The 56,130-nt window shown below is 72.3% G+C and carries 50 protein-coding genes and 1 riboswitch (2 of these 51 running past the window's edge); of the genes, 16 read left to right on the top strand and 34 right to left on the bottom strand.

What is annotated here, in order from left to right:
• Positions 1–945, bottom strand: partial view of a LysM peptidoglycan-binding domain-containing M23 family metallopeptidase gene (locus ACIRO3_RS13675; RefSeq protein WP_404135885.1) — the 5' portion only. Its footprint begins 84 nt before the window's first position; the window shows 945 of its 1,029 coding nt (coding positions 1–945); it begins with the start codon at positions 943–945; its stop codon lies off the left edge, out of view.
• A 4-nt stretch (positions 946–949) separates the two neighbouring features.
• Positions 950–1,136: riboswitch (cyclic di-AMP (ydaO/yuaA leader) on the bottom strand.
• Positions 1,137–1,447: 311 nt separating this feature from the next.
• Here ACIRO3_RS13675 and ACIRO3_RS13670 point away from each other — a divergent pair.
• The gene (locus tag ACIRO3_RS13670; protein ID WP_404135882.1) at positions 1,448–2,263 is read left to right on the top strand and encodes a tyrosine-protein phosphatase; all 816 of its coding nucleotides are present in this window, start codon (positions 1,448–1,450) and stop codon (positions 2,261–2,263) included.
• 47 nt (positions 2,264–2,310) lie between these two features.
• Here the strand turns inward: ACIRO3_RS13670 and ACIRO3_RS13665 are convergent, their stop codons facing one another.
• The 15 genes from ACIRO3_RS13665 to ACIRO3_RS13595 form a co-directional block, all read right to left on the bottom strand.
• Positions 2,311–3,726: an aspartate aminotransferase family protein gene (locus ACIRO3_RS13665; protein WP_404135879.1), complete on the bottom strand. Its 1,416-nt coding sequence runs from the start codon at positions 3,724–3,726 to the stop codon at positions 2,311–2,313.
• Positions 3,723–4,754, bottom strand: coding sequence for an adenosyl-hopene transferase HpnH (gene hpnH / locus ACIRO3_RS13660; protein ID WP_365997581.1), 1,032 nt, complete (start codon positions 4,752–4,754; stop codon positions 3,723–3,725). Before hpnH ends, ACIRO3_RS13665 begins: the two co-directional genes overlap by 4 nt.
• A 5-nt stretch (positions 4,755–4,759) precedes the next feature.
• Entirely contained in the window at positions 4,760–5,428 is a 669-nt protein-coding gene (locus ACIRO3_RS13655) for a 1-hydroxy-2-methyl-2-butenyl 4-diphosphate reductase (protein ID WP_404135876.1), read from the bottom strand.
• On the bottom strand, positions 5,425–7,554 hold the full coding sequence (shc, locus tag ACIRO3_RS13650) for a squalene--hopene cyclase (RefSeq protein ID WP_404135873.1): 2,130 nt from the start codon (positions 7,552–7,554) through the stop codon (positions 5,425–5,427). Before shc ends, ACIRO3_RS13655 begins: the two co-directional genes overlap by 4 nt.
• Positions 7,555–7,687: 133 nt before the next feature.
• Positions 7,688–8,854 carry a polyprenyl synthetase family protein gene (locus tag ACIRO3_RS13645; RefSeq protein WP_404135869.1) on the bottom strand — a complete coding sequence of 389 codons (1,167 nt, stop codon included), beginning with the start codon at positions 8,852–8,854 and terminating at the stop codon, positions 7,688–7,690.
• Positions 8,851–10,224, bottom strand: a complete 1,374-nt coding sequence (gene hpnE / locus ACIRO3_RS13640) for a hydroxysqualene dehydroxylase HpnE (RefSeq protein WP_404135866.1) — start codon at positions 10,222–10,224, stop codon at positions 8,851–8,853. The genes ACIRO3_RS13645 and hpnE overlap by 4 nt, the downstream gene beginning before the upstream one ends.
• A 130-nt stretch (positions 10,225–10,354) precedes the next feature.
• A complete protein-coding gene (gene hpnD, locus ACIRO3_RS13635) occupies positions 10,355–11,314 on the bottom strand; it encodes a presqualene diphosphate synthase HpnD (RefSeq protein ID WP_404135863.1) in 960 nt (319 codons plus the stop codon).
• Positions 11,311–12,240 carry a squalene synthase HpnC gene (gene hpnC, locus ACIRO3_RS13630; RefSeq protein WP_404136317.1) on the bottom strand — a complete coding sequence of 310 codons (930 nt, stop codon included), beginning with the start codon at positions 12,238–12,240 and terminating at the stop codon, positions 11,311–11,313. Before hpnC ends, hpnD begins: the two co-directional genes overlap by 4 nt.
• 372 nt (positions 12,241–12,612) lie before the next feature.
• Positions 12,613–13,395 carry an ABC transporter ATP-binding protein gene (locus ACIRO3_RS13625; protein WP_053677240.1) on the bottom strand — a complete coding sequence of 261 codons (783 nt, stop codon included), beginning with the start codon at positions 13,393–13,395 and terminating at the stop codon, positions 12,613–12,615.
• Entirely contained in the window at positions 13,388–14,317 is a 930-nt protein-coding gene (locus tag ACIRO3_RS13620; protein ID WP_404135860.1) for an ABC transporter permease, read from the bottom strand. Before ACIRO3_RS13620 ends, ACIRO3_RS13625 begins: the two co-directional genes overlap by 8 nt.
• A gap of 98 nt (positions 14,318–14,415) precedes the next feature.
• Positions 14,416–15,288 carry a glycosyltransferase gene (locus ACIRO3_RS13615; protein WP_365997687.1) on the bottom strand — a complete coding sequence of 291 codons (873 nt, stop codon included), beginning with the start codon at positions 15,286–15,288 and terminating at the stop codon, positions 14,416–14,418.
• A gap of 8 nt (positions 15,289–15,296) precedes the next feature.
• On the bottom strand, positions 15,297–16,076 hold the full coding sequence (locus ACIRO3_RS13610; protein ID WP_361772931.1) for a CDP-alcohol phosphatidyltransferase family protein: 780 nt from the start codon (positions 16,074–16,076) through the stop codon (positions 15,297–15,299).
• Positions 16,054–17,115, bottom strand: a complete 1,062-nt coding sequence (locus ACIRO3_RS13605) for an iron-containing alcohol dehydrogenase family protein (RefSeq protein ID WP_267800278.1) — start codon at positions 17,113–17,115, stop codon at positions 16,054–16,056. The genes ACIRO3_RS13610 and ACIRO3_RS13605 overlap by 23 nt, the downstream gene beginning before the upstream one ends.
• Entirely contained in the window at positions 17,103–17,855 is a 753-nt protein-coding gene (locus ACIRO3_RS13600) for a phosphocholine cytidylyltransferase family protein (RefSeq protein WP_361772927.1), read from the bottom strand. Before ACIRO3_RS13600 ends, ACIRO3_RS13605 begins: the two co-directional genes overlap by 13 nt.
• On the bottom strand, positions 17,852–19,516 hold the full coding sequence (locus ACIRO3_RS13595) for a DUF5941 domain-containing protein (protein ID WP_404136313.1): 1,665 nt from the start codon (positions 19,514–19,516) through the stop codon (positions 17,852–17,854). The genes ACIRO3_RS13600 and ACIRO3_RS13595 overlap by 4 nt, the downstream gene beginning before the upstream one ends.
• Between ACIRO3_RS13595 and ACIRO3_RS13590 the strand changes: the two genes are divergently transcribed.
• The 3 genes from ACIRO3_RS13590 (at position 19,457) to idi (ending at position 22,122) form a co-directional block, all read left to right on the top strand.
• Positions 19,457–19,594 carry a hypothetical protein gene (locus tag ACIRO3_RS13590; protein WP_361772921.1) on the top strand — a complete coding sequence of 46 codons (138 nt, stop codon included), beginning with the start codon at positions 19,457–19,459 and terminating at the stop codon, positions 19,592–19,594. The genes ACIRO3_RS13595 and ACIRO3_RS13590 overlap by 60 nt on opposite strands.
• A gap of 559 nt (positions 19,595–20,153) precedes the next feature.
• Entirely contained in the window at positions 20,154–21,377 is a 1,224-nt protein-coding gene (locus ACIRO3_RS13585; protein ID WP_404136311.1) for a bifunctional class I SAM-dependent methyltransferase/N-acetyltransferase, read from the top strand.
• A 145-nt stretch (positions 21,378–21,522) separates the two neighbouring features.
• Complete coding sequence (gene idi / locus ACIRO3_RS13580) at positions 21,523–22,122, top strand: isopentenyl-diphosphate Delta-isomerase (RefSeq protein ID WP_361772918.1); 600 nt, start codon at positions 21,523–21,525, stop codon at positions 22,120–22,122.
• Positions 22,123–22,178: 56 nt separating this feature from the next.
• Here the strand turns inward: idi and ACIRO3_RS13575 are convergent, their stop codons facing one another.
• A complete protein-coding gene (locus ACIRO3_RS13575; protein WP_361772915.1) occupies positions 22,179–22,727 on the bottom strand; it encodes an ATP-binding protein in 549 nt (182 codons plus the stop codon).
• Positions 22,728–22,995: 268 nt separating this feature from the next.
• Here ACIRO3_RS13575 and ACIRO3_RS13570 point away from each other — a divergent pair, with 268 nt between their 5' ends.
• Positions 22,996–23,745 carry an enoyl-CoA hydratase/isomerase family protein gene (locus tag ACIRO3_RS13570; protein ID WP_404135852.1) on the top strand — a complete coding sequence of 250 codons (750 nt, stop codon included), beginning with the start codon at positions 22,996–22,998 and terminating at the stop codon, positions 23,743–23,745.
• Here ACIRO3_RS13570 and ACIRO3_RS13565 read toward each other — a convergent pair.
• Entirely contained in the window at positions 23,720–24,358 is a 639-nt protein-coding gene (locus ACIRO3_RS13565) for a DJ-1/PfpI family protein (RefSeq protein WP_361772909.1), read from the bottom strand. The two genes, ACIRO3_RS13570 and ACIRO3_RS13565, sit on opposite strands and share 26 nt — an antisense overlap.
• Before the next feature lie 140 nt (positions 24,359–24,498).
• Positions 24,499–25,467, bottom strand: a complete 969-nt coding sequence (locus ACIRO3_RS13560) for a GlxA family transcriptional regulator (RefSeq protein WP_404135849.1) — start codon at positions 25,465–25,467, stop codon at positions 24,499–24,501.
• Between ACIRO3_RS13560 and ACIRO3_RS13555 the strand changes: the two genes are divergently transcribed.
• Both ACIRO3_RS13555 and ACIRO3_RS13550 read left to right on the top strand, forming a co-directional pair.
• Positions 25,466–26,869 (top strand): ArsB/NhaD family transporter, encoded by a 1,404-nt coding sequence (locus ACIRO3_RS13555; RefSeq protein ID WP_404135846.1) that lies wholly within the window; start codon positions 25,466–25,468, stop codon positions 26,867–26,869. The two genes, ACIRO3_RS13560 and ACIRO3_RS13555, sit on opposite strands and share 2 nt — an antisense overlap.
• Positions 26,870–26,901: 32 nt before the next feature.
• Complete coding sequence (locus ACIRO3_RS13550; protein ID WP_404135843.1) at positions 26,902–28,539, top strand: ABC-F family ATP-binding cassette domain-containing protein; 1,638 nt, start codon at positions 26,902–26,904, stop codon at positions 28,537–28,539.
• Between the two features lie 66 nt (positions 28,540–28,605).
• Here ACIRO3_RS13550 and ACIRO3_RS13545 read toward each other — a convergent pair whose 3' ends face one another.
• The 5 genes from ACIRO3_RS13545 to ACIRO3_RS13525 all read right to left on the bottom strand — a co-directional run bounded on the left by ACIRO3_RS13545 (position 28,606) and on the right by ACIRO3_RS13525 (position 34,831).
• Positions 28,606–29,388 carry an SDR family NAD(P)-dependent oxidoreductase gene (locus tag ACIRO3_RS13545; RefSeq protein ID WP_361772900.1) on the bottom strand — a complete coding sequence of 261 codons (783 nt, stop codon included), beginning with the start codon at positions 29,386–29,388 and terminating at the stop codon, positions 28,606–28,608.
• A 58-nt stretch (positions 29,389–29,446) separates the two neighbouring features.
• Positions 29,447–30,631 carry an MAB_1171c family putative transporter gene (locus ACIRO3_RS13540; RefSeq protein WP_404135839.1) on the bottom strand — a complete coding sequence of 395 codons (1,185 nt, stop codon included), beginning with the start codon at positions 30,629–30,631 and terminating at the stop codon, positions 29,447–29,449.
• On the bottom strand, positions 30,621–31,124 hold the full coding sequence (locus ACIRO3_RS13535) for a hypothetical protein (protein WP_361772894.1): 504 nt from the start codon (positions 31,122–31,124) through the stop codon (positions 30,621–30,623). The genes ACIRO3_RS13540 and ACIRO3_RS13535 overlap by 11 nt, the downstream gene beginning before the upstream one ends.
• Positions 31,125–31,369: 245 nt before the next feature.
• Complete coding sequence (locus ACIRO3_RS13530) at positions 31,370–33,850, bottom strand: Tex family protein (protein ID WP_404136309.1); 2,481 nt, start codon at positions 33,848–33,850, stop codon at positions 31,370–31,372.
• 117 nt (positions 33,851–33,967) lie between these two features.
• A complete protein-coding gene (locus tag ACIRO3_RS13525) occupies positions 33,968–34,831 on the bottom strand; it encodes an SCO6745 family protein (RefSeq protein WP_366147903.1) in 864 nt (287 codons plus the stop codon).
• A 383-nt stretch (positions 34,832–35,214) separates the two neighbouring features.
• Between ACIRO3_RS13525 and ACIRO3_RS13520 the strand changes: the two genes are divergently transcribed.
• Positions 35,215–36,720: a M1 family metallopeptidase gene (locus tag ACIRO3_RS13520; RefSeq protein ID WP_404135834.1), complete on the top strand. Its 1,506-nt coding sequence runs from the start codon at positions 35,215–35,217 to the stop codon at positions 36,718–36,720.
• A gap of 94 nt (positions 36,721–36,814) precedes the next feature.
• Here ACIRO3_RS13520 and ACIRO3_RS13515 read toward each other — a convergent pair whose 3' ends face one another.
• The gene (locus tag ACIRO3_RS13515) at positions 36,815–37,711 is read right to left on the bottom strand and encodes an oxygenase MpaB family protein (RefSeq protein ID WP_404135831.1); all 897 of its coding nucleotides are present in this window, start codon (positions 37,709–37,711) and stop codon (positions 36,815–36,817) included.
• Between the two features lie 130 nt (positions 37,712–37,841).
• Between ACIRO3_RS13515 and sph the strand changes: the two genes are divergently transcribed.
• The 3 genes from sph to ACIRO3_RS13500 all read left to right on the top strand — a co-directional run bounded on the left by sph (position 37,842) and on the right by ACIRO3_RS13500 (position 40,632).
• On the top strand, positions 37,842–38,831 hold the full coding sequence (gene sph, locus ACIRO3_RS13510) for a sphingomyelin phosphodiesterase (RefSeq protein ID WP_361772882.1): 990 nt from the start codon (positions 37,842–37,844) through the stop codon (positions 38,829–38,831).
• A gap of 135 nt (positions 38,832–38,966) precedes the next feature.
• The gene (locus tag ACIRO3_RS13505) at positions 38,967–40,211 is read left to right on the top strand and encodes a helix-turn-helix domain-containing protein (RefSeq protein ID WP_404135827.1); all 1,245 of its coding nucleotides are present in this window, start codon (positions 38,967–38,969) and stop codon (positions 40,209–40,211) included.
• 88 nt (positions 40,212–40,299) lie between these two features.
• Positions 40,300–40,632 (top strand): DUF6415 family natural product biosynthesis protein, encoded by a 333-nt coding sequence (locus tag ACIRO3_RS13500; protein WP_404135825.1) that lies wholly within the window; start codon positions 40,300–40,302, stop codon positions 40,630–40,632.
• A 429-nt stretch (positions 40,633–41,061) separates the two neighbouring features.
• Here the strand turns inward: ACIRO3_RS13500 and ACIRO3_RS13495 are convergent, their stop codons facing one another.
• Positions 41,062–42,894, bottom strand: coding sequence for an AMP-dependent synthetase/ligase (locus ACIRO3_RS13495; RefSeq protein WP_404135822.1), 1,833 nt, complete (start codon positions 42,892–42,894; stop codon positions 41,062–41,064).
• Positions 42,895–43,037: 143 nt separating this feature from the next.
• Here ACIRO3_RS13495 and ACIRO3_RS13490 point away from each other — a divergent pair, with 143 nt between their 5' ends.
• Together ACIRO3_RS13490 and ACIRO3_RS13485 are read left to right on the top strand one after the other, a co-directional pair.
• Positions 43,038–43,763, top strand: coding sequence for a MerR family transcriptional regulator (locus ACIRO3_RS13490; RefSeq protein WP_404135819.1), 726 nt, complete (start codon positions 43,038–43,040; stop codon positions 43,761–43,763).
• A 10-nt stretch (positions 43,764–43,773) separates the two neighbouring features.
• On the top strand, positions 43,774–44,487 hold the full coding sequence (locus tag ACIRO3_RS13485; RefSeq protein ID WP_404135816.1) for a 1,4-alpha-glucan branching protein: 714 nt from the start codon (positions 43,774–43,776) through the stop codon (positions 44,485–44,487).
• Between the two features lie 64 nt (positions 44,488–44,551).
• On the opposite strand, the gene ACIRO3_RS13480 is transcribed toward ACIRO3_RS13485, so the two are convergent.
• From ACIRO3_RS13480 to ACIRO3_RS13455, 6 genes are all read right to left on the bottom strand, one after another.
• Positions 44,552–46,723, bottom strand: coding sequence for a 3-hydroxyacyl-CoA dehydrogenase NAD-binding domain-containing protein (locus ACIRO3_RS13480; RefSeq protein ID WP_404135813.1), 2,172 nt, complete (start codon positions 46,721–46,723; stop codon positions 44,552–44,554).
• 55 nt (positions 46,724–46,778) lie between these two features.
• Complete coding sequence (locus ACIRO3_RS13475; protein WP_361772495.1) at positions 46,779–47,993, bottom strand: acetyl-CoA C-acetyltransferase; 1,215 nt, start codon at positions 47,991–47,993, stop codon at positions 46,779–46,781.
• A 59-nt stretch (positions 47,994–48,052) separates the two neighbouring features.
• Positions 48,053–49,195: an acyl-CoA dehydrogenase family protein gene (locus tag ACIRO3_RS13470; protein WP_404135809.1), complete on the bottom strand. Its 1,143-nt coding sequence runs from the start codon at positions 49,193–49,195 to the stop codon at positions 48,053–48,055.
• Positions 49,196–49,206: 11 nt separating this feature from the next.
• Entirely contained in the window at positions 49,207–50,232 is a 1,026-nt protein-coding gene (locus ACIRO3_RS13465) for an LLM class F420-dependent oxidoreductase (RefSeq protein WP_361772499.1), read from the bottom strand.
• Positions 50,232–51,404, bottom strand: coding sequence for a CaiB/BaiF CoA transferase family protein (locus ACIRO3_RS13460; RefSeq protein WP_404135805.1), 1,173 nt, complete (start codon positions 51,402–51,404; stop codon positions 50,232–50,234). The genes ACIRO3_RS13465 and ACIRO3_RS13460 overlap by 1 nt, the downstream gene beginning before the upstream one ends.
• A 92-nt stretch (positions 51,405–51,496) precedes the next feature.
• The gene (locus ACIRO3_RS13455; protein ID WP_404136306.1) at positions 51,497–51,895 is read right to left on the bottom strand and encodes an MmcQ/YjbR family DNA-binding protein; all 399 of its coding nucleotides are present in this window, start codon (positions 51,893–51,895) and stop codon (positions 51,497–51,499) included.
• A 125-nt stretch (positions 51,896–52,020) separates the two neighbouring features.
• Here ACIRO3_RS13455 and ACIRO3_RS13450 point away from each other — a divergent pair, with 125 nt between their 5' ends.
• Positions 52,021–53,220: a saccharopine dehydrogenase family protein gene (locus ACIRO3_RS13450; protein WP_404135802.1), complete on the top strand. Its 1,200-nt coding sequence runs from the start codon at positions 52,021–52,023 to the stop codon at positions 53,218–53,220.
• A gap of 177 nt (positions 53,221–53,397) precedes the next feature.
• On the opposite strand, the gene ACIRO3_RS13445 is transcribed toward ACIRO3_RS13450, so the two are convergent.
• Positions 53,398–54,081: an endonuclease V gene (locus ACIRO3_RS13445; protein ID WP_404135799.1), complete on the bottom strand. Its 684-nt coding sequence runs from the start codon at positions 54,079–54,081 to the stop codon at positions 53,398–53,400.
• Positions 54,082–54,107: 26 nt separating this feature from the next.
• On the opposite strand from ACIRO3_RS13445, the gene ACIRO3_RS13440 reads away from it, so the two are divergent.
• The gene (locus ACIRO3_RS13440; protein WP_404135796.1) at positions 54,108–54,407 is read left to right on the top strand and encodes a YciI family protein; all 300 of its coding nucleotides are present in this window, start codon (positions 54,108–54,110) and stop codon (positions 54,405–54,407) included.
• Between the two features lie 147 nt (positions 54,408–54,554).
• Here the strand turns inward: ACIRO3_RS13440 and ACIRO3_RS13435 are convergent, their stop codons facing one another.
• Positions 54,555–55,658 (bottom strand): WD40/YVTN/BNR-like repeat-containing protein, encoded by a 1,104-nt coding sequence (locus ACIRO3_RS13435; protein WP_404135792.1) that lies wholly within the window; start codon positions 55,656–55,658, stop codon positions 54,555–54,557.
• 412 nt (positions 55,659–56,070) lie between these two features.
• Between ACIRO3_RS13435 and ACIRO3_RS13430 the strand changes: the two genes are divergently transcribed.
• Positions 56,071–56,130, top strand: the 5' portion of a protein-coding gene (locus ACIRO3_RS13430) for an SsgA family sporulation/cell division regulator (protein WP_404135789.1). 357 nt of this gene lie beyond the right edge of the window; 60 of the gene's 417 nt are visible here — the first part of the coding sequence; the start codon lies at positions 56,071–56,073; the stop codon falls past the right edge of the window.

The raw sequence follows: 56,130 nt of genomic DNA, 5'->3' as shown, positions 1-56,130 counted from the left end.
GAGGTGCGGGCCGGAGGAGTTGCCGGTGGAACCGGAGAGCCCGATCCGCTGTCCGGGCGTGACGCTCTGGCCGGTCGAGACGGACAGCGAGGACATGTGGCCGTACTGCGAGTACTTGCCGTCCGCGTGCCGGATCACGACCTCGTTGCCGTACGCGCCGCCCCATCCGGCGGAGACGACGGTGCCGGCGCCGACGGCCTTGACGGTGGTGCCGGAGCTCGCGATGAAGTCGACGCCGGTGTGGTAACCGGAGGACCACATGGCGCCGGAGGCGCGGTACTGGGTGGAGACCCCGCCGCCGACCGGGGCCACGAAGCCGGTGCCCGTGCCGGCGTCCGCGGAGGTGTCGCCGCCCTGGCCGCCGGAGGTAGCGGGCCGCTCGGCGGGGGTCTGGTCACCGGAGCCGGCGTCGGAGTCGGCCTGAGTCGCGCCGGAGGACCGGTCGGTCGACCGCGGAGCGGGGGCCGCGTCCTTCTTCTCGGAGCGCGGCTGCGACGCCGACGGGCGGGCCGGGGCGGGGGCGGACTCGGCGGCGGGGGCCGCCGCGCCGAGGGTCAGCTTCAGACCGGGGTGGATCAGCGAGGGGTCGGAGCCGACGGCCTGCTGGTTGTCGGCGTACAGCCGCTCCCAGCCGCCGGAGAGGTGACGGTCGGCGGCGATCTTCGAGAGGTAGTCGCCCGACACGACGGTGTAGACGGTCGGCGCGGCCTTCGCGGCGACGGGTGCGGCCTGGAAGGACGCCGGGGCCTGCGGGGCCGACTCCGGCGCGGCGGCCGGGGCCGACACGGGCGCGGTGGCCGGGGCCGCGGCGGGAGCGCCGGCCGCGTGGGCGCCGGCGGCCCCGATCAGCGGCAGGGCGAGAGCCGCGCCGCCGGTTCCCGCGACGGCGAACCCGCGGGACAGCGAACGGGACTTGGGACGGCGGTGCTTACCCTTTGCAGGCATGGCGAATTCCTCTCCGACGCCTGCGAGGTGAGCTGTCGGGTTCGGACTGGAGATGTCCGGCCGCGCGGCGGCGTCGGTGACGACGGCCGAAGTGCGGCTTCACCCCTAGCCGTCCCGGAGACGAGGCCCGGAACGGCGGCTTACCTGGTTCCCCCGCTCCTGCCGCGCGCGTGAATAGTCGGGTGGGGTTCCCGGGCGGCGGCAGGATTAGGCGGTCCACCCGGATCGATCGCGAAGGTAATCGAGTCCTGCCGCGCACAACAAGCCACGAATTCCCTGACGGAATCCCAGACATGGGGGGCCGGCGAAATTCCCGTCACCCTCTGTCCATTCCGGACCAGCAACAACCCTCGCCACATGGCAATTCGAGTTTCGCGATCAGGCACGCACGGTCACCGTATGATCTGGCTCACGGAGCCTGGCGCGATCTCGCCTCCGCTTATGGCAAGTTGTTGCCAAGTAGTGTATTTCGGACACCTCACGACGACGCGGAGGAACCCCCGTGACGCAGCAGATACCCCGCACCTCGCCCGCGACGCCCGAACTGTCCGGAGTGCGCAACTTCCGTGACGTGGGCGGGCTGACGACCACCGATGGACGCAGGGTCAGGTCGGGACGACTCTTCCGAAGCGGACATCTCGCACATGCCACCGAAACCGATGCACAGTTCCTCGTATCGCTCGGGCTGCACACCGTTTTCGACTTCCGCAACGACGCCGATCACGCGCTGGAGGGGCAGGACGTGGAGCTGCCCGGCGTCCTGAACGTGAACATCCCGCTCTCGGACCCCGCCGACGGCCGGGAGTTCTGGACGATGGTCCGCGACGGCGACCTCGCCCGGCTGCGTGCCGTACTGGGTGACGGGAAGGCCGCGGCCCGGATGGAGAACTCCTACCGCGGCATCATCCGCAACCGGACCGTCGAACACGGGCGGGTCGTCCGCGCCCTCGCCGAGGAGAGCCTCCCGGCCCTGATGCACTGCGCGGCGGGCAAGGACCGGGCCGGCCTGTCGATCGCCGTCACCCTGCTCGCGCTGGGGGTGGAGCGCGAGGTGATCGTGGCGGACTACCTGGAGTCGAACGCCCCGCACAACCGCTATCGGGTCCGCCGCGGCAGCGACGCCCCGGAGGCCCGCTCGCCCGAGGTCATGGCCCTGCTCGCCCCGCTCTTCGACGCCCGCGCCGAGTACCTGGTCGCCGCGTTCGAGGTCATCGACGAGACCTGGGGCGGGGTGGACGGCTATCTGACGGAGGGTCTCGGGCTGACGCCCGAGACCCTCGACCGGCTGCGGGAACGGCTCCTGGAAGCGCGGGCCTGAGTCCGTCCGCGCCGGACACCGCCGGACACGCCGGGTGGAAGGGGCCGTCAGCGGTTGCCGACGGCCTGCTTCACCAGCGTCCTGCCGAACTCCCACATCAGGCCGCCCCCGCCGTGCGCCTCGTCCATGACCGCGCGGAAGGCGACGACGAACCGGTCGACGTCCCGCTCGTCCACGACCAGCGGCGGAATGAGCTTGATGACCTCCAGGTGGTCTCCGGAGACCTGGGTGAGGATCCGGTGCTTCTGGAGCAACGGCACCACGACCATCTGCGCGAAGAGCCCCTTGCGGGCCGCCTGGAGCATGGTCCAGCGGCTGCGCAGCCCCAGCGAGGACGGTCGGCCGAACTCGATGCCGATCATCAGGCCGCGGCCGCGCACCTCGTGCAGCAGCTCGTACTCGTCCACCAGCGCGGCGAGCCGCCCGCGCAGCAGGTCGCCCATCGACCGGGCACGGGCAACCAGCGCCTCGTCGTCCATGACGGAGAGCACCGCCAGCCCGGCCGCCATCGCCTGTGCGTTGGATCCGAAGCTGGCGGAGTGCACCAGGACCCGGTCCATGGACGAGTAGACCTTTTTGAAGATCCAGTCCTTGCCCAGGGTGGCTCCGACGGGCACGTAGCCCCCGGAGAGGGCCTTGGCCACGCACACCAGATCCGGTTCCACGCCGGTTTCGTGCTGGTAGGCGTAGAAGTCACCGGTACGTCCGAGGCCGGTCTGCACCTCGTCCGCGATCAGCAGTGCCTTGTGCCGGTGCAGGAGTTCCTGCGCGGCGAGCAGGAACCCGGGCGGGGCGGCCTGCACGCCCTTGCCCTGGATCGGCTCGACGACGAGGGCGGCCACGTCGCCCCGGCGCAGTTCGCGCTCCAGGGCGGCGAGGTCTCCCAGCGCGATCTTCGTGTCGGGCAGCAGCGGGGCGAAGCCGTCCCGGAAGCCGTCCTCCCCGTTGACCGAGAGCGAGCCGGTGGTGAGCCCGTGGAAGGCGTGGTCGCAGTAGAGGACCCTGGGGCGCCCGGTGGCGTACCGGGCGAACTTCAGGGCGGTCTCCACCGCCTCGGTGCCGCTGTTGCCGAAGAAGACCCGGTCCAGGTGCGGACTGTACGACAGCAGCTTCTCCGCCAGCAGCCCGGGCAGCGGCTGGCAGTCGAAGCGGGTGAGGTCGGCGAGCTGCGCGTCCAGCACGTCGTGCAGGGCGCGACGGACCACGGGGTGGTGGCGGCCCAGGCCCATCACGCCGAACCCGGCCAGCATGTCCAGGTAGTCGTTGCCCTCGGCGTCGAAGAAGTGGGCTCCCTCGGCCCGCTCGTAGACCTTGTCGAAACCGATGGTGCGCAGCATCCGGGGCAGCTGGTGGTTGAGGTGGCGGCTGTGCAGTTCGTACCGTTCGCCCCCGCGTTCGGCCAGCAGGGCGCCGAGGTCGAAGCCCTCGCCCCGGTCGCCCTCCCCCGCGTGGCCGGCGCTCATGCCGACGTGCCCCGGTTGCCGCCGATGGTCTCCCGGGCCGCCCGCAGGGATTCCTTGAGCGAGCCCATGGTGGCGAGGACCGCGGTGGGTTCGTAGCCGCAGTGCGCCATGCAGTTCGCGCAGCGCGGGTCCTTGCCCCGGCCGTACTTGCTCCAGTCGGTGTCCTCGATCAGTTCCCGGTAGGTGGGGACGTATCCGTCGCTCATCAGATAGCAGGGGCGCTGCCAGCCGAAGAGGGAGTAATTCGGAATGGCCCACGCGGTGCAGGGGAAATCGGCCTTGCCTTCCAGGAAGTCCAGGAAGAGCGGTGAGTGGTTGAGCCTCCAGCGGCGCCGGTTGCCGCCCGCGAAGGCCTTCTTGAAGAGTTCGCGGGTCTGTTCCACTCCGAGGAAGTGTTCCTGGTCCGGCGCCTTTTCGTAGGCGTAGGCGGGCGAGATCATCATCTCGTCCACCTCCAGCTCGTCATTGAGGTAGTTCAGTACCTCGATGATGGTCTGCGGGGTGTCGGTGTTGAAGAAGGTGGAGTTCGTGGTGACCCGGAATCCCTGCTTCTTGGCCTCCTTGATGGCCGCCACGGCCTCGTCGAAGACGCCTTCCTTGGCCACCGACTCGTCGTGCCGTTCGCGCAGGCCGTCGATGTGCACGGCGAACGCGAAGTACGGGGACGGGGTGAACTTCTCCAACTTCTTGCGGAGAAGCATCGCGTTGGTGCAGAGGAAGACGTACTTCCGTTTCGCCACCAATTGACGGACGATCTCGTCGATCTGCGGGTGCATCAAGGGCTCGCCACCCGCGATGGAGACCATGGGCGCCCCGGACTCCAGGACGGCGCCGACCGCTTGGGCGACCGGCATGCGCTGCTTGAGGACGCCCGCCGGGTGCTGGATCTTCCCGCACCCCTCGCAGGCCAGATTGCAGGCGTAGAGCGGCTCCAGCTCGACGATCAGCGGGAACTTCTCGACCTTGCGGAGCTTCTGTTCGAGAAGATAGGTCCCGACCCTGATGGACTGTCGCAACGGCATGGCCATCTGGCTCACCTCCTGGGGAGCGGCAAAGAACGGTGCCAGTCATGAAACGCGGGCAGTAGGGCGCGCAACACACGGAAAGCCGATATTCCTCCGCGTACCGTGCCGATACGAACGAGCTCGTGCTCCGGAGCGTCCACGATCACCCGGACGGCCGCAACCGGGCGGTCGGCGCCCGGTGCGGCGCTCGGGCCGCGGGCGGCGGTCCACAGGGTGGCCGCCGATTCCATGTCGACCGCGACGGCGCCGGTGGCGCGCAGGTGCGCGCGCTCCTGGCCGCGGACCACGTGGTCGGATCCGGTCAACGCGCCGAGGTGCACGGTCCGGCCGGGTACGGCCCGGGCCAGTGCCTCGGCGAGCAGGGCGGTCCCGTCGCAGGCGACGGTGCCTCGGGGGTCCCGGGTCTCCTCGGCGACGACGAGGTCACCCGGGTTCATGCCGGGCACGAGCCCGGCGCAGAAGCCGGTGGCGAGCACGGCGGCCCGCTCCATCCCCGGGCCGCCGAGCGCCCGCCCGACGGCCGCGTCGGCGGCCCGCGGGCCCATGCCGGTCCGCAGGACGGTGTACGGGCCGGGTGAGCCCCGATCGCCTCCGCCGCACAGGGCCATCCGCTCGATGCGCAGGGCGCAGGCCACCAGCAGCGCCGGGGTGGCCCCGGGCGGTCGGGCCGCGGTCATCGGAGCTCCTGCGCGGGGGCTCCGGCACGGGCGGCCGGCCGGCCGTCGGGGCCGAAGGGTTCGCCGTACAGGTAGCGGCCGAGAGCGGTGAGCGGGAACACCTGCCGGTACAGGTGGTAGTTGATGGAGAAGTCCCACGGGAAGCCGGTGCCGGTGAAGTAGGGCTCGTCCCAGGAGCCGTCCTCCTCCTGGGTCCGGACCAGGTACGCGATGCCCCGCTCCACGGCCGCGCCGTCCCGCTCGCCGGCCGACAGCAGCGCCATCAGCGCCCAGGCGGTCTGCGAGGGGGTGGAGACGCCCTTCCCGGCCCAGGACGGGTCGTGGTAGGAGCGCTGGTCCTCGCCCCAGCCGCCGTCCTCGTTCTGCACGGTCTCCAGCCAGCCCACCGCGCGCCTGATCGCGGGGTGCGTGAGGGGCATGCCGGCGGCGGTCAGGGCGGGGACCACCGATCCGGTGCCGTACACGTAGTTGGTGCCCCAGCGGCCGAACCAGCCGCCCTCCGGCTCTTGTTCGGCCAGGAGCCAGGCGATGCCCCGGCGGGTCCGCGGCTCGGCGGACCTTCCCTCGACGGCGAGCATCTCCACGACGTGGGCGGTGACGTCGGCCGACGGGGGGTCGATGACCTCGCCGAAGTCACAGAAGGGCAGCTTGTTCGGGTACGGGCTGGTGTTGTCGGCGTCGAAGGCGCCCCACGCACCGTTGCGGGACTGCATGCCGAGCGTCCAGGCCACCCCGCGGGCGATGGCGCCCTCGACGCGCGCGGGTTCGGGATGGCGGATCCTGCGCAGGGCCAGGACCACCTCGGCCGTGTCGTCGATGTCGGGGTAGTTGTCGTTGTGGAACTCGAACGCCCAACCGCCGGGGGCGAGTCCGGGGCGTCGCACGGCCCAGTCACCGGTGCGGGTGATCTCCTCGCCGAGCATCCAGTCGGCCGCCTTGACGAGGGCCGGGTGGTCGGGCCGAAGGCCCGCGTCGGCGAGCGCGATGGCGGCGAGGCAGGTGTCCCAGACCGGTGACTGGCAGGCCTCGATCATCCTGGCGCCGTCCTCGCGCCAGACGGCGAACCGGTCGAGGGATTCCAGCCCGGCCCGCATCACCGGGTGCCGCAGGTCGTGGCCGAGCAGGTGCAGGGCGATGACGGAGTACACGGCGGGCGGCTGGATGCCGCCCCAACAGCCGTCGCTCTCCTGCCGGTCGAGGATCCACCGGCCTGCGGCGGCCATCGCCGCCTCGCGCAACCGGCGCGGTGCGAACCGCCGGTAGACGTGCAGGGCCTTGTCCATCCGCTGGAAGAGCCCGTCCCAACTCGCCAACGGGGCGGGCTTCACCGCGGGGAAGGGCGCCCGCGCGTCGGTGTGCAGTTCGTCCAGCGCGAACGGCGCCGGGCGCACCGGACGCAGTGCGGAGACCACGGTGAGCGGGACGATGGTCTGGCGGGCCCAGCAACCGAAGTCGTAGATGTTCAGCGGCATCCAGGACGGCAGGAAGACCAGCTCGGGCGGCAGTTCGGGGAGGTGGTCCCAGCTCCACCAGCCGAAGAGGGCGAGCCAGATCCGGGTGAAGACCCGGGCGGCCGCGATCCCGCCGTGGCCCCGGATCCAGGCGGAGGCGCGGGCCATGTGCGGGGCGTCCGGGTCGTCCCCGGCGAGGCGCAGGGCCACGTACGCCTCGATGGTGGCGGAGAGGTCGGACGGGCCGCCGTGGAAGGTGGCCCAGGTGCCGTCGCTCTCCTGCTCGCCGCGAATGAACAGGGCTGCGGCCTGGGTGGTGGCCTCGTCCCGGATGCCGAGGAACTGCCGCAGCAGCAGGTCCTCCGCGTCCATGGTGACGTTGGTCTCCAGGTCGCCCTTCCACCAGCCCGCCGGGTCCTGGCGGCCCAGCAGGTTGTGGACGGCCCGCGCCGCGGCCTCCCGGGCGTCCTCGGCCGTACCGGACCTCGCGGGGCCGGTGGGTTTCGCGGATCCGGTCGGTGCCGCGCCGGGTCGTGTCCCGGGGCCCGGCCGGTCCCGGACCCCGGCCGCGGCAGGGCCAGGCGGCCCCGCGGTGGCGGCCGCGGTGTGCGTCGCGGTGCCGTGGTCCGGTTCGGTGCCGCGGGAACCCGCACCACCGTCGGTCGTCGCTGTCATGGCTTCCCCTTACGTTGCAGTGTCCTCTGCTGTGCTGGGGTCTGCCGTCGGCCGACGCGCGCCCGGGCGTGATGCCCGTCAGGTGGCGGCGCCGGCCGGCGACTCGCGATTCATATCCACGTACGGGTGGCGATCACCTCTTGCGCACGACGACGAAGTCGGCGAGGGCGACGAGCTGTTCGCGCACCCGCTGCGGCATGTCGACGTCGTCCAGCGCGCGGATGGCGATCGTGTGCTGGCGGCGCGCCTCCTCGGCGGTCCACTCGCGGCCGCCGGCGGCGTCGATGAGGGCCGCGCGGGCCGCGAACTCCTCCTCCGAGAAGTTCTCGAAGTCGTTGCTCTTGGCGTCGGCGGCGAGCAGCTCCCCGAGTTCCTCGGCCGCCGGACCGCCGGCCGCGAGGGCGGCGACGACCGGCAGGGACTTCTTGCGCTGGCGCAGGTCGCTCCAGGTCTGCTTGCCGGTGGTCTCCGGGTCGCCCCAGATGCCGAGGAGGTCGTCGACGGCCTGGAAGGCGAGGCCGAGGTGGTAGCCGTACTCCTCCAGCTTGTCGGCGGTGCGGTCGTCCGCGCCGCCGAGCACCGCGCCGATCGAGACCGCGCAGGCGAGCAGGGCGCCGGTCTTGTTGCCCTCCATCTCCAGGCACTCGGCGACGCTGACGCGCTCGCGGTGCTCGTAGGAGATGTCCTGGGCCTGCCCGTCGATGAGTTTGCGGCTGGCGGTGGTCAACCGGCGGGCGGCGCGCCCCGCCTCGACGGTGCCCAGTTCCAGCAGGACCTCGTTGGCGAGGGCGAAGAGGGCGTCGCCGACCAGGATCGCGAGGGCCGGGCCGTGCACCTTCCACACGGTGTCGCGGTGGCGGCGCTGTTCGTCGCCGTCCATCAGGTCGTCGTGCAGCAGCGAGAAGTTGTGGACGAGCTCGACGGCCACGGCTCCCGGGATGCCCACCTCGGGCGCGGCGCCCGCGGCCTCCGCGGAGAGCAGGGCGAGGGCGGGGCGGATCGCCTTGCCGCCGTCGCCGTCCGCCGGGTTGCCCTGGGCGTCGATCCAGCCGAAGTGATAGGCGGCGACGGTGTCCATGGGCGATGCGAGCCGTTCCACGGCGGCGCGGATCGCGGGCGTCGACAGCGCGCGGCCACGTTCCAGGAGGGCGACGGTGTCCGCCTTCTCCCCACCGGCCGTGGCCACACTGGCATCCGCGTTCTCGACAGCCGGATTCCCCGGGTTCACTGGCTCTCCTCTGGTTCCTGTACGTGTACGTGCTGCAAGCGCTGTGGCGGTGGTGGTGTCGATGCTCGTCATACCGCCTCCCGCAGCGGGTGTTCGCGCCGGCGGTCGAGACCGGCGAGCGCGGCGTGTGCCGCGGCCAGTCCGCTCCGGACGGCACTCTCCATGGTCGCGGGCCAACCGGTGGCGGTCCACGCACCGGCGAGAAACAGTCCCGGCGTGTCGGTCCGGGCGCCGGGCCGCAGCCGGCCGACTCCCGGGGTGGGGGCGAAGGTGGCGGTCCGCTCGCGGGTGACGAAGAAGTCGCGTACCTTCGCGCCGCGTGCGGCGGGCAGCAGTCGCTCCAACTCGGGCAGGTACTTCGTCCGCAGGACCGAGACGGGTTCGTCGATGTCGTCCTGGGCCACCGACTGGGACAGGGCCAGGTACTGGCCGCCGTCGGTGAGTCCGGAGGCGTCGGTGCGGTCGAAGACCCACTGGACCGGGGTGCCGAGCGCGGCGAAGAAGGGCCGCCTGAGCACCTTGCGGTCGTAGACGACGTGGACGTTGAGGATGGGGGCCGTGGCGATGTCGAGGAGCTTGTCCGGGTCGGCGAGCGCGCCGGGCGGCAGCAGCGCGTGCGCCTCGCGTTGGGGGACGGCCAGGACCACGGTGTCCGCGTCGAGCGATTCGCTCTCGGTGTCGACCCGCCAACTGCCGGACTCCAGCCGGGACAGGCAGCTGACGCGGGTCCGCAGTTCGGTGCGCACGCCGGCCGCGTCGAGTGCCTTGCGGGCGAGGACGTCGTGGAGGTCGCCGAGGGGGACCCGGGCCCAGCCGATGTCGGCGGCGCCGTTCTCGGACAGCAGGCCGGTCTTGAAGACCATGGCGGCCAGCCCCAACGAGGACTGGTCGGCGGTGGCGTTGAGGGTGGCGATGCCCACGAGGTCCCACAGCGCCTCGATGGTGCGCGGGGATTGGCCGTGTCGGCCGAGCCAGGTCGCGAAGTCCACGCCGTCGAGCGCCGGGTCGGCGGGGTCGAGGCGGCGCAGCGCGAGGGCGGCGCGCCCGACGCTCGCCCGCTCGGCGAGGGTCAGGTGCGGGTAGCGGGCCAGGGAGGAGGCCAGGTGCAGCGGCACGGGCAGGGCGCTGCGCCGCAGCCGGCCCAGGCGCGGCCCCCTGGGGTGGGCGACGTCCAGTACGGGTACGTCGAGCCGGTCCTGGAGGGGTGCGAGGGCGGCTCCGTCGACGCGGTCGAGGAACCACCGGTAGGCGGTGCAGCAACGCAGGTAGACGTGCTGTCCGTTGTCGACGGTAAGTTCGCCGCGCTTGAAGGAGAAGGCGAGTCCGCCGAGTCGGGGCCGGCTCTCCAACAGGGTCACCCGCATGCCGGCGTCGGCGAGTTCCAGGGCCGTGGTGACGCCGGCCAGGCCGCCTCCGACGACCACCGCGTGGTTGGCGGTCATACGTTCTCCCCGTCTGCCTTCGGGTCCTCATTGGTCCGGTCCATTACCTCGACAGACGCCGGCGCGGGCGTCGGGGTTGCCCCGCCCCGGGTCCGGGCGCGGCCGTCCCGGTCGAGGGGGGCGCGCCCGGTCAAGGCCGCCTCCTGGTGCTCTGCCGGGAGATGGTCCGGGCGTCGAGGCCGGAGAGGCCGCGTACGGCGACGTACGCCTTCTCGTGCGGGGGCAGCGAGACGCGTCCGCGCAGCACGGCGTCGGGCTCGCGCTCGATGCGGTCGAGGAGGCGGCGGTAGATGCCGGCCATGGCGGCGACGCAGGCACCGCTGCGCCGGTCGAGCATGGGCAGCAGTCGGTAGCCCTCCACGAACAGGGCGCGGGCGCGGCGGACTTCGTGGTGGACGAGTCCGGCGAAGTCGGCGCCGGCCGACATCCGCTCGCTGCGGAAGCCTTCGGAGCAGCCGAACTTGGCGAGGTCCTCGGCCGGCAGGTAGGTGCGTCCGTTGCCGGCGTCCTCGCGAACGTCCCGGAGGATGTTGGTGAGTTGCAGGGCGAGACCGAGGGTGTCGGCGTACTCGCCGGCCCGCTCGGCCTCGCGCGCGCCGGGGGCGGTGCCGAACACGCCGAGCGAGAGGCGTCCGATGGCGCCGGCGACGCAGCGGCAGTAGACCTTGAGGTCGTCCCAGGTCTCGTAGCTCTCGCCGCGCACGTCCATCAGGACGCCGTCGATGAGTTCGTCGAGTCCGCCCAGGGGGATCGGGAAGCGGCGCGCGGCGTGGGCGAGGGCGACGGCGACGGGGTCGGTGTCGTCCTCGTCGATCTCCTCGGCGCGGATCCGGTCCAGGAGGGCGCGGGTCTCCTCCAGCCGGACCAGCTTGGCGTCGGGCGCCAGCGCGCCGTCGCCGATGTCGTCGACGCGGCGCGAGAACGCGTACAGCGCGGACATCGCCTGCCGCTTGTCGCCTGGCAGCAGCCTGATGCCGTACGCGAAGTTGCGTGCCTGCGAGCCGGTGACGGCCTCGCAGTAGCCGTAGGCCGCCAGGACCGGCGCTGACGGTGTGGACGCGTGTGTGGGGCCCTCCACGTTGGGGCTCACCCCTTTCTCGGCGCTGTGCGCAGGACGGCGGCCACCTCGCGGAGCAGGCCGCTCCCGGTGGGCTTGGGCGGGCCGGGAAGTACGTCGAAACCGGCGTCGGTGACGGCTCGCAGGGCGGCGCGCCCACCCCCCACGAACCCCGCGAGCAGCAGTCGGAGCCTGCCGTGCACGCTGCCCACGAGGGGGGTGCCCTCCTTGAGGAGGTCTCGGGCGCGCACGGTTTCGAAGGCGATGAGGGAGCGTACGGACGCTCCGGCGGTCGGGGCCTTGAGGTCGACCTCCGACACGTGGAAGCGGCGCATGTCCTCGGCCGGGAGGTAGATCCGGTCGCGGCCGAGGTCCTCGGCGACGTCCTGGAGGTGCTCGGCGATCTGGAGTGCGGTGCAGACGGCGTCGGAGCGTCGGATCCGTTCGGGGGTCGCGGTCCCGGTGAGGGCGAGCACGAGGCGGCCGATGGGATTGGCGGACAGCTCGCAGTAGGAGAGCAGGTCCCCGTACGTCTCGTAGCGCGCGACCCGCTGGTCCTGGCGGTTGGCCTCGATGAGGCCGAGGAAGGGCTCGGGGGTCAGTTCGTGCGCCCGGACCACGGGCCGCAGGGCCTGCAACAGGGGGTGCCGCGGGGGGCCGTCGACGCCGGCGAAGACGCGCTTCAGGTCGGCCTCGAAGGCGTCGAGCATGGCGAGCCGGTCGTCCGAGGCCTCGGGGTCGAGGCCGAGCAGGACGGCGTCGTGGCCGCCGGGGGCGAGGTCGCCGTCGCCGATGTCGTCGACGAGCCGGGCGTAGCCGTACACCGCCGTCAGCCCGTCGCGCCAGGCGCGGGGCAGGAAGGCGGGGGCGACGGGGAAGTTCTCCGTGCGGGCCTTGTCGAGGGTGAGGCTCGTGTGTGCGTCGGACGTCGTGGGGACCGGGTGCCGCCGATCACGGATGCCGCGCCCGGGGCTCACCGCCCGCCGCCCGGGGCGGGGACGGCCACAGTGTTTGGGGGCCGGAGAATTCCCGTAGCCATTGCCGTCACGTCTCCCGTTCTACACTGCCGAGCCAAGTCATCCTATTTCGGACACGCCGCCGGACTTTACCCGGGGGTGCTCCCGGCCATTCGGCTGTGGGGAATCGTCCCCTCTTGACGTGATTGAGAACTGCCCCAGCTTACGCTGTACAACGTGGCGAAGGCCTATCGGGTATTCGCTTCGCGGGCGAATGTCGGAAGGCGGAAATAATCGCCGTCACACCAAGGCCCCCGCCGCGCGGAGCGGCAGGGGCCTGCGGTATTACCGGGCAATGACAGGCGCGTCGTCCCGTCAGTGACTGGTGGCCTTCTCATATGCCGAGACGACTTCCTCGGTGGGCCCGTCCATCAGCAGCTCACCCTTCTCCAACCACAGCACGCGGTCGCAGGTGTCGCGGATGGACTTGTTGTTGTGACTCACCAGGAACACCGTTCCGGCCGTCTCGCGCAGCTCGCGAATACGGGCTTCCGAGCGGACCTGGAACTTCCGGTCACCGGTCGCCAGCGCCTCGTCGATCATCAGTACGTCGTGGTCCTTGGCCGCGGCGATCGAGAAACGCAGGCGCGCCGCCATGCCCGAGGAGTACGTGCGCATCGGCAACGAGATGAAGTCGCCCTTCTCGTTGATCCCCGAGAAGTCGACGATGTCGTCGTAGCGCTCCCTGATCTGCTCGCGCGTCATGCCCATCGCCAGACCGCCGAGGACGACGTTGCGCTCTCCGGTCAGGTCGTTCATCAGTGCGGCGTTGACGCCCAGCAGCGAAGGCTGGCCGTCCGTGTAGACCTTGCCGGACTCGCAGGGCAGCAACCCCGCGATGGCACGCAGCAGGGTGGACTTGCCGGAGCCGTTGGAGCCGATGACCCCGATGGCCTCGCCCCGGTACGCCGTGAAGGAGACGCCGCGCACGGCGTGGACCCGGCGCACGCCCGGGGAGTCGCCCTTGCCCCGGCGCAGGATCTTGCTCAGCGCCGCGGTGGCGCTGCCCCTGCCGGAGCTGCCGGTGTTGACCCGGTAGACGATGTGGACCTCGTCGGCGATGACGGTGGGGACGTGCCCCTTCTTGATCTCAGCCACGGCCGTAACGCTCCTCAGCCTTCCAGAAGTACACGAAGCCGCCGAGGCCGATGAGGACGGCCCAGCCGACCGCGAAGCCCCAGACGTGCGGCGGCAGGTTTTCCGGGCCGTAGCCGTCGATCAGCGCGAAGCGGATCAGGTCCATGTAGATGGCCGCGGGGTTCCACTGGAGGACGTCCGCGATCCAGGCCGGCTTGTCCTTCAGCATCTCGTTGATCGAGAACATGACGCCCGAGGCGTACATCCACGTACGCGTGAGGAACGGCATCAGCTGCGCGAGGTCGGGGGTCTTGGACCCCATGCGCGCGAAGACCAGCGCCAGCCCGGTGTTGAAGACGAACTGCAACGCCAGCGCGGGGATGACCAGCAGCCACGACAGCTGCGGGTAGTTCCCGAAGGCGACCGCGACGATGACCACCACGATCATCGAGTACATCAACTGCTGGAGCTGCTGCATCGAGAAGGAGATGGGGAGCGAGGCGCGCGGGAAGTGCAGGGCCCGCACCAGACCGAGGTTGCCGGGGATCGCGCGGACGCCCGCCATCACCGAGTTCTGGGTGAAGGTGAAGACGAAGATGCCCATCACCAGGAACGGGATGTAGACGCCCTTCTCCATGCCCCGGCCCGCATCCAGGATCAGGCCGAAGATCAGGTAGTAGACGAGGGCGTTCAGCAGCGGGGTCGCCACCTGCCAGATCTGCCCGAGCTTCGCCTGGCTGTACTGCGCCACCAGCTTGGCCCGGGAGAAGGCCATGATGAAGTGGCGTCGGCCCCAGAGCTGCCGCACGTACTCGCCCAGACCGGGCCGGGCACCGCTGACGGACAGGCCGTACTTCCCGGCCAGCTCCGCGGGGGCGAGCCCCGCGTCTTCGGACGGCGGCTTGCTCGTGGCGAGGGCGCCGTCGTGGGTTGTGTCACTCACAAGTTGAAACTTTCCGTCTTCAAGATGCGGCAGAAGGGGGGATCGGACCCGGAGTACGAGGCCCTTGATCAGGCCCCATGCTTCCAGACGCGAGCTTGTCAGATGACAGGTGGTCGGCCGAGCCGGGTCAGCCGCCAGACCGTACGCCACTTCATGGGGCGTCGGGGACCACACGGGGTGGTCCAGCCCTCCTTGAACCCGCCGAACCAGGCCTTGAGGGCCGGTCCCGACGGCTTGCGCAGGAGCGTCAGGGCCATCCAGACGCCCAGGTAGAGCGGTACCAGCGGGGCGGGCAGGTTCCGGCGGGCCAGCCACACCCGGTTACGAGCCACCATACGGTGGTAGACCGCGTGCCGGGACGGGGCCGTCGTCGGGTGCAGCAGCACCATGTCCGCGCGGTAGTCGATCCGCCACCCGGCGTCGAGTGCGCGCCAGGCCAGGTCGGTCTCCTCGTGCGCGTAGAAGAACTCCCCCGGCAACCCTCCGACCTGCTCGAACACCCTCGTGCGAACGGCGTTGGCGCCGCCCAGGAAGGTGGTCACGCGCGAGGATCGCATGGGGTCGGAGGCCCGCAGCCGGGGCACGTGGCGCCGCTGGGTCTCGCCGGTGTCCGGATCGGCGATCCGGAAGCTGACGATCCCGAGCGAGGGGTCCTCGGCGAAGGCCTGCCGGCACAGTTCGGCGGTGTCGCCGCGCTCCAGCAGCCCGTCGTCGTCCAGGAAGAGCAGGGCGTCCACGTCGGTGCCACCGGGGCCGAAGGCCTCGATGCCGACGTTGCGGCCGCCCGGGATGCCCAGGTTCTCGGGGAGGTCGACCGTACGGACCCCCTCGGGCAGGCCGGTGACCTTGACGCCCTGGCCGACGACGACGACCTCGACGGGGGCGCCGTCCTGGCGCGCCACGGAGTCGAGGAGCGCCTTGAGCTCGTCGGGACGGTTGCCCATGGTGATGATCACGGCGCCCAGCCGCATCGGCGTCGTCACTTGAGCCTGCTGGAGGCCAGGACCGACACCAGGTGCAGCAGGGTCTGGAGCAGCGCGATGCCCGCCAGTACGGCGACGCCGAGCCGGGTGTAGAACAGGTCGCCCCGGAGCTGGTCCACCACGGCCAGCAGCAGGATGAGCAGGGAGGCCTCGATGCCCAGGATCAGCCGGTGGAACTTGAGCGCGGCGGCGGCCCGGCGCGCGAGCGCCATGCCGGACGAGCGCGGCTCCGAGGCCTCTTCCTTGACCGGCGCCTTGCCGACCTGGTGCCGGGCGACGCCGACCAGGTCGGTCTCGGCCTTGATCAGGATCGCGCCGAGCGCCGCCAGCGTGCCCAGGAACGCCCACAGCCAGTCGATCCGCCCGGTGCCCCACAGGTCCGAGGCGCGCAGGCCGAAGCCGACCAGCACCGCGGCGTCGCACAGGTAGGCGCCGACGCGGTCCAGGTACACCCCGGAGAGCGAGAACTGCTTCTTCCAGCGGGCCACCTCGCCGTCGACGCAGTCGAGCAGCAGGTAGAGCTGGACCATGAGCACGCCGAGGACGGCGCCCCAGATGCCCGGGATCAGCAGGGCCGGGGCCGCGAGGACGCCGGCCACGGTCATCACGTAGGTCAGCTGGTTCGGCGTGACCTTGGTGGTGACCAGGACGCGGGTGATGCGCAGCGAGATCTCGCGCATGTAGAGGCGTCCGCCCCAGTGCTCGCCGCTGCGTCGGTCCTTGACGCCCGGCGGGTGAACGACGGGCCGGAGTTCAGCTACGGATGGTCTGGACATAGTCGGCGTAAGCGTCCCTGATCTCGGCTGCGGACAGGTTGAGGTGCTCCAGGATGGTGAAGCGTCCCGGTCGGGTCTGGGGGGCGTACTCGACGGCCGCGACGAACTCGTCCACGCTGAACCCGATCTCCTCGGGCAGCACGGGCAGCTCGTGGCGGCGCAGCACCTCGACGAAGAGCGCGGAGTGCTCCTTGGCTCCCCGCAGGTGCATGGCGAAGGCCGCCCCGATGCCGACCTGCTCGCCGTGGAGCGCGGAGCGTCCCGGGTAGAGCAGGTCGAAGGCGTGGCTGATCTCGTGGCAGGCGCCGGACGAGGGGCGGGTGTCCCCGCTGATCGACATGGCGATGCCGGAGAGCACGAGGGCCTCCGAGAGCACGGTCAGGAACTCGTCGTCGCCCACCGCGCCGGGGTGGCGCAGCACGGACTCGCCGGCGGTGCGGGCCATGGCTGCGGCCAGGCCGTCGACGGGCTCGCCGTTGAGGCGGTGCGAGAGCTCCCAGTCGGCGACGGCCGAGATGTTGGAGATCGCGTCGCCGATGCCCGCGCGGACGAAGCGGGCCGGGGCGTCCTTGATCACGTCGAGGTCGATGACCATCGCGATCGGCATGGGGACGCCGTAGGAACCGCGGCCGTTGTCGTTGTCCAGGATGGACACCGGCGAGCAGATGCCGTCGTGGGAGAGGTTGGTGGCGACGGCCACCATGGGCAGCCCGACCCGCGCCGCGGCGTACTTCGCCACGTCGATGATCTTGCCGCCGCCCAGTCCGACGACCGCGTCGTAGCGGCGGCCCTTTATGTCGTCGGCCAGCTTGACCGCCGAGTCGATGGTGCCGTCGACGACCGGGTACCAGTCGGCGTGCGGCAGGACGGGCTCCAGCTTGGCGCGCAGCACCTGGCCGGATCCCCCGCTGATCGCGATCGCGAGCTTGCCGGACGCGGAGACGCGCTGGTCGGCCAGCAGGCCGGCCAGGTCGTCCATCGCGCCGCAGCTGATGTCGACGACGACGGGCGAAGGGATCAGCCGCGTCAGTACTGGCATGCGATGGTCCGGCCCTTGGCGAGGTCGTCGTGGTTGTCGATCTCGACCCACTTGACGTCGCCGATGGGGGCCACGTCGATGGTGAAACCGTCGTTGACGAGCTGCTGGTAGCCGTCCTCGTAGTAGAGGTCGGGGTCGCGCTCGAAGGTGGTCTTCAGCGCCTGCGCCAGCTCCTCGGCGGCCTCCGGCTCGATCAGGGTGACACCGATGTACTCGCCGGTCGCCTCCGACGGCTCCATCAGCTTGGTGATCCGTCGCACGCCCTGGCCGTCGGCGGTGATGACCTTCATCTCCTCGTCGGCCAGCTGCTTGACCGTGTCGAGGGCGAGGATGATCTTCTGGCCCTGGCCGCGGGCGGCCAGCAGGGTCTTCTCGACGGAGACCGGGTGGACGGTGTCGCCGTTGGCGAGGATCACGCCGCGCTTGAGGACCTCACGCGCGCACCACAGGGAGTAGGCGTTGTTCCACTCCTCGGCCTTGTCGTTGTCGATCAGCGTGATCTTGACGCCGTACTTGGCCTCCAGGGCCTCGCGGCGCTCGTACACGGCCTCCTTGCGGTAGCCGACGACGATCGCGACCTCGGTCAGTCCGACCTCGGCGAAGTTGCCGAGGGTCAGGTCGAGGACCGTCAGGCTCTCCTCGTCCCCCTCGGGACCGACGGGCACGAGGGCCTTGGGCAGGGTGTCGGTGTAGGGACGCAGACGGCGTCCGGCACCGGCAGCGAGTACAAGGCCGATCATGCTGGTTCTCCTTCGTCATGTACGGCGGGTGCTCCGGAGGAGACCCAGAACCGGATGCTCTCCGCGAGCACCACGAGTGCCACGAACACGGCCGTGACCGTGAGCGCGACGGGGAAGTCCGCGGGGCGCTCGGCCAGGACGGCGGCGAGTGCCGCGGTCAGCAACACCCGGCCCTCGTGCCCGCCGATCGTCCGCACCAGCCAGTGCGGGGGCGCCCCGGTGCCACCGCGGATGCGGTAGACCGTGTCGTAGTGATGGTAGGCGACCGCCGCGACCAGTCCGAATGCCGCCGGGAGGGCTCCCGGGACATCCGCCTTGGCCGCGAGGATCAAGACGGTGGTGTACTCGGCGGCCCGGAAGACGGGCGGGACGAGCCAGTCGAGGGCGCCCTTGAGGGGGCGGGCGACGGCGGCGCCGGCGAGTACCGCGTAGAAGACGGCGGCGATGACGACCTGACGGGCGCCGAACTCGTACGCCCGGGCCGCCCAGAGCAGTGCGACCGAGCCGACGACGGCGGCGGCGATGCCCGCGCCGGGTGCCATCCGGCCGACGATCCGGCCGGTGAGGACCGCGATGGGGCCCGAGTCGGCGAGGTCGGCCAGCGCCTGCGCGGCGCGGTCGGTGCGCTTCGCCTTGCGGGTCAGGGAACGCAGCACGCGGCCCGCGGTGGTGTACAGCGCGCCGAAGGCGCAGCCGATGAGCAGGGCGTAGAAGACGATCCGGGGGGTGGTGACGGCGGTCAGCACCGCGATCATCGCCCACCGCTCGCCGATCGGCAGGATGATCATCCGGCGGACCCAGACCGTCCAGCCGACGCTGTCGAGCCGGTCGGAGAGGGCGGCGGTGGGGCTCGTGTTCGCCGTGGCGTCGTGGTTCGCCTCGTTGAAGGAGAAGTCGACGATGTGCCGGCAGGTCATCAGGATCATCGCGCCGAGGGCCAGGGCCCAGACGTCGTCGCCGTTGCGGGCCGCGCCGAGCGCGAGGCCCGCGTAGAAGGAGTACTCCTTCGCGCGGTCGAAGGTCGCGTCGAGCCAGGCGCCCAGCGTCGAGTACTGGAGCGAGTAGCGGGCGAGCTGCCCGTCGGCGCAGTCCAGCACGAAGGAGAGGAGGAGCAGCACGCCGGCCGCGACGTAGCCCCAGCGGTCGCCGGTGGCCGCGCAGCCGGCCGCGACGAGCGCGGTGAGCAGCGAGGCGGTGGTGACCTGGTTGGGGGTCAGGCCGCGGCGCGCGCACCAGCGGGCGACGTAACGCGAGTACGGGCTGATGAAGAAGGTGGTGAAGAAGCCGTCGCGGGACTTCACGGCGGTCCGCAGCCGCACGGCCTCGTCGTCCACGGCGGCGACGGCGGCGACGGCGCCGTCGCGCTCCGGCCCGGGGGCGGGGACGGCGGCGACCAGGGTGCCGAGTTCGGGCCGTTGCACGGTGGTGCCGGCCGCCTCGACGGTGGCGGCGAGCCGGTCGGGGTAGGGGCCGGCGCCGTCCTGCGGGAGGGCCGCGGCCAGGTCCAGGGCGGCGCGGGCGCCGGCCTGGACGGCGAAGGCGCCGGTCACGGCGCAGGCGTCGAAGCGCGGGTCCGTGAGCGCGAGCCGCAGGGCGTGCACGTGTCCCACGAACGCGCTGTCGACGACGGCCACCCGCTGCTCGGCCGGTACGTCGGCCAGTGCGGTGGCGGTGTCCTCGGGCCTGGTGACGGAGCGGACGTCGAAGCCCAGTGTGCGCAGCTCGTCGGCGAGCGGTGATCCGGGGACCGGCAGGCCGGTGAGGATGACGGTCGGCAGACGAACCCACTCCTTGCAGCGAACACGAGGCGGCCGCCGCGTGGGGCGGCGGCACGTCGGCAGAGGCTATCGGATGAATGGAAGCGGGGGTTCACCACCCGTTTGCGCTCCGACAAGCCGAATGTTCCCGGGCCGGGGGGCCCGGTGGCGATCATCATCGACGAGAACGCTCGGGGATCACAAACCGCGTGGCTGTTAGGCTCCTCGCAGACGTGTACGACTCTCGCGCACACGTCCCGATCGGAATCGGACGAGAAACCGGACGAGAAAGAGGTGGGTTGATGACCGTCGCAGAGGTCACCGCCGCGGGCAGCGACGCACTCCGACACATCCCCGTCCTCCTCCGGGCGTCCGGCCGGGCCTGATCACCCGTATCGGCCCGTCGGCCGGAGCCCCCGTTCAAGGGTTCACGTTGACCGACCACACCGGTTCCGTTCCTTCCGTTCCTTCCGGCGCCTCCTCCGCTCCCGACTTCGGCGACCCCGATTTCCTCGAGGCGTTCCTCACGCTCCACCGCGGCCTGCCCCGGCAGTCCCCCGGTTCCGACGCCACCACCCGGCACCTGCTGTCCCTGTGCGGGCCGCTGCCCCAGCGACCCCGGGTCCTGGACCTGGGGTGCGGTCCGGGTCGCGCCGCACTGCTGCTCGCCGCCGAGGCGGGCGCGGATGTGACCGCGGTCGATCTGTACGAGGGCTTCCTCGACGAGCTCCGCGAGGCCGCCGAGGCGCGCGGGCTCGGCGACCGCGTGCACGCCGTCCGCGCGGACATGGGGGCGCCGCCCTGCCAGGACGGCTCCTTCGACCTCGTCTGGGCCGAGGGTTCCGCCTACCTCATCGGCTTCGACCGCGCGCTCGCCTCGTGGAGGCGACTGCTCGCACCCGGCGGCGCCCTCGTGGTGACCGAGTGCGAGTGGACCGTGGAGGAGCCGTCCGCGGGAGCGCGCGCCTTCTGGGACCCCCAGTACGCGCTGCGCTCCACCGCCCGCAACCTCGCGGCCGTCCAGGTCGCCGGGTACCGGGTGATGGGTGTCCACCACCAGCCCGACTCCGACTGGGCCGAGTACTACGACCCGCTCGGCGAGCGGGTGCGCGCGTCCGGCTCCCCGTCCCCGGCCGCCTCGACCGCTGCCGCGACGGCCGCGACGGCCGCCGTGCGCGAGGAGCTCGACGTACGGGCACGGCACGGCCACGAGTACGGGTACACGGGCTACGTCCTGCGCCCGGTGACCGCCGGGGGCGACGGCGCCTGGCCGGCCCGTCCGGAGACCGCGGCCGACGCCGCGGCGGTGCGCGAAGTCAACCTGGCGGCGTTCGACACCCCCCTGGAGGCGGATCTGGTGGACGCCCTGCGCGCGGACGCCTCCTGGCTGCCGGGGCTGTCGTACGTGGCCGAGCGCTTGGACGGGTCGGTGGCGGCGCACGCCCTGCTGACCCGCTGCGAGGTGGCGGGGACGCCGGCGCTCGCGCTCGCTCCCGTGGCGACCGACCCCGCGCTCCAGCGCTCGGGCGCGGGCAGTTCGGTCGTACGGGCGCTCCTCGCGGAGGCCAGGAGGCGCGGGGAGGCGTTGGTGCTCGTCCTCGGGCATCCGGCGTACTACGCGCGCTTCGGTTTCGTGCCGGCGTCCCGGTTCGGGATCCGGGCGCCTTTCGAGGTTCCCGACGAGGCGATGATGGCATTGGTGCTGGACGACACCGTTCCGGTTCCGGCGGGCACGATCGCCTATCCGGCCCCGTTCGGCGTCTGAATCGGCGGCCCGGCCGGCGCGTGAGCGATCCGCCCCCCGCCGCTTAGCACGCGGCGGGGGGCGGACATGCGCTGATGTCCGAAGTGGGGACAAGCCGCTTTTGTACGGCAGACTTGAGGGCCGAAGTCCGAAGCGAAGGATGGGTATGCCGACCACACCAGCCACCGCCGCGAACAGCGCGTCCCCCGGCACCGGGACTCCAGAAGCGATCATGCTCGAACTGGTCGACGAGTCGGGCAACACGATCGGCACGGCGGAGAAGCTCTCCGCCCACCAGGCCCCCGGTCTGTTGCACCGCGCGTTCTCGGTGTTCCTCTTCGACGAGCAGGGTCGGCTGCTGTTGCAGCGGCGCGCCCCGGGGAAGTACCACTCCCCCGGCGTCTGGTCGAACACCTGCTGCGGTCACCCCTACCCCGGGGAGTCGCCGTTCGCGGCCGCCGCCCGGCGCACCCACGAGGAGCTGGGGCTGTCGCCCTCGCTGCTCGCCGAGGCGGGAACGGTGCGCTACAACCACCCCGACCCCGCGTCGGGCCTGGTGGAGCAGGAGTACAACCACCTGTTCGTGGGACTCGCCCAGGCGGCGCTGCGGCCCGATCCGGAAGAGGTCGGGGAGACCGCGTTCGTCACCGCCGACGAGTTGGTGAAGCGGCATGCCGAGGCGCCGTTCTCGGCGTGGTTCATGACCGTGCTCGATGCGGCCCGGCCCGCGATCCGCGAGCTGACCGGGGACGCCGCGGGCTGGTAGGCCGGCCGGCGGTCCGTGCGCCGGCGCACGGACGCGGCGCCTCCCGCGCACCCGGGTCACACGTGCGGGGCGGCGGTCGGCGGGTGGGCGGGGACGGTCAGCGGCAGCGCCGCCCAGATCACCTTCCCGCCCGTCGAGGTGTGCTCGACGTCGCAGATCCCGCCGGCCTCCAGCGTGATCTCCCGGACCAGCAGCAGACCCCGTCCACCGGTCTGGCCGAAGTCCGCCTCCAGCGCCTTGGGGCGGTACGGGTGGTTGTCCTCGACGGCCACCCGTACCCACGCGCGGCCCACCGCGACCTCGACCGCGACCTCGGGCGAGAGCAGGGCCGCGTGCCGCACGGAGTTCGTCACCAGTTCGGAGACGATCAGCAGCAGGGAGTACACCAGGTCCTGATGGGCCGGCACCCCCTGCCGGCCGAGCAGGTCGCGGACGGCCCGGCGGGCTTGAGGAACGGATTCTTCTACCGCGGGAGCGGTGAATCGCCACACTCCCTCGTACGCGAGGGGGTCGGCCGGAGCCTCCGGCTCACCCCCCTTCGCCGGCGGGGTGTTCCCGCTGTCGTCCATCTTCCGACCCCCGTCTTCGCGCTCGATCGTCTCCACGCGACAAGAGTGGGCACCGGCCTGGTCCGGACCGCGTAGCTGACCATAAGTCAGCGCCAATCGGACGCTTTCTGACCGATGGCGTATGACAGAGTCAGTTCCGCGACCGTTCCTGATCTCCCGAGGCGCTCTTCTCGGACGTCTCCCGCGTCCCGCCCGCCGCAGCCTGCCCCGCTGCCCGCCCGTCCTCCCCGACCGGGCCGGGCGGCCCGGACCGACTCCCCCTCCCCCGATCATCGGATCGACGGCCCGGGATAGCATCCGGCGCATGGACGCAGCCCTCCTTCACAGCGTGGCCGGCGGGGTCGCCACCGTCGTCGTCTCCCACCCCGCCAAGCGCAACGCCATGACGGCCGACATGTGGCGGGCCCTGCCGGGCCTGTTGTCCGGCCTGGCGGCCGACCCCGCCGTACGGGTCCTCGTGCTGACCGGAGCCGGGGCGACCTTCTGCGCGGGCGCCGACATCTCCTCGCTGACGGGATCCGACGATCCGCAGGCGTTGGCCGTCGCGGCCGAGGAGGCCCTGGCCGCCTTCCCCAAGCCCACGCTCGCCGCCATCCGCGGCTTCTGCGTGGGCGGCGGCAGCCAGCTGGCGGCGGCGTGCGACCTCCGGTTCGCCGAGGAGGGCTCCTCGTACGGGGTCACCCCGGCGAAGCTCGGCATCGTCTACCCGGCCTCCTCGACACGGAGGTTGGCCAGCCTCGTGGGCCCCGCGACCGCCAAGTACCTCCTTTTCTCCGCCGAGTTGATCGACGCCGATCGGGCGCTGCGCACCGGGTTCCTCGACGAGCTGTTGCCGGCCGGTGAACTGGACAAGCGGGTCGCCGAGTTCACCCGGATCCTGGCGTCGCGCTCCGCACTCACCCAGGGCGCCGCGAAGGAGTTCGCGGACGGTCGCGGGGACCGGGACGCGTACTGGTCGGATCAGGCGGCCGGAAGCGGTGACACCGCGGAGGGCGTGGCCGCGTTCCTGGAACGCCGGGCCCCCGCCTTCACCTGGACGCCTCCGCCGCGTTGAGCCCGCGCAGCATCGCGACGATCTCGGCCGGGGCCTTCTCGGGGGAACCGGCGTCGTAGGGAGGCTGCGGATCGTACTCGGTCATCAGCTGCACGATCTGCGCGAACTCGTCCCCCGCGATCCGGCCGAGCAGCGTGAGCCCCATGTCGATGCCGGAGGACACCCCGGCGGCCGTCACGTACTTCCCGTCGAAGACCACCCGCTCCCCGGTGGGTTCGACCCCGAACGCCGGCAACCGGTCCAGGTACAGCCAGTGGCCCGCGGCCCGCCGCCCGTCGAGCAGGCCGGCGGCGGCCAACAGGAGCGAGCCCGTGCACACGGACGTGGTCCACGTCGTGGTGGCGTCCACCCCGCGCAGCCAGTCGAGCACGGCCGGGTTGCGCATGTGCGTCTCGGGGTGCGGCCCGCCGGGAACGACGATGACGTCCGGGCGGGTCACCTCGCCCAGCGACTTGTCGGCGACGAGCGCGAGGCTCCCGTTGTCGGTGCGCACGGGCCCCGGGTGCTCGGAGACGAAGACGGTCTCGGCCCCCTGGAGGCGACCGAGGGTGTCGAAGGGTCCGATGGCGTCGAGGGCGGTGAACCCGTCGTAGAGCAGTACGGCGATCTGCATGGCTCCTCCTGAGCGGTGATCGTCCGGGCGCGGGGTCCCGCACCCGGCAAACTCGTGGTCGTGTCGGTGCCTCGTGGTCCTGCCGGGGCCCGCGCGGTCCACGCCCGGGCCTGCGCGGTTCACGGCGGGACCCGCGCGGTTCACGGCGGGGCCGGCCGGCCGAACCGGCGGCGGTACTCGGCCGGGGACTGGCCCAGGGTCCTCACGAAGGCCCTGCGCAGCGCCTCCGGCGTGCCGTAGCCGCAGGCCCGCGAGATCTGCGCCACGCCCTCCGCGCCCTCCTCCAGCAAACGTCGCGCGTGCTCCACCCGCACCCGCTCGACGTACCGTCCGGGCGTCACCCCCGTCTCCGCCTGGAAGGCCCGTGCGAAGTGCCGGGGCGACAGGGCGGCGCGGGCCGCGAGGGCCTCCACGCCGAGGTCCTCGCCCGGGTGCTCGGCGATCCACTGCTGGACGTCCCTCAGCGGTTCCCGCCGCGCCGTCTGCGCCGCCAGTTGCGCACTGAACTGGGCCTGGTTGCCGGGCCGGCGCAGGAACACCACCAGGTGCCGGGCGATCACGAGCGCCGTGTCCCGCCCGTGGTCCTCCTCCACCAGCGCGAGCGCGAGGTCGATCCCGGCGGTGACCCCGGCGGAGGTGGTGACCCGTCCGTCCCGCACGTAGATCGGGTCCGGCTCGACGGTGACGGCCGGATAGGCCCGGGCCATCTGATCGCACACCACCCAGTGCGTGGTCGCCCGGTGCCCGTCCAGCAGCCCCGCCTCGGCCAACAGGAGCCCCCCGGTACACACCGACACCAGACGCCCCGCGTGACCCCCGTGCACGCGCAGCCACTCGGTGATCCGGGGTTCGAAGTCACCCGTGTACCGTCCGCCGGGCACCAGCAGCGTGGTCCCCGCGTCGGGCCGGGCGCTCTCCAGATCCCCGTCCGGCACGAGCGTCAGGCCGCTGCTCGTACGGACGGGCGTTCCGCCCGGGGAGACGGTACGGATCTCGTAACCCCGGCGCCCGGGGAAGCGCGCGACCGCCGCGAACACTTCCACGGGACCGGTCACGTCCAGGCTCTGCACGCCGTCATAGAGGACGACCAGCACGTTTCGCGACGACATGGCTCCATGGTGTGACCCGGCGGCCGATGGCCGCAATGACGGGCATCCCACCTATCCGGACACCTGCGGTCAGGATGCGATCCTGTCCGGACCGTCCTGGCCCGACCTCGCCCCCGCCCGAACCGTCCGGAGCAGTCCCCTGAACACCGTCCTCGCCGAATCCCTCTCGATCGCGCTGCTGCTCTCCGTGCTGGCCTTCGCCGTGGTCCGCCCGCGCGGTCTGCCCGAGGCGACGGCGGCGGTGCCGGCGGCCGGCCTGCTCATCGCGCTCGGGGTGGTGTCGCCCGCCGACGCGTGGACCCAGGTCCGGGAACTGCTGCCGGTGGTCGGGTTCCTCGCCGTGATCCTGGCCCTCGCGCAGTTGTGTGCCGACGAGGGGCTCTTCCGGGCCGCCGGGGCGGCCGTGGCCCGTCGGTCCGCCGGGCGCGGGCCCGTCACCCTGCTGGGCGGGGTCTTCGTGATCGCCTCGGTGGTCACGGCCACGCTGAGCCTGGACGCGACGGTGGTGCTGCTCACCCCGGTGGTGCTGGCGACGGCGGCCCGGCTCGGCGCCCGGCCCCGGCCCCACGTCTTCGCCACCGCGCACCTCGCGAACACGGCGTCCCTGCTGCTGCCCGTGTCGAACCTGACCAATCTGCTCGCCTTCGCGGCGAGCGGGCTCGACTTCACCCGGTTCGCCGCGCTGATGACCCTGCCGTGGCTGGTGGCCATCGCGGTGGAGTACGCGGTGTTCCGGCGCTGCTTCCGCGCCGACCTGGGCGCCCCGCCGGAGCACGTGCCGGAGGCGGCCGAGGTCGCGCCGATGCCCCGTTTCGCCCTGGTGGTGCTCGCGCTGACCCTGGCCGGCTTCGCCGTGGCCTCCCTCGCGGGTGCGAGCCCGGTCTGGGCGGCGCTGGCCGGCACGGTGGTCCTGGCCGTACGGGCGCTGTGGCGCCGCGAGACCACCCCGCGGCGGGTCGTGGCCTCCGCGGCGCCCGCGTTCTGCCTGTTCGTGCTGGCGCTGGGGGTCGTGGTCGCGGGGGTGGTGAACCACGGGCTCGGCGACGGACTGGCCGCGGTGCTGCCGGCCGGCGACTCCCTGCCGGCGCTGCTCGCGGTCGCGGGGGTGGCCGCCCTGCTGGCGAACCTGATCAACAACCTGCCCGCGGTGCTGGCCCTGCTCCCGTTGGCCGCCCCGGGCGGGGCGGGCCCGGTGCTGGCGGTCCTGATCGGCGTCAACATCGGCCCGAACCTCACCTACGCGGGCTCGCTGGCCACGCTGCTGTGGCGGCGCCTGCTGCACACGCACGGACACCGGGTGACCTTGGGCGACTTCACCCGCCTGGGCCTCCTGACCACCCCGACGGCGATCGTGGCGGCGGTCACCGCGCTGTGGGCGGGCCTACGGGTCCTGGGCACCTGACGGGCGCGCCGCGCCGATAGGATCGACAGATCATGACTGCAACCCTCGTCGCCAAGAAGCTCACCGCCGCGCACGGTGAGCGCACGCTGTTCGCCGATCTCGACCTCGTCGTCGCCCCCGGGGACGTCATCGGCCTCGTCGGCGTCAACGGCGCCGGAAAGTCGACCCTGCTGCGCCTGCTCGCCGGTCTGGACGCCCCCGAGACGGGCGAGCTGCGGCTGTCGCCGCCGGCCGCCGCCGTGGGGCACCTCCCGCAGGAGCCCGAGCGGCGCGAGGGCGAGTCGATCCGGGAGTTCCTCGCCCGCCGCACCGGTGTCGCCGACGCGCAGGCCGAGCTGGACGCGGCCACGCAGGGGCTCGTGGACGGCGCCCCCGGCTCCGACGACGCGTACGCGGAGGCCCTCGACCGGTGGCTGAACCTCGGCGGCGCCGACCTCGACGAGCGGGCCCAGGAGGTGGCCGACGACCTCGGTCTCTCCGTCGGGCTCGACCTTCCGATGACGGCGCTGTCCGGCGGGCAGGCGGCCCGCGCCGGTCTGGCGTCCCTGCTCCTCTCCCGCTACGACGTGTTCCTGCTGGACGAGCCCACCAACGACCTGGACCTCGACGGTCTGGAGCGGCTGGAGCGGTTCGTGAAGGGCCTGCGCGCGGGCACCGTCGTCATCAGCCACGACCGCGAGTTCCTCGCCCGCACCGTCACCAAGGTGCTGGAGCTCGACCTGGCGCAGCAGCAGGTCAACCTGTACGGCGGCGGCTACGACGCCTACCTGGAGGAGCGCGAGCGGGCCCGCAGCCACGCCCGTGAGGAGTTCGACGAGTACGCGGACAAGCGCTCCGCGCTGGAGGGCCGGGCCGCGATGCAGCGCGGCTGGATGGACAAGGGCGTCAAGAACGCCCGCCGCAAGGCCACCGACAACGACAAGATCGGCAAGAAGTTCCGCAGCGAGGCCAGCGAGAAGCAGGCCTCCAAGGCCCGCCAGACGCAGCGCGCGATCGAGCGGCTGGAGGTCGTGGACGAACCCCGCAAGGAGTGGGAGCTGCGGATGGAGATCGCCGCGGCGCCGCGCTCCGGCTCGGTGGTCGCCACCCTGCGCGAGGCGAGCGTCCGGCGGGGGGACTTCACCTTCGGCCCGGCGCACCTGCAGATCGACTGGGCGGACCGGGTCGCGATCACGGGGGCCAACGGCGCCGGGAAGTCCACCCTGCTCGCCCTGCTGCTGGGCCGGCTCACCCCCGACTCCGGCTCGGCCACGCTCGGTTCGGGCGTCCTGGTCGGCGAGGTCGATCAGGCCCGCGGGCTGTTCCTCGGCGACGAACCGCTGTTGGAGGCGTTCTGCGCGGCGGTCCCCGAGACCGAGCCCGCCGAAGTCCGCACCCTGCTCGCCAAGTTCGGCTTGAAGGCGGTGCACGTGCTGCGCCCGGCCGCCACCCTCTCGCCCGGTGAGCGCACCCGGGCGGCCCTGGCGCTGCTCCAGGGCCGCGGGGTGAACCTGTTGGTGCTGGACGAGCCCACCAACCACCTCGACCTCGCCGCCATCGAGCAGTTGGAGGCGGCGCTGGAGTCGTACGAGGGGACCCTGCTGCTGGTCACCCACGACCGCCGGATGCTGGAGGCGGTCCAGGTGACCCGCCGGCTGGAGGTCGCGGACGGCAAGGTCGCCGAGCTGTAGTACGGCGGAGCGTCCCCCTGACGGGGCCGGGCGCCCCGTCGCGGCCCGGCTCCCCGCCCGCGCGCCTCACCGCGCGGGGCCCTGCCCGGGGGCGCGTCGTTCGCGGGCCATCTTCCGTGCGACGAACCCGCGCGGGAGGTGGCGTACGGCGAGCGCGTACGCCTGATAGCGCCGGCCCGTGATGCTGAGCGGCCGACGGCGGGCCAGGTCCCGCAGGGCCTTGGCGACCACCGCGTCCGGCTCCAGCCACACGGCCTCGCGCAGGGCGCTGACGTCCATCCCGGCGCGCTGCTGGAACTCGGTGCGGGTGAAGCCCGGGACCACCGCCAGCACCCGGACCCCGTACGGCTCCAGGTCGACGCGCAGCGACTCGCTGAACGCGGTGACCCAGGCCTTGGCCGCCCCGTACGTCCCCGTCGGGAGCAGTCCGGCGACGGACGAGACGTTGAGCACCGCGCCCCGGCGGCGCTCGCGCAGCCCGGGCAGGACGGCGTGGGTGAGGCGCAGCGGGACCTTGACGAGGAGGTCCAGCATCCGTTCCTCGTCCGCGATCGGGTTGTACGGGAAGGGCGCGGGCAGCCCGAAGCCGGCGTTGTTGACCAGGATGTCGACGGGGCGGTCCCGGTCGGCGAGCCGCTGCGCGACGCCCGCGCACTCCTCGGCGTCGAGCAGGTCGGCGGGCAGCACCTCGCAGGTCACGCCGAACTCCCGGCCGAGGTCGGCCGCGACGGCGTCGAGCCTGCCCTTGTCGCGGGCCACGAGCACCAGGTCGCAGCCCTTGGCGGCGAAGCCGCGCGCGAAGGCCGCGCCGAGGCCGGCGCCGGCCCCGGTGATCAGAACGGTGGTCAAGGGAGCGTCACTTCCGTGTCGTCGAACGGTCGGGTGGAGCGGGTCGGGCGAGGTCGGGTCAGGGGGTGAAGCCGGTGGTCGACGGTGAGGCGTAGGCCTCCGCGACGTCGACGAGGAAGCGGGCCTCCTCCTCCAGATCGCCGCCCTCCCCGGAGGCCTGGATCGCGGCCGGCAGTTCCAGGACCGCCGTGTCCCCGGGCTGCCGGCCGGGCAGTCCCGCGAGCTTGGTCTGTCGGGCCTCCTTGAGCACGCACGCCAACGCGGCGGCGGTGCGCCGCTGTTCGGGGATCTGGCTGCCGGCGACATGGCTGCGGGCGAGCTCCGGTATGCCCGGGGCCACGTACTCCCCGAGGATCAGGATGGCGTCGCGCGTCTCGATGACCTTGCGGTACACGAGCAGATGGCGTGGCATGGGCGGCCACAGCAGTTCCATGACCCGCCCGGCCCGTGAGGCCGAGAGCACCACGTGCGGCACGGCCTGGACCAGGTCCCGCCACAGGGGCCACAGCCGCCAGGCGGTGGCGATGTCGGTGGTGGTGCGGCGCAGCACGAAGAGGGTCGGCACCAGGATCGCGGCGGCACGCAACAGTCCGTGCAGGTTCATCATCAGCGGCAGGGCGGGCATGGCCCAGGTGTTGGCGAACAGGGCCTTGAGGAGGTACGCGAACCAGAACAGGCCCGCCAGCGCGGTGCCCAGCCCGAACAGCCGCAGGCCCAGGGCGAGTCCCCGGCTCTCGGTCCGGCGGCTGTAGCGCCGGCAGACGTACACGCAGACGGTGTTGGCGACGAGATGGGCGCAGATCAGCACCAGCCAGTAGGCGAGGGAGGGCACGGGGTCGCCGACCGGCGGCATGGTGTGGGTGCCGTGTGCGGGCGCGGCGGCGTCCAGTGCGACGAGGGTCGCGAGCCAGGCCGAGGTGCCGATCCAGGCGGCGAGTTGGAGTCCCCGGCCGCGGGTGGCGGCGGCCACGAAGTAGAGGACGGCTCCTGCGGAGAGGACGCCGATGAGGTTGCGCACCAGGCCGACGGAGTGGGCGTAGGCGGGGTCGCGGCTCGTCGCGTAGGCGACGACGGCGGGCAGGTTCAAGGTCATCGCGGCGGCGGCGGTGGCGACGGCGAGCCACAGGCCGCGCTGTTGTGGGGAGCGCAGGGCGCCGGGGGCCCGCAGCAGGACGGCGAGCCACAGGATCACCACGCTGGGGACGGCGAGCCAGTCGCCGACGGCGGTCAGTTCAGCCGCCATCGCGCGCACCCCGTTCGTACCCCATGGCGGACTCCAGCCGGGCCAGGGCGCCGCGGTGGACGGTGCCGGACTGCGGGCCGGGTCCCGCGGCGCGCATGCGGATCATGCTCGCGAGCATCTCGGCCTCCTGCTCCTGGCGGGTGGTGTAGTTGGTGCGGCCCAGGACCACGGGGGCGCGGCCGTCGCTCTCCTCGCCCTCCAGCGAGTGGTGCCCGAAGAGGATGTGTCCCAGTTCGTGGAGCACGATGTGCTCCCGGTGCAGCGGGGTGGTCTGGGCCTCGTAGAAGACGTAGTCGACGCGGGCGGTGCCCACCCACAGTCCGCAGACCCCGGACTCGGCGGCTTCCTTGGGCAGCGGGTGCAGTCGGATCGGGCGGCCGCGCTGCTCCGCCATCCGGGCGCACAGGCCGTCGAGTGAAAAAGGATGCGTCAGGTCCAGATGGCCGAGAATGATCTCGCACCGTTTGCGCAGACTGAGATTCCCATAGGGCATGTCTTCCCTCTTCGGACCCTTTCTCGGGCAGCGTTCATAGGCGTGCGTGGGCATGGGCATTACATCCTGTGCCATGGGACGGCCCCGAGGAGTTCGGCCCCTGAGGGGAAATGCGGAAGCCCGTCCGCGCGTCACGAACGGGCGTTCCACCATCCCTACAGATCAGTTGAGGCGCTTGGCAAGGTATGTCCCCCTGTGGAGAACCTATTCGGCCATCCTCGACGTGATCTCACGCACTGCCGCCCTCAGCGGCCTCGGCGCTCCTCCTTGCCGGTGAGGCCGGCCCGGCGCAGGGCGTCGGCCATCGCGCTGTTGGCGGGCGCCGGCGCCCCGGATCCCTGGCCGGCGCCCTGCCGCTGACCGCCCTGACCGCCCCGGCCCTGACCGCCGCCCTGGCGCTGACCGCCCTGGCCCGCCTGGCCGCTCTGGCCGCCCTGCCCCGCCTGGCCCCGTCGGCCCTGGCCCCCCTGCGGGGCCGCGCCCCGCTGCTGCGGCGGTCGGCCGCCGCCCCGGCGCTCCTCGCGGTCCCGGGGCGCCCCCGGGGAACGGTCGGCCTCGTCCTCCAACCGCAGCGTCAGCGAGATCCGCTTGCGCGGGATGTCCACGTCCATGACCTTCACGCGGACGATGTCGCCCGGCTTCACCACGTCGCGCGGGTCCTTGACGAAGGTCTTCGACAGCGCGGAGACGTGCGCCAACCCGTCCTGGTGCACGCCGATGTCGATGAACGCCCCGAAGGCGGCCACGTTGGTGACCACGCCCTCCAGGATCATCCCCGGGGCCAGGTCGCCGATCTTCTCGACGCCCTCCTTGAAGGTCGCCGTCTTGAAGGCGGGTCGCGGGTCGCGGCCCGGCTTCTCCAGCTCGCGCAGGATGTCCGTGACGGTCGGCAGGCCGAAGGTCTCGGTGACGAACTGCTCCGGCCGCAGGGACCGCAGGACCGCGCCGTTGCCGATCAGGGACGCCACCTCGCCGCCCGCCGTCTTCCCCATCGCCCGGACCACCGGGTAGGCCTCGGGGTGCACGCTGGAGGCGTCCAGCGGGTCGTCCCCGTCGCGGATCCGCAGGAAGCCCGCGCACTGCTCGTAGGCCTTCGGGCCCAGCCGGGCCACGCCCTTGAGGCCCTTGCGGTTGCGGAAGGGGCCGTTGGCGTCGCGGTGGGCCACGATGTTCTCGGCGAGGCCGCCGCTGATGCCCGAGACGCGTGAGAGCAGTGGCGCGGAGGCGGTGTTGACGTCGACCCCGACGCCGTTCACGCAGTCCTCGACCACCGCGTCGAGGGAGCGGGAGAGCTTCACCTCGGACAGGTCGTGCTGGTACTGGCCGACGCCGATCGACTTCGGGTCGATCTTGACCAGTTCGGCCAGCGGGTCCTGAAGGCGCCGGGCGATGGAGACCGCGCCGCGCAACGACACGTCCATGTCCGGGAGTTCCTGCGAGGCGAACGCGGAGGCGGAGTACACGGACGCGCCGGCCTCCGACACCATCACCTTGGTCAGCCCCAACTCGGGGTGGCGGGTGATGAGGTCGCCGGCCAGCTTGTCGGTCTCGCGGGAGGCCGTGCCGTTGCCGATGGCGATCAGGTCGACCGCGTGCTCCTTGGCCAGCCGGGCCAGCTTCGCCAGGGACTCGTCCCACTTGTTGGCGGGGACGTGCGGGTGGATCACGTCGGTGGCCACGACCTTGCCGGTGGCGTCCACGACGGCCACCTTGACGCCGGTGCGAAAGCCCGGGTCCAGGCCGAGCGTCGCGCGGGTGCCGGCGGGCGCGGCGAGCAGCAGGTCGCGCAGGTTGGCCGCGAAGACCCGTACGGCCTCGTCCTCGGCGGCGGCGCGCAGGCGCGTCCGCAGATCGATGCCCAGGTGCACCTGGATCTTCGTGCGCCAGGCCCAGCGGACCGTGTCGGCCAGCCACTTGTCGCCCGGGCGGCCCCGGTCGCCCACGCCGAAGCGGCGCGCGACCATGCCCTCGTACGTGGAGGGGCCGGGCGTGTCGCTCGGCTCCTCCGGCTCCAGGTCGAGGCTGAGGACGTCCTCCTTCTCGCCGCGGAGCATGGCCAGGACCCGGTGCGAGGGCAGCGCGGTGAGGGGTTCGGCGAAGTCGAAGTAGTCGGCGAACTTGGCGCCCGCCTCCTCCTTGCCCTCGCGGACCTTCGAGGCGAGCCGGCCGCGCCCCCACATGCGCTCGCGCAGCTCACCGATGAGGTCGGCGTCCTCGGCGAACGTCTCGGTGAGGATGGCGCGGGCACCCTCCAGGGCGGCGGCCGGATCGGCGACCCCCTTGTCTGCGTCCACGAACGCGGCGGCGGCGACGGCCGGTTCGACGGTGGGGTCGGCCAGCAGTCCCTCGGCGAGCGGCGCCAGGCCGGCCTCGCGGGCGATCTGCGCCTTGGTGCGCCGCTTGGGCTTGAAGGGCAGGTAGATGTCCTCCAGCCGGGCTTTGGTGTCGGCCGCGTTGATCCGGGCCTCCAGCTCGGCGTCGAGCTTGTTCTGCTCCCGCACGGAGTCGAGGATGGCCGCGCGGCGGTCCTCCAGCTCGCGCAGGTACCGCAGGCGCTCCTCCAGGGTGCGCAACTGGGCGTCGTCGAGCATCTCGGTCGCCTCCTTGCGGTAGCGAGCGATGAACGGCACGGTGGAGCCGCCGTCGAGCAGCTCGACGGCGGCCCTGACCTGCCGCTCCCGTACGCCGAGCTCCTCGGCGATCCTGCCTTCGATGGACATCGTCACGGTGCGGTCCTGCCTGCCTTCGTACGTCTGCATGGGATGCGTGGAAGGCTGCCAATTGTGGCAGGTGCCGGTGACGGACGCCGGGAGCCGTGTCGCGGGCCGGTCGCCGGCGGGCCCTCAGGCCTTGCCGATGAGGTCGGGGGGGAAGGCGCCGGCGGCGAACGCCTTCGCGGCGAGGGCTCCGCCCAGCTCGCCCAGGCGGGCCAGGCCGCTCGCGCCGAGGTGTTCGTACGGGGCGGCGTCCAGGCGGTCGGTGTCGGATTCCAGTGCCTCCCGTACGGCCTTGCCGTGCGCGGTGAGTTCGTTGTCGGCGTCGAGGATGCCGCGTCCGCGCAGCCGGTCGGCGGCCGCGTCCAGGTCGGCGGGTTCCCAGCCGCGGGTGGCCCTGAGCCACTTCGGGGTCATGCCGCGGCCGGTGGCGGTGTGGCTGATCAGGGCCTCGACGGGGTCGAGGCCGGCGAGCAGCAGGGCGGCCAGGTGGCCGTCGCCGCGGTGTTCGCGCAGCAGGGTGGCGGCGTGCCACAGCCGCAGGTGCGGTTCCTCGGGGACGGGGAGGTCGGCGTGGGCGGAGTACAGGACGCGCGCGTGTCGGGTGCATCCCTCGGCGGCGCGCAGGGCGAGGTCGGCGGTCTCGGCGAGTTCGGCGGACTCGATGGTCTCGGCGCCGAGGAGGCGGCGCAGGGTGGCGTCGGCGGCGCGGAGCCGGGCGGCGAGGGCCTGCTCGGGGGTGAGGGTGTCCCAGACGGCGGGCAGGTGCCGGGCGACGAGGTCGTGGCGGTAGTTGTAGAAGGTGGCGGTCACGGTGCCGGGGCCGACGGCGCCCATGGCGGCCGACCGGCCGGCGAGGTTGACCGCGACGCGGTCGGTGACCCCGAGGGCGGCGAACTCCTTCGCGAGGTCCGGGGAGAAGTAGATGAGGGCGTGCAGCGGGTTGACCACCGCGTGCCAGCAGTGTCGGGCGGCGCGTGGGGGAAGAGTCATACCCGGCAGGTTACCGACTGCTTAGTATGGCGGAAAGTGGTCGGTTGCGAGTCCGGTGCCGGACCCCTCCCGGCCACCTCCCCCGCGACCCCCGCCCCGCGCCGCCCCGCATCTTTCCGGACTTTCTCGCGGAGCGGGCCGGCGGGCCGGGCCGGCCGCCGTACGCGCCCCGCCACGGCGGGGTGGCCGTGCCGAGCTGGGGCGGTCGCCGTCGGGTGCGCGGCGCCCGACACGCCGGAGGTCGGAACCGACTGCCTGTGACGGCCGAATGGCGATCATGTGACAGCAGGGGCCATGGACATGACGTGGGGCACCGCGCGTGAATACGGTCGAACGACGAGACCCCTGAACGGCACTGTCTCCCCTACCCCTTGGAGCTCTTCGTGCATCGGAAAGTCATCGCCCCGAGCGTGCTCGCCGCCTCCCTCCTGCTGGTGATCCCGGCGTCCGCGGCGAGTTCCGTCCCGGGCGCCGCGGGTATCGGCGATACCTACTACCCGGCGAGCGGCAACGGCGGGTACGACATCTCGCACTACGACCTGCGCCTGCAGTACCAGCCGAAGACGGACCTCCTGGAGGGCACCGCCACCCTCCTGGCGACCGCCCGGCAGGACCTGTCCCGCTTCAACCTCGACTTCGGTCTCAAGGTGAGCGAGATCCGGGTCAACGGGGTGAAGGCGAAGTTCGCCACCTCCGGCACCCAGGAGCTGGAAGTGACGCCGGCCCAGCCGCTCCAGCGGAACAAGCAGGCCAGCGTCGTCGTCAAGTACGCAGGAAAGCCCTCGGAGTTCAAGGTCGACGGCTGGTCGGCGTGGCAGCGCACCCCGGACGGCGGGGTGGCGGCGCAGGAGCCCGACTCGGCGATCTGGTGGTTCCCGAGCAACGACCACCCGCTCGACAAGGCCACCTTCGACGTCTCCGTCAACGTCCCGGACGGCACCCAGGCCATCAGCAACGGCGTGCTCCAGTCGCAGAGTTCGAAGCTGGGCTGGACCCGCTACAACTGGCGCTCGAACAAGCCGCAGGCCACCTACCTGGCCACGCTCGCCATCGGCAAGTTCGACATCACCACCGACAAGACGGCGAGCGGGCTGCCGATCCTGAACGCGTACAGCAAGGACCTCGGCGACAACGACGGCGCGGCGCGCGCCAGCGTGGAGCGGACCGGCGAGGTCGCTGAGTGGCTGGAGGGGGTCTTCGGCCCGTACCCCTTCAACGCGCTGGGCGGCTACGTCCCGAACGTTCCCAGCGGGTTCGCGCTGGAGACCCAGACCCGGCCGTTCTACAGCCCGAAGCAGTTCGCCAACGGCTCGAACGTCTCGGTGGTCGTCCACGAGCTGGCGCACCAGTGGTACGGCGACAGCGTGTCCGTGGACAACTGGAAGGACATCTGGGTCAACGAGGGCTTCGCCCGGTACAGCCAGTGGCTGTGGTCGGAGAAGGAGGGCGAGGGCACGGCGCAGGAGCTGGCCGAGTGGACGTACGCCTCCCGCGCCGCCGAGGACCCGTTCTGGCAGGTCAAGCCGGGTGACCCGGGTGCGGAGAACCAGTTCCACGGCGCCGTGTACGACCGTGGCGCGATCGCCATCCAGGCGCTGCGCAACGAGATCGGCGACGAGAAGTTCTTCCAGATCCTCAAGGGGTGGCCGACCGAGCGCGCCTACGGCAACGCCAAGGTCGGGGACTTCGTCCGCTACGCGGAGAAGATTTCCAAGAAGCCCCTCGCGCAGCTCTTCGAGACCTGGCTGTACACCGCCGGCAAGCCGGCCTTCGCCCCGTCGGCCGCCGCCTCCCCGTCGGCCCGGTCGCTGAAGGCGCCGGCCGTCAAGCCGGTGGAGCCGAAGTCCTGGAAGAAGATCGCCGCGACGAACTCGATCCACGACCACTGAGTCTCATCCTCGGATCCCGGGATCGCCCGGCTGTCCCCGGGTCCTGCTCGACCGATCCCCGGGGATCCCGCTCGGCCGCTCGCGCCGGCGTCCCTCAGTGGGCGCCGGCGCGTCGGCGTGCCCGCGCCTCCCGGGCCAGGGGCAGGTAGCGCAGCCGTTCCGGGAGCAGCGGTACGAGGAGCCGTACGGCCGTGCTGAACCGCCGGAGCCGGCGCTCCTGGGCCGGGGTCCACTCCAGTCCGACGGCCGCGCGGGCCTCGGGGGGCATGTAGCCGGCGGTGACGAAGGCGCGGAAGCGCAGGAACACCGCCCGCAGGACCGGCCAGGTCAGGCGCAGCAGGAGCCGGACGGCCGGCGAGCCGCCCTCGGGACGGGGCAGGGGCACGTCGGTGGCGACCAGCTCGCGGGAGACCGGGGTGGACTCGATCTCCTCGGCCAGCATCCGGCGGTAGTAGACCCAGTACTCCTCGATGGTCTGCGGCATGTCCCGGTCGTGGATGCCGAGGATCCGGCCGACCTGGAGCCATTCGCGGTAGAGCCGGCGTTCCTGGGCGGGGGTGAAGCGGCGCAGCAGGTACCGCCCGGCGTACAGGTAGACCGGGAAGCCGGTGGCGTGCACCCAGGAGTAGCAGGCGGGGTCGAGCGAGTGGTAGCGCCGGCCCCGGGTGTCGGTGCCCTGGATCTCCTTGTGGAGGCGGCGTACCCGACGGCCCTCGGCGGCGGCCTCGTCGCCGCCGTACACCCAGAGCTGGACCGAGCGCAGCGAGCGTTCGCCCCGCCCCCAGGGGTCGGTGCGGAAGACGGAGTACTGGTCGACGCCGGCGCCGATGGCGGGGTGGGCGACCTGCATCGTGAAGGCGGCGGGGAGCATCAGCAGCGCCCGAACGTCCCCGGCGATGGTCCACAGCACTCCGCCGGGCGCGGGCGGCTCGGGGTCGGGGCGGCGCGCGGCCGTCGGTCCGGCGGGGGATGTGGGGTCCGTCTGCTTCATGACACAAGTATGCGAGCACCGGACGGCCGTCCCCCGGACAGAAAGTCTCTGCATGGGTGTTACCCAGAGGTAACTGGTGCTGCTTGTATGACGGCGTCGATCTTCCCCCGCAGGAATGATGGAGACCTCCATGCTGCAGATCTCGCCCCGCTCTCGTCGCGCCGTCGCCACGGCCGTCGCCGCGGTCGCCGCCGGCGCGCTGGCCGTCACCACCGCGCCGGCCGCCACGGCCGCGGAGAGCGCCGCGACCCCCCGGCTCGACGTCCTGACGTACAACGTGTTCCTGATGAGCAAGAGCCTGTACCCCAACTGGGGCCAGGACCACCGGGCGGCGGAGATCCCCAAGGCATCCTTCTACCAGGGCCACGACGTGGTCGTGCTCCAGGAGGCCTTCGACAACGGCGCCTCGGACGCGCTGAAGGCCAACTCGGCCGCGCGGTACCCGTACCAGACCCCGGTCGTGGGCCGGAGCAAGAGCGGCTGGGACGCCACGGGCGGCGCCTACTCCGCCACCACCCCGGAGGACGGGGGCGTCACCATCCTGAGCAAGTGGCCGATCGTCCGCAAGGAGCAGGTCGTCTACAAGGACGCCTGCGGCGCCGACTGGTGGTCCAACAAGGGCTTCGCCTACGCCGTCCTGAACGTGAACGGCGCGAAGGTGCACGTGGTCGGCACCCACGCCCAGTCCACCGACCCGGGGTGCGGCGCGGGTGAGGCGGCGCAGATGCGCAGCCGGCAGTTCAAGAACATCGACGCGTTCCTGGACGGCAAGAACATCCCGGCGAACGAGCAGGTCATCGTCGCGGGTGACATGAACGTCGACTCCCACACCCCCGAGCACGCCTCGATGCTCGCGGACGCGGACCTGGCCGGCGCCGACTCGCGCACGGGCCACCCGTACTCCTTCGACACGGCGCAGAACTCGATCGCGACCTACCGCTACCCGACGGACCCCCGCGAGGACCTGGACTACGTGCTCTACCGCAAGGGCAACGCCCGCCCGGCGGCCTGGGAGAACAACGTGGTGAAGGAGCAGTCGGCGCCCTGGACCGTCTCCAGCTGGGGCACGTCGTACACGTACACCAACCTGTCGGACCACTACCCGACGATCGGCCGCTGAGCGCGGTAACCCGGAAACACGACGCGCCCTCTCGCCTCCGGGCGGGCGGGGCGCTTTCGTGCGTTCTGGATCACACGAAGGCTGCCCTGCCCCCTACCCTGTCGGTGTCGAGCTGCAAGGAGAGGGGCAAGGCACATGTCCACCGATGACACCCCGGACCCGTACCGCGAACAGTTGGCCTTCGGCCAGAGACTTCAGATCCTCCGCAACCGCCGCGGGCTCACCCGCGATCAACTCGGTGGCCTCGTCGGCCGGTCCGGATCGTGGGTCAAGGCCCTTGAGACCGGCCGACTGAAGACTCCGGCTCTGCCGATCATCCTTCGCGTCGCCGAAGTACTCCGTGTCGGAAACCTCTCCGACCTCACGGGAGATCAGTCCATCCACATCGCACTGTTCACCGGGCCCGGACACCCGCGGTTCGCCGCAGTCCGCGAGGCCCTCAACACACTGCAGCTCGGTGGTACTCGCCAGGCTCCGTCTGCCGAGCACCTGTCCGCCCGCCTGTCCCGAGCGTGGCAGGCCCGGCACTCCGCACCGAACCACCGCGACGTCATCGGGTCACTGCTGCCGGACCTCATCCAGGACGCGCAGGCCACGGTCCGAGCGGCGGACACGGTCGCCGACCGGAAGGCCGCTCAGGCTTCGCTGGCACAGGTCTACTTCCTTGCACAGTTCTTCTGCGCCTACCAGCCCGATGCTCCTCTCGTCTGGCGTGTGGCCGAGCGCGGCATGATGGCCGCCCAGGACTCCGAGGACCCGCACGCCATCGGTCTCGCCGCGTGGCTGACCACGCAGGCCCACCGCGAGAGCACGCACCTGGACGCTGCCGACGCCGTCACCCTGGAGACGCTTCGCTACCTGACGCCTCTCCTTCCCGACGCCGGTGCGGACGTGCGGGCCGTGGCGGGGGCACTGACCGTCGAGGCCGGCCTCACTGCCGCGCGTCGGGGCGAGACGGGCACGGCATGGAGGTACTGGGACAGCGCGCGCGCCCTTGCCGAGTCCCTACCCTTCGACTACTTCCACCCCGTGACGAGCTTCTCCCGGTCGGTCATCGGCGCTCACGCGGTGACCGTGGCCGTCGAGTTGCACGCGGGCGGGGAGTCGGCACGGCAGGCTGCTCGCGCGGAGGCGGAGACAATCCCGTCCCGACCGCGCCGGGCCCGGCACCGGATCGAGCAGGCACGCGCCTACCACCTTGACGGCCAGCCTGGCGTGGCGCTGGCCACGCTCGCGCAGGCCCACGAGGCCGCGCCCGAGACGATTCAGTACAACGGGCATGCTCGCCGCATCATCCTGGAAGAGGCGGAGGCGAAGTCTCCGCAGCGCCGTCGACGGGCCTCCGAACTCGCCGTCCGGTTGGGCGTGTTGACTGCGTAAGCAAGGGGGCACAATCTGTGTCCCTGCTCTCCCGGTGCCGGCCCTACCGTCGTCCTACCACCCACTGACGACGGTAGGGAGCACTCCCATGACACCCGACGACACGCAGCACTTCGAGGAACTCGCCGCGCGGGCCCTGACCTCCTACGAGGATCGGCCCGACGCCGTGAGCGTGGCCCGTCTCGTCGACGATCTGATCACCGCGGGGCAGGCCCTGTACGCCGCGGTGACGGCGCTGTCCGCCGATCAGCGAACGGAGCGGGTGGGAGCGGCCCTGGTCGAGTGGACGTACTTCATCGACGTCGGCCCGGTTGGCGCCGGCGGTGACCACGCGAACTGGAACCACGCCCGGAACCTGGCCCGCATCGCGCGCGTGCTCGCCGCGGCGCTCACCGTGCGGCGGTCGAGCGGGGTCCGGTGACGGAGCGGCTGCGGCAGGTCGTGTCCGTCGCGATCGTCGCCGGTCTCCTCGCCGTGATCCTTCTCGGCATCCGCTGAGCCCCGCCCACCCCGGCGGGCATCCTCGCACCCTTCACACCACGTTGGGAGAAGAACATGGGCAAGCACAACGGTCCGCCGGCGGACAAGCCGTGGACACCCCCGCCCACTCCGGCGAGCCCGGACGGGCGCGCCTCCCTCCTGAAGGCGGCCGGGTATCACCCGGAACTGATCGTCGGAGACGGCCTCAAGGGCGCCCCCGGCGGGGCGCCGTTCGATCGGGTCGTCAGCACGCCCATGGGCGCTCACCCCGTCTCGGCGCGCGGCGGCGGCGTGGAGGGAGCACGTCGTGTCGACATTCCCTCACCCTGGTCCGGTGGGCGCCGGCGCCCACCGGACACGGCCGTCCGGGTCAGCGCGTGTCGTACGAGGCCTCGTACAGCCCCTCGATCAGCTCTCCGTACTTCTCGCGGATCACCCGGCGGCGCAGTTTCAGTGAGGGCGTCAGCTCACCGGTCTCGGGGCCCCACTCCCCGGTCAGCAACCGGTAGCGCTTGATCTGCTCGGTGCGGTTGAGGCGGGCGTTGGCCGCCGTCACCGCGCGGGCGATCTCCTCGACGACGGCGGGGTGCTCGGCGAGCGCGCCGAGCGAGGGGGCTTCGATGCCCCGGGCCGCCGCCCAGACGGGTGCCAGCTCGGGGTCCAGGACGAGCAGGGCGACCAGGTAGGAGCGGCCGTCACCGTGGACCAGGGCCTGGCCGATGAGCGGGTGCTCCTTGACGGTGTTCTCGACCAGGGCGGGTGACACGTTCTTGCCGTTCGAGGTGATGATCAGTTCCTTCTTGCGGTCGGTCAGCCAGAGGAACCCGTCCTCGTCGAGCCGACCGATGTCCCCCGTCGGGAACCAGCCCTCGGGGTCGGCCGCGCTCTCCACCGTCCCGTCGGGCCGCAGGTAGCCGCCGAAGACCGTGGCGCCGCGGGTGAAGATCTCGCCGTCCTCGGCGAGCCTGAGTTCCAGGCCCTCGATCGGGCGGCCCACCGAGCCGAGCCGGAAGTCGTCCGGGCGGTTGACCGTGCACACGCCGGCGGTCTCGGTGAGTCCCCAGGCGTCCATGATGGTGATGCCCCAGCCGGCCCAGAAGCGGACGACGTCGATCGGCATCGGCGCGGTGGCGCTGGCCGTCCACAGGAGCCGGTCCATGCCGGCGAGCCCGAGCAGCGGGTCCAGTACGCGTTCCTTCGCGGCGGCGTACGAGGCTTCGAGCGCGGCCGGGACCGCCTCGCCGCGCTCCCGGTGGCCGGCGCGCGCCCGGGCCATGTCGTTGGCGGCCTCGATGGCACGGCGCTGCTCCTCGGGCAGCCGCGCGAGGACGGCGCGTACGGAGGCGGCGAGCTTCTCCCACACCCGGGGTACCCCGAAGAACTGCACGGGGCGCAGTTCGCGCACGGCGGCGGCGACGGCGGTGGGATCGGCGCAGAGCCGCACGTGCGCGGCGCGCAGGAGGGGGAGGTAGATGCCGAGGACCCGTTCGGCGATGTGCGCGAAGGGGAGGTAGCAGATGTGCTCGGCGTGCTCGGGCAGGTCCACGTTGCCGTCGAGGCGCACGGCCTGGAGCATGATGTTGCGGTGGGTGAGGCGGACCCCCTTGGGGTCGCCGGTGGTGCCAGAGGTGTAGACGACGGTCAGCGGGTCCTCGGGACGGATCTCCTGCCAGGCCTTCTCGAAGGCGTCGGCGCGGTGCAGCCGGGCGCCGCCCGCGTACAGGGAGCCGTAGGTGGCGTGGGGGCCGGCGTCGGCGGCCTCGACGACGACGAGCCGTTCCAGGGGGACGGTGTCGTCGGTCAACAGGGGTTCCCAGCGGGCGAGTTCGCGGGCTCCCTCAACGACGGCGAATCGCGCCCGGCTGTGCCGGGCGATGTGGGCTATTTGCTCGGGCGCGGAGGTTGCGTACACGGTGACGGGGACCGCGCCGAGGTGGACGAGCGCCAGGTCGGTGAGCCAGTGCTCGGGGCGGTTGCCCATCATGAGCAGGACGTGTTCGCCGCGCTCGACGCCCAGGGCGGCGTAGCCGGCGGCGAGGACGGCGACCTTGCGGCGGACCTCGCTCCAGTCGAGGGTCTTCCAACCGGATCCCTCGCGCCACGAGAGGGCGGGGAGGTCGCCGTGCTCGGTCGCGTTGCGGGCCAGCAGGGAGGGGAGGGTGAGTTCCTCGGGTCGTCCGGGCAGTCGCAGGTTCGTGGTCATGGGCAGCTCCTGGCCGTTTCACATCGTTGGTGCGACAGCAATACTGTTGAACCTCGGTACCGAAAGGGCTGTGCCGAAGACAGGCTGTGCATGAACGGGTCGTGCCAAACAGGCTGTGCTGATCAGAGAGCGAGGCGGCGACCATGACCACCCAGGCACCGCAACCCACGCTCACCGTCGACGAGCTGGCCGCCCGGGCGGGTGTGACCGTCCGCACCGTACGTTTCTACAGCACGCGCGGGCTTTTGCCCCCTCCCGTGATCGGCCCCCGTCGGGTGGGCCACTACGGGCCGGAGCACCTGTCCCGATTGGCCCTGATCGAGGAGTTGCAGCACCAGGGCATGACCCTGTCGGCGATCGAGCGGTACCTGGACGCGCTGCCGGACGACCTCAGCCCGCACGACCTGGCGATCCACCGGGCGTTGGTGGCCACCTGGGCGCCCGACGCGGCGTTGGAGTCCTCGCGGGAGGAACTGGAGAAGCGGGCCGGGCGACCGCTGACGGACACCGACCTGCGGCGGCTGACCGCCATGAACGTACTGGCGCCGACCGCGGCCGGTTTCCGGGTGGACGTGGGGCTGTTGCGGCTCGGGGTGGCCCTGCTGGACGTGCCGATCGCGTACGAGACGATCCTGGCCGCCCGCACGGTGTTGCTGGAGCACGCGCGGACCGCGGCGCACGAGCTGACGGCGCTGTTCCGGGACGAGGTGTGGGGTCCGTTCACGGAGGGCGAGAGCGATCCGGAACGGGTGGAGTCCATGAAGGCGCTGTCCGCGCACATGCAACCCATGGTCGTCCAGGCGCTGGTGACGGCCTTCCAACGCTCACTGAAGCAAGAACTTCGGGCGGCCTTCGTACCGGAGGGGTAGGTTCTGGCCCATGGCGATCATCCACAAGACCACGATGAGCCCCGGCAAGCTGGAACTCCTGGGTGCCTGGCTGCCGGACCGGCCGTGGTACCTGCCCACCGGCGCCGAACCCGACCTGGCGCGGGCCGGCGGTTTCCGGCTCGACGATCCCGCGGGCGAGGTGGGCATCGAGTTCATGGTGGTCACCGACGACTCGGGCGAGCGCCCGACCGCGTACCACGTGCCGCTCACCTACCGGGGAGCGCCGCTGGACGGCGCCGACGCCGCGCTGATCGGCACCTCCGAGCACGGGGTGCTCGGGACCCGTTGGGTGTACGACGGGGCCCACGACCCGGTGCTCGTGGCCGAGTTGCTGGCCCTGTTCCAGGGCCGTGCGGTGCCGCAGCGACAGAGCGAGTCGGACACTCCCGACCCGTCCGTGACCGCCCGGTTCGACGGCCCGGGGCTGCCGGCGCTGCTCCCGGCGGAGCGGCCCGAGGTCTCGGACTCCGCGCGGGGCACGGACGTACGGGTCGCCGGCCCCGGGCAGGCCCGGCTCGCGTTCGCCCGGGTCCTGACGCCCCTGGCCCCGGACGCCGGCCCGGCCGGGGCCGCCGGCGGGGTCACCGCGGGGTGGAGCGCGCCGGACGGCGCCGCGCACCGGGGCGTGTTCGCCTCCCTGCACTCCCCCGCCCGCGGGAACGCCCACGACAACCCCGACGGGAACGCCCACGAGGACGCCTGACCCGAACGGCGCCCGCGCCGCGCGTCCCCCGGGGCATCGGCCCCGGGGGACGCGCGGCGGTCGGTCAGTCGGCGTACGTCTCGCCCCGCTCGGCCTTCGCGACCAGCGACGCCGGCGGGGTGAAGCGCTCGCCGTACGTCGCGGCGAGTTCCCGCGCGCGGGCGACGAAGCCGGGCAGCCCGCCCTCGTAGCCGTTGACGTACTGGATCACCCCGCCGGTCCAGGCCGGGAAGCCGATGCCCATGATGGAGCCGATGTTGGCGTCGGCGATCGAGGTCAGCACGCCCTCGTCGAGGCAGCGGACGGTGTCCAGCGCCTCGGAGAAGAGCATCCGCTCCTTCATGTCCTCGAAGGGGATCTCGGCGCCGGGCTTGGTGAAGTGCTCGCGCAGGCCGGGCCAGATGCGGGCCCTCTTGCCGGCCTCGTCGTACTCGTAGAAGCCGCCGCCACCGCTGCGCCCGGGGCGGTCGAACTCGTCGACCATCCGGTCGATGACCGTGTCCGCCGGGTGCTCGGCCCAGGTGCGGCCCTCGGCCTCGAAGGCCTTGCGGGTCTCGTTGCGGATCTTGCGGGGCAGGGTCAGGGTCAGCTCGTCCATGAGGGAGAGCACCTTGGCCGGGTAGCCGGCCTGGGCGGCGGCCTGTTCGACGGAGGCGGGCTCGATGCCCTCGCCGACCATCGCCACGCCCTCGTTGATGAACTGGCCGATGACGCGCGAGGTGAAGAAGCCGCGCGAGTCGTTGACCACGATCGGGGTCTTGTTGATCTGGCGGACCAGGTCGAAGGCGCGGGCGATGGCCTCGTCGCCGGTGCGCTCGCCCTTGATGATCTCCACCAGCGGCATCTTGTCGACGGGCGAGAAGAAGTGCAGGCCGATGAAGTCGACGGGGCGCGAGACCCCTTCCGCCAGGCCCGTGATGGGCAGGGTGGAGGTGTTGGAGCAGAGCAGCGCGTCGGGCTCGATGACGTCCTGGGTCTCCTGGAACACCTTGTGCTTCAGCGAGGTGTCCTCGAAGACGGCCTCGATCACGGCGTCACAGCCGGCGAGGTCGGCGGCGTCGCCGGTCGGGGTGATCCGCGCCAGCAGTTCCGTCCGCTGGGCCTCGGTGGTCCGACCCCGGGAGACCGCCTTGTCCAGCAGCTTGCGCGAGTACTCCTTGCCCTTGGCGGCGGCCTCGACGGTGACGTCCTTGAGGACCACGTCGATGCCCGCGCGGGCGCAGGAGTAGGCGATGCCCGCGCCCATCATCCCGGCGCCGAGGACGGCCACCTTCTGGACCGTGCGCGGCCCGATCCCCTGCGGGCGGCTGCGGCCCGCGTTGACGGCCTGGAGGTCGAAGAAGAACGCCTGGATCATGTTCTTGGCGGTCTGTCCGGTGACCAGCTCGGTGAAGTAGCGGGCCTCGATGGTCAGCGCGGTGTCGAAGTCCACCTGGGAGCCCTCGACGGCGCAGGCCAGGATGTTGCGCGGCGCCGGGTAGGGGGCGCCGCCCAGCTGCTTCTTGAGGTTCGCGGGGAACGCCGGGAGGTTGGCGGCGAAGCGCGGGTTGGACGGGGTGCCGCCCGGGATCTTGTAACCGGGTACGTCCCAGGGCTGCTTCGACTCGGGGTTCGCGTCGATGAAGGCGCGCGCCTTGGTCAGCATCTCCTCGGGGGTGGCGGCCAGTTCGTGGACGAGGCCGTTCTCCAGGGCGCGCCGCGGGGTGTACTGGGTGCCCTGGAGCAGCACCTTGAGGAGCGCGTCGGCGATGCCCATCAGCCGCACGGTGCGGGTGACGCCGCCGCCGGCGGGGAGCAGGCCGAGGGTGACCTCGGGCAGGCCGATCTTGGAGCCGGGGGCGTCGAGGGCGATCCGGTGGTGGGAGGCCAGGCAGATCTCGTAACCGCCGCCCAGGGCGGCGCCGTTGATGGCGGCGACGACGGGCTTGCCGAGGGTCTCGATGCGGCGCAGCGAGCGCTTGATCTCGGTGCCGGTGTCGAAGGCGAGACCGGCGTCCTCGGGGCGGAGCCGGATCATGTCCTTGAGGTCGCCGCCGGCGAAGAAGGTCTTCTTGGCGGAGGTGAAGACGATGCCGCGGATGGAGTCCTTCTCGGCCTCGGCGCGGTCGGCGATGGCCGCGATGGAGTCCTTGAAGGCCTGGTTCATCGTGTTGGCGGACTGGTCGGGGTCGTCGAGGACGAGGGTGACGACGCCGGTCTCGTCCTGTTCCCAGCGGATCGTGGTGGACTCGCTCATGTTCGCTACTTCCGTGTGGGCCGTGTCGGGGCGGGGTCTGGGATACAGGGACGGTTCAGAGACGTTCGACGATGGTGGCGACGCCCATGCCGCCGCCCACGCAGAGGGTCACGAGGCCGTAGCGCTTGTCCTGGCGCTCCAGTTCGTCGACGATCGTGCCGAGGATCATCGCGCCGGTGGCGCCCAGCGGGTGGCCGAGCGCGATCGCGCCGCCGTTGACGTTGACCTTGTCGAGGGAGACGCCCATGTCCTTGACGAAGCGCAGCACGACGCCGGCGAAGGCCTCGTTGATCTCGATGAGGTCGATGTCGTCGATGCTCAGGCCGGCCTTGGCGAGGGCCTTGCGGGTGGCCGGTGCGGGGCCGGTGAGCATGATGGTCGGCTCGGAGCCGGACACCGCCGCGGAGACGATCCGGGCGCGGGGGGCGAGTCCGTTGCGCTCGCCCGCCTCGCGGGAGCCGATGGCGACGAGGGAGGCGCCGTCGACGATGCCGGAGGAGTTGCCGGCGTGGTGGACGTGGTCGATCTTCTCGACCCAGTGGTACTTCTGCAGGGCCACGGCGTCGAAGCCGCCGAGGTCGCCGATGTCCGCGAAGGACGGCTTCAGCTTGGCGAGGGTGTCGGCCGTGGTGCCCGGGCGGACGAACTCGTCGTGGTCCAGGACGACCAGGCCGTTGCGGTCGGTGACGGGCACGACCGACTTGGCGAAGCGGCCGTCCTTGATCGCGGTGGCGGCGCGCTCCTGGGACAGGGCCGCGTACTCGTCGACGTCGCGGCGGGAGAAGCCCTCGATGGTGGCAATCAGGTCGGCGCCGATGCCCTGCGGGACGAAGCCGGTGTCCCAGTTGGTCATCGGGTCGGCGAACCAGGCGCCGCCGTCGGAGGCCATCGGGACGCGGGACATGGATTCCACGCCGCCGGCGAGGACCAGGTCCTCCCAGCCGGAACGGACCTTGGCGGCGGCCATGTTGACGGCTTCGAGGCCCGAGGCACAGAAGCGGTTCTCCTGGACGCCGGCGACGGTGTCCGGCAGCCCGGCGGCGATGGCCGCGATGCGGGCGATGTCGGATCCCTGGTCGCCGACCGGGCCGACGACGCCGAGGACGATGTCGTCGATGGTGCCCGGGTCCAGGCCGGGGTTGCGCTCGCGCAGGGCGTGGATGAGGCCGACGACCAGGTCGATCGGCTTGGTGCCGTGCAGGGAGCCGTTGGCCTTGCCGCGGCCTCGCGGCGTGCGGATCGCGTCGTACACGTACGCTTCGGTGCTCACTGGTCAAGCCTTTCGAGGGTCTGGAGGGGTGGGTCGGGGAGGTCGGCCGGAGGGGGACGTCAGGCCAGCAGCGAACGGCCGATGATCTCCTTCATGATCTCGGTCGTGCCGCCGTAGATGGTCTGGATGCGGCCGTCCACGAAGGCCCGCGCCACCCGGTACTCGGTCATGTATCCGTAGCCGCCGTGCAGTTGGAGGCAGCGGTCGGCGACCCGTTTCTGCAGTTCGGTGGCCCACCACTTGGCCATCGAGGCGTGGACGTGGTCCAGTTCCCCGTTGGAGTGGTCGGTGATGCAGCGGTCGAGGAAGGTACGGGTGACGGCGCACTCGGTGGCCATCTCCGCGATCTCGAACCGGATGTGCTGGAGCTTGGACAGCGGTCGGCCGAAGGCCTCGCGTTCCTTGACGTACGCGGTGGTGATCTCCAGCAGGTACTCGGCGGCGGCGATGCCGGCCATGGCTATGCCCATCCGCTCCTGCGCGAGGTTGGTCATCAGGTGGACGAACGCGCCGTCGAGTTCCCCGAGGAGGTTCTCCTTCGGGACCCGGACGTCGTGGAAGAACAGCTCGGCGGTGTCCTGGGCCTTCTGGCCGATCTTGTCGAGGTTGCGGCCGCGCTCGAAGCCCTCCGCGCCCCGCTCGACGACCAGCAAGGACATGCCGTGCGCCCCGCCCTCGGGGGTGGTCTTGGCGACCACGATCACGAGGTCGGCGAGGATCCCGTTGGAGATGAACGTCTTGGAGCCGTTGAGCACCCAGTGGTCGCCGGCGTCCTCGGCGGTGGTCCGGATCCCCTGGAGGTCGGAGCCCGCGCCCGGTTCGGTCATCGCGATGGCGGTGATGATCTCGCCGCTGCAGAAGCCCGGCAGCCAGCGGCGCTTCTGTTCCTCGGTGGCCAGCGAGGTCAGGTAGGGGCCGATGATGTCGTTGTGCAGGCCGATCGCGAGCCCGGCGGCGCCCGCCCGGGTGAACTCCTCGGCGATCACTGCGGCGTAGCGGAAGTCGGCGTTCCCGCCACCGCCGTACTCCTGGGGGACGGCGAGGCCCAGCAGGCCCTGCCGGCCGGCCGCCAGCCAGGCCCCCCGGCCGACGATGCCGTCCTTCTCCCACGCGTCGTAGTGCGGCAGCACCTCCTTGTTCAGGAAGGTGCGCACGGTGTCGCGGAACGCCTCGTGGTCGGCGTCGAAGATCCGGCGCTTCATGGATGGGCTCCTCACAGCCAGTTCTTGACGGTTTCGATGAGCCGGGCCGGCTCGGGTCCGACGGGCGTCACGTTGAGCATGGTGACCCCGGCGGCGCGGAAGGCCTCGACGCGCTCGCGTACGTAACCCTCGGGGCCGCACAACGTCATCAGCTCGCAGAACTCGTCGGGTACGGCCGCCGCGGCGTCGCGCTTGCGTCCGGAGAGGTAGAGCTCCTGGATCTTCCGGGCCTCCTCCTCGTACCCGTAGGCGACGGCGAGGTCGTTGTAGAAGTTCTTGCCCGGCGCGCCCATCCCGCCGACGTACAGGGCGATCTGCGGGCGCGCCAGGTCCCGTACGGCGGCCGCGTCCTCGCCGATGGCGAGCAGGCCGCCGGCGACGGTCTCCAGCGGGCCGAGTTCCGGGGAGCGCTCGGCCGCGCCCCGGGCGAGGGCGCTGCCCCACACGTCCGCGGCCTTCTCCGGGAGGAAGAGCGTGGGGAGCCAGCCGTCGGCGATCTCGGCGGTCATCGCCACGTTGGCGGGGCCGAGCGAGGCCACGTACACGGGGACGCGGTCGCGGACCGGTCGGGTGAGGATCTTCAGCGGCTTGCCGTGTCGGCCGCCCTTCTCGGGCGGGAGCGGCATGTCGGTGATCCCGCGGTGGTCGATCGTCTCGCGGCGCCAGATGCGGCGGCACAGTTCGACGGTCTCGCGGGTCCGGCCGATCGGCTTGTCGTACGGCTTCCCGTGCCATCCCTCGACCACCTGCGGGCCGGAGGCGCCGAGGCCCAACAGGGCCCGGCCGCCGGACATCGCGTCGAGACCGGCCGCGGTCTGCGCGATGAGGGCGGGGGTGCGCGAGTAGACGTTGAGGATCGCCGAGCCGATCTTCATCCGCTCGGTGCGGGCGGCCAGGTATCCCATGATCGTGGGAGAGTCGAAGCCCCAGGCCTCCGCGACCCAGACGGCGTCGAGTCCGGCCGCCTCCAGGGCGGCCGCCTCGTCGGCGGCCCGGCGCGGGTCGCCCGCGTAGTCGAGCATCATGGACAGTTCCATCAGGCGTCCTTCCCCAGCAGGGCCGGCAGGTCCCAGTCCGCCGCCACGGACGCGGTGTGCGCGCCCGGCAGGGCGGGCCCGCCGGTGACGGCCGTGGCGGTCACCGAGAAGCGGGGCGCGGGCGCGGGCTGGGTGATCCCGCCGAAGTCGGTGAAGGTGCCGCGGGCGGCGAGGTGGGGGTGCGTGGGGGCCTCGCCCAGCGACAGGACCGGCGCCACGCAGGCGTCGCTCCCCTCGAAGACGGCCGTCCACTCCTGTCGGGTGCGGGACTTGAAGCGGGCGGCGACGCTCTCGCGGAGCTCGCCCCAGCGGGCCAGGTCCTTGCGGGCGGGGGCCAGGTCCTTGATGCCGAGCAGGTCGACGAAGGTGTCGTAGAACTGCTGCTCCAGCGCGCCGACGGCCATGTACTGCCCGTCGGAGGTCTCGTAGGTGCCGTAGAAGGGGCAGCCGCCGTCGAGCAGGTTGGCCCCGCGCCGGTCCTGCCAGCCGCCGGCCGCCATCATCCCGTGGATCATCGAGGTGAGGTGGGCGGTGCCGTCGACGATGGCCGCGTCGACGACCTGTCCGGCGCCGCCGGGGGCTCCCGCGTGCCGGAGGGCGGCGAGGATGCCGATGACCAGGTAGAGGGAGCCGCCGGCGTAGTCGCCGACGAGGTTGGCGGGGACGGCCGGGGGCTCTCCCGGGTTCCCGATCATGCCCAGCGCGCCGGTGACGGCGATGTACGCGATGTCGTGCCCGGCCGTGTGCGCGAGCGGCCCGTCTTGGCCCCAGCCGGTCATCCGGCCGTAGACCAGTCGCGGGTTGCGGGCGAGACACACGTCGGGGCCGACGCCGAGGCGCTCGGCGACGCCGGGACGGAACCCTTCGATGAGCACGTCGGCCCGCTCGACCAGGTCCAGCACGCGGGCCGGGCCCTCGGCGGACTTGAGGTCGAGCAGGACGGACCGCTTGTTGCGGTTGGTGACGTCGTAGGTCGGGTCGACGGCGAGTCCGCCGCCGCCGGGCCGGTCCACCCGGACGACGTCCGCCCCGAGGTCCGCGAGGACCATCGCGGCGAACGGGCCGGGCCCGATGCCGGCCAGCTCGACGACGCGCACGCCCGCGAGCGGGCCGTTGCGGCCACCGTCGCCGGCCCCCTCGGCGGTCCCGTGCCCGGTACCTGTCGCTGCCATCGAGCCCCCAGCATCCTGGTGCGTGGTGTGACACAACTGATGTAACACCAGCGATGCTAGGAACGCGTTCCACTCAGCACAAGAGCAAGCGCTTAGCCATCTGCCTCGATTCGCGCGTCCAGCTCCCTCGCGTGCCGTTTGAGGGCCACCGTGCGGTAACTCTCCTCCACCCACTCGCACAGCACCTCCGCCGAGGGCGCGCCCTCCTCCCCCAGCGGCACGGAGACCCAGCCCGACCGGCCCAGGCCGTACCCGGTCGGTTCCGCACCGGGAGCGGTCATCGCGTGCCCGTGGAGCGCCTCGTCCTTGAGCTTCACGGAGATGCCGGGCGGCCCGTCCGTGTTGCCCAGGAAGACGAAGATCTTCTTGTTGACCTTCATCACGGCGTCCCCGGGCCCCCAGGGGAACTCCTCGACGACCTCCGGCAACCCGAGGGCAAACCCCCGCACCGCCTCCCACTTGCGCACCGCAGCCTTCACCGACACCTCCAGCACCTCCACTCACCGCAGGCGGCCCCGGGTACCCGCGCGATGCGCGCCCGGCGCGTACCTGCCCGTACGGACAGCCGTTCCTCACGCTAGCCTCAGCCACCGACACCAGCTGGGAGGAGCGGTCCATGAACGAGCGGGTTCGGCACCACGATCCGGAACGGGCTTACGACGTCGTGCTTTTCGGGGCCACCGGGTTCGTCGGGGCACTCACCGCCGAGTATCTGGCGGCGAACGCCCCGGCCGACTGCCGGTGGGCCCTGGCGGGACGGGACCTCGGCAAACTGGAGCGGCTGCGCGAGCGGCTCGCCGCCCTCGACCCGGCCTGCGCGGCCGTGCCCCTGGTCCGCGCCGATTCGGGCGACCCCGACTCCCTGCGGGAGTTGGCCTCCTCCACCCGGGTCCTGGCCAGCACGGTCGGGCCGTACGTCTGGTACGGGGCGGAGCTGGTCGCGGCGTGCGCCGAGGCGGGCACCGACTACGTGGACCTCACGGGCGAACCGGAGTTCGTCGACCGGATGTACGTCGAGCACGACGCGCGGGCCCGGGAGACGGGCGCCCGGCTGGTGCACGCGTGCGGCTTCGACTCGATCCCGGCCGACCTGGGCGCGTACTTCACGGTGGGCCGGCTGCCGGCCGGGGTGCCGCTGCGCGTGGACGGGTTCATGCGCTCCAATGCCATGCTGTCCGGCGGCACCCTGGCCTCCGCGCTCACCGCCATGAGCCGGGGCCCGCAGACCCTGGCCGCGGCCCGCGAGCGGCGCCTGCACGAACCGCGGCGGCCCGAGCGCCGGGTACGGGCCACGGGCGGCCACCCGCACTACAGCCGCGAGACCGGCACCTGGGCGCTGCCCCTGCCGACCCTGGACGTGGCGATCGTGGCCCGTTCGGCGGCCGCGCTGGAACGGTACGGGCCGGACTTCCGCTACCGCCACCACGCCTCGGTCAAGCACCTGCCGATCGCGGTGGGCGGCTCGGTGGCGGTGGCGACGACGGCCGCCCTGGCCCAGGTGCCCGCGGCCCGACGCCTGCTGATGAGCCGCTGGGAGCCGGGCCGCGGACCCGACGCCGAGCGACGCGCCCGCAGCTGGTTCACGGTCCGCTTCGTCGGTACGGGCGGGGGCCGCCGGGTGTTCACGGAGGTCTCGGGCGGCGACCCCGGCTACGGGGAGACCGCGAAGATGCTCGCGGAGTCGGCGCTCTGTCTGGCCCACGACGCCCTGCCGGACACCGCCGGCCAGCTCACCACGGCGGTGGCCATGGGCGACGCGCTCCTGGACCGGCTCCAGAAGACGGGCATCCGCTTCCGGGTCGCGGCCGAGGACTGAGGGCTCGGGGGAGCCCGGGGCGGGCGCGTGGGTCGGGCCGGTCGGTGCGGGCGGCGGGCTCCGGCCGGCACCTGCCTGCCCGGGGTCGGCGGGTCCTGCCGGCCCGAGGGGCGGCGGGCTCCTGCCGGCACTTGCCGGCCCGGGCGGCGGGCTCTTGCCGGCCCGGCCGGCCCGGGCCTACTCCGCGACGGCTTCCCGCAGGGCGCGCCGACACAGGGAGTCGGCGCGTCGGGTCGTCTCCGGAATCCGGTAGCGGGGGCTCAGCGCGAGCGTGTGCGCGCAGGCGTTGTCGAGCGAGACCCGGTGCCCCACCGACACGTACACCGGCTTGATCCCGTCCTGCGTGCGCAGCGCCCGGCCGACGACGGCCCCGTCGGGCGCGAGCAGCGGGGAGGTGTCGCCGCGGCGGGCGCGCGGTTCCTCGTACGTGAAGGTGAACGGGTTCTTCGCGACCCCGATGCTGGGCAGTCCGGTGACCACCCCGAGGTGGCAGGCGAGGCCGAAGCCGCGCGGGTGGGCCAGCCCGTAGCCGTCGCAGACGACCAGCCCCGGGGTGACGGTCAGGGCCTCCAACGCGGCCAGGACGGTCGGCAGTTCGCGGAACGCGAGCAGTCCCGGCACGTAGGGGAAGCTGACGTGCCCCACGGCCGTGGCCTCCTCGACCACTTCCAGGGTGGCGGCGTCCAGGACCACTGCGGCGGCCGCCACGAGGTCGCGCTCGTCGTCGTAGGCGACGTCCACGCCCGCGACGAGGCCGCTCCCGACCGGCGGCCCGGCCTCGTCCAGCACCACGCTCTTGCGCAGTTCGTCCTGTATCGCCCGGGCCTCGGCCTCGTCGGCGGGGGTCTTCGCACTCGTCATGATGGTCCGAGAGTAGCCTGGCGATCATGTTCGTCATGGAGCTCACCTACACCGCGCCCGTCGAATCCGTCGAAGAGGAAATGGACGCGCACATCGCCTGGCTGGACGGCCACTACGCCTCCGGCGTCTTCCTCGCCTCGGGCCGCAAGGTCCCGCGCGACGGCGGGATCATCCTGGCCGGCGGGGTCTCCCGCGCCGAGATCGAGCAGATCGCGACCGAGGACCCCTTCACGGTGGCGGGCGTGTGCACCTACCGGATCACCGAATTCATCGCCACCAAGACCTCGGCGGACCTCACGACGGTCCGCGAGAACCCGGCCACGTAGCGGGGCGGGCGCCCCGGCGAACGGATGGCGCGCCGACCGGATGGCGAGACGGGCGGATGGCGAGACGGGCGGATGGCGGGGCGCGAGGCGGGGCTTCGCGTCGGGCCGGGCGCCGGGGCCGGCGGGCCGAGCTCGCCCGGAAGGGCGTCACCGCCGCTCCAGCCGCGCCACCCGCCCCTTCTCGCCCGACGCCCAGCAGCCGCCGTCCGTCGCGCAGTCGACCGTGTCGTACGAGCCCGCGTCCAGCGCCCGCCAGGTACGACCCCCGTCGAGCGTCACGTCCGTACCCGTCGGGCCCACCGCCAGCGCCGCCGTGCGGAGGTACGGGTGCCAGGCCACGCCGGACCGGTAGGCGGGCGGCGGGGTGGCCGACGGACGCCAGGTGCGGCCCCCGTCGGCGGACACCGCCGCGGCCCTCGGGGAGGCCTCGCCCGTGCGGTAGTCGCCGCCGACCGCGAGTCCCGTCGTACGGTCGCGGAAGGCCAGGGCGAAGACCCCGCGGGCCGGATCGCCGGCCGGCACCGGGGATTCGGCGACCCGCCAGGTGCGCCCGCGGTCCGCCGAGTGCAGGACGCGGGCGACCGTGCTCCCGCCCGTGGCCAGCCAGACGTCGCGCGACCCCGCGGTGACCAGGCACTGGCCGCTCGCCGCGAAGCCCGCCTCGCCGGGGAGGGCCGCCGGCATCCCGGCGTCCGCAAGCACGTGCCAGTTCCGGCCGCCGTCGTCCGTGGACAGGACGCGGAACTTCCCGTCCACCGGGTCGCTCACGGCCAATCCGTGGCGGGAGTCGAAGAAGGTCAGGCAGTCGTAGAAGGCGCGCGGGTCGGGGTTGCGGAAGGCCTCGGTCCAGGTCGCCCCGCCGTCCTCGGTGCGCAGTACGCGGGAGGCCTCGCCCTCGCCGATGGACAGGGCCACCGCGCGCCGCGCGTCGAAGGCCTCGATGTCGCGCAGTTCCCATCCCTCGGCGACCGCACCCGGCGGCGAGACGTCCCGCCAGGCGCGTCCGCCGTCCACCGTGCGCAGGACCGTTCCCTTGGAACCCGCCAACCAGGCCGTGGAGCGGTCGACCGCCGCCAGCCCGCGGAAGCGGACCGCGTCCTTGCCGGTCGCCTTCAACGCCCAGCCCACGCCGTGCGGATCACGTAAGTGCGCGGCCGACGCCACTTCCGACGCAGCCGACGGACCCGCCACCGGGACCGCCGCCGGCGCCGGCGAGGCCGCGACCCCCACCAGCAGGACCGCCGCGCACATGCCAACTCCCAGAAGTCTCATGGCGCCGGAAGCTAACGCACCCCCGATGCCCCGTCCAGGGCGCCTCCCCCGGTCGCGCACGCCTTTACGCGGCCACCCGCGCCCACCCGCCCCGTCCGCGCCCCCACCCGCCCGTCCGCGTCCCTCCCCGGCCGCCGCGACCCGCCTTGCGCCTGCGGAGTGAGCGGGAACCGGCCTTACTGCGACCACCTCGGCACCCTCGGAGCCGGCCCGGCTCCTTGCCCGACACCCGCCAACCGGTCACCCTGTGCGATCACACAGGTGACATCAGGCCAATCGGTGACACAGCTCACGCGATCCCGCGTGCACGGATTCGCCGATTCAGGCGTCTATCCCGTTGCCGGGAGCCACCCCACTCCCCGGCGACGGATCCGCCGCAAGGGAGCGAGCCTTGATCACTGTCATCGAGCAGGCCGTGCAGGCCCGACTGGTCGCCACCGCACCGAAGGTC

The organism is Streptomyces sp. NPDC102278 (genome assembly GCF_044766345.1).
In the GTDB taxonomy this organism is placed as follows: Bacteria; Actinomycetota; Actinomycetes; order Streptomycetales; family Streptomycetaceae; genus Streptomyces.
This window is presented reverse-complemented; position numbering and strand designations above follow the sequence as displayed.

Bases quoted from the DNA above. Each gene is read 5' to 3' on its own strand.
- ACIRO3_RS13665 (WP_404135879.1), bottom strand. From the start codon at position 3,726: ATGAGCGCCGGCCACGCGGGGGAGGGCGACCGGGGCGAGGGCTTCGAC.
- hpnH (WP_365997581.1), bottom strand. From the start codon at position 4,754: ATGGCCATGCCGTTGCGACAGTCCATCAGGGTCGGGACCTATCTTCTC.
- ACIRO3_RS13655 (WP_404135876.1), bottom strand. From the start codon at position 5,428: ATGACCGCGGCCCGACCGCCCGGGGCCACCCCGGCGCTGCTGGTGGCC.
- shc (WP_404135873.1), bottom strand. From the start codon at position 7,554: ATGACAGCGACGACCGACGGTGGTGCGGGTTCCCGCGGCACCGAACCG.
- ACIRO3_RS13645 (WP_404135869.1), bottom strand. From the start codon at position 8,854: ATGACGAGCATCGACACCACCACCGCCACAGCGCTTGCAGCACGTACA.
- hpnE (WP_404135866.1), bottom strand. From the start codon at position 10,224: ATGACCGCCAACCACGCGGTGGTCGTCGGAGGCGGCCTGGCCGGCGTC.
- ACIRO3_RS13615 (WP_365997687.1), bottom strand. From the start codon at position 15,288: ATGCGGCTGGGCGCCGTGATCATCACCATGGGCAACCGTCCCGACGAG.
- ACIRO3_RS13610 (WP_361772931.1), bottom strand. From the start codon at position 16,076: ATGTCCAGACCATCCGTAGCTGAACTCCGGCCCGTCGTTCACCCGCCG.
- ACIRO3_RS13605 (WP_267800278.1), bottom strand. From the start codon at position 17,115: ATGCCAGTACTGACGCGGCTGATCCCTTCGCCCGTCGTCGTCGACATC.
- ACIRO3_RS13600 (WP_361772927.1), bottom strand. From the start codon at position 17,855: ATGATCGGCCTTGTACTCGCTGCCGGTGCCGGACGCCGTCTGCGTCCC.
- idi (WP_361772918.1), top strand. From the start codon at position 21,523: ATGCCGACCACACCAGCCACCGCCGCGAACAGCGCGTCCCCCGGCACC.
- ACIRO3_RS13570 (WP_404135852.1), top strand. From the start codon at position 22,996: ATGGACGCAGCCCTCCTTCACAGCGTGGCCGGCGGGGTCGCCACCGTC.
- ACIRO3_RS13565 (WP_361772909.1), bottom strand. From the start codon at position 24,358: ATGCAGATCGCCGTACTGCTCTACGACGGGTTCACCGCCCTCGACGCC.
- ACIRO3_RS13555 (WP_404135846.1), top strand. From the start codon at position 25,466: ATGGCTCCATGGTGTGACCCGGCGGCCGATGGCCGCAATGACGGGCAT.
- ACIRO3_RS13560 (WP_404135849.1), bottom strand. From the start codon at position 25,467: ATGTCGTCGCGAAACGTGCTGGTCGTCCTCTATGACGGCGTGCAGAGC.
- ACIRO3_RS13550 (WP_404135843.1), top strand. From the start codon at position 26,902: ATGACTGCAACCCTCGTCGCCAAGAAGCTCACCGCCGCGCACGGTGAG.
- ACIRO3_RS13540 (WP_404135839.1), bottom strand. From the start codon at position 30,631: ATGGCGGCTGAACTGACCGCCGTCGGCGACTGGCTCGCCGTCCCCAGC.
- ACIRO3_RS13535 (WP_361772894.1), bottom strand. From the start codon at position 31,124: ATGCCCTATGGGAATCTCAGTCTGCGCAAACGGTGCGAGATCATTCTC.
- ACIRO3_RS13525 (WP_366147903.1), bottom strand. From the start codon at position 34,831: ATGACTCTTCCCCCACGCGCCGCCCGACACTGCTGGCACGCGGTGGTC.
- ACIRO3_RS13515 (WP_404135831.1), bottom strand. From the start codon at position 37,711: ATGAAGCAGACGGACCCCACATCCCCCGCCGGACCGACGGCCGCGCGC.
- sph (WP_361772882.1), top strand. From the start codon at position 37,842: ATGCTGCAGATCTCGCCCCGCTCTCGTCGCGCCGTCGCCACGGCCGTC.
- ACIRO3_RS13505 (WP_404135827.1), top strand. From the start codon at position 38,967: ATGTCCACCGATGACACCCCGGACCCGTACCGCGAACAGTTGGCCTTC.
- ACIRO3_RS13500 (WP_404135825.1), top strand. From the start codon at position 40,300: ATGACACCCGACGACACGCAGCACTTCGAGGAACTCGCCGCGCGGGCC.
- ACIRO3_RS13495 (WP_404135822.1), bottom strand. From the start codon at position 42,894: ATGACCACGAACCTGCGACTGCCCGGACGACCCGAGGAACTCACCCTC.
- ACIRO3_RS13490 (WP_404135819.1), top strand. From the start codon at position 43,038: ATGACCACCCAGGCACCGCAACCCACGCTCACCGTCGACGAGCTGGCC.
- ACIRO3_RS13485 (WP_404135816.1), top strand. From the start codon at position 43,774: ATGGCGATCATCCACAAGACCACGATGAGCCCCGGCAAGCTGGAACTC.
- ACIRO3_RS13480 (WP_404135813.1), bottom strand. From the start codon at position 46,723: ATGAGCGAGTCCACCACGATCCGCTGGGAACAGGACGAGACCGGCGTC.
- ACIRO3_RS13470 (WP_404135809.1), bottom strand. From the start codon at position 49,195: ATGAAGCGCCGGATCTTCGACGCCGACCACGAGGCGTTCCGCGACACC.
- ACIRO3_RS13465 (WP_361772499.1), bottom strand. From the start codon at position 50,232: ATGGAACTGTCCATGATGCTCGACTACGCGGGCGACCCGCGCCGGGCC.
- ACIRO3_RS13460 (WP_404135805.1), bottom strand. From the start codon at position 51,404: ATGGCAGCGACAGGTACCGGGCACGGGACCGCCGAGGGGGCCGGCGAC.
- ACIRO3_RS13450 (WP_404135802.1), top strand. From the start codon at position 52,021: ATGAACGAGCGGGTTCGGCACCACGATCCGGAACGGGCTTACGACGTC.
- ACIRO3_RS13445 (WP_404135799.1), bottom strand. From the start codon at position 54,081: ATGACGAGTGCGAAGACCCCCGCCGACGAGGCCGAGGCCCGGGCGATA.
- ACIRO3_RS13440 (WP_404135796.1), top strand. From the start codon at position 54,108: ATGTTCGTCATGGAGCTCACCTACACCGCGCCCGTCGAATCCGTCGAA.
- ACIRO3_RS13435 (WP_404135792.1), bottom strand. From the start codon at position 55,658: ATGTGCGCGGCGGTCCTGCTGGTGGGGGTCGCGGCCTCGCCGGCGCCG.